At 52.0% G+C, this 57671-nt stretch carries 39 protein-coding genes (1 of these 39 cut by a window edge); 18 read left to right on the plus strand and 21 right to left on the minus strand.

The window, feature by feature from the left end; genetic code table 11:
* The first annotated feature begins 111 nt into the window (after positions 1-111).
* Positions 112-1308: an SUMF1/EgtB/PvdO family nonheme iron enzyme gene (locus P8N76_03575; GenBank protein MDG2380730.1), complete on the plus strand. Its 1197-nt coding sequence runs from the start codon at positions 112-114 to the stop codon at positions 1306-1308.
* A gap of 71 nt (positions 1309-1379) precedes the next feature.
* Here the strand turns inward: P8N76_03575 and P8N76_03580 are convergent, their stop codons facing one another.
* On the minus strand, positions 1380-2216 hold the full coding sequence (locus P8N76_03580; protein MDG2380731.1) for a phosphoenolpyruvate hydrolase family protein: 837 nt from the start codon (positions 2214-2216) through the stop codon (positions 1380-1382).
* 163 nt (positions 2217-2379) lie between these two features.
* On the minus strand, positions 2380-3633 hold the full coding sequence (locus tag P8N76_03585; GenBank protein MDG2380732.1) for an Nramp family divalent metal transporter: 1254 nt from the start codon (positions 3631-3633) through the stop codon (positions 2380-2382).
* A 135-nt stretch (positions 3634-3768) separates the two neighbouring features.
* Here P8N76_03585 and P8N76_03590 point away from each other — a divergent pair, with 135 nt between their 5' ends.
* Both P8N76_03590 and P8N76_03595 read left to right on the plus strand, forming a co-directional pair.
* Positions 3769-5247, plus strand: coding sequence for a tetratricopeptide repeat protein (locus P8N76_03590; protein MDG2380733.1), 1479 nt, complete (start codon positions 3769-3771; stop codon positions 5245-5247).
* A gap of 143 nt (positions 5248-5390) precedes the next feature.
* Positions 5391-6791, plus strand: a complete 1401-nt coding sequence (locus P8N76_03595; protein ID MDG2380734.1) for a bifunctional folylpolyglutamate synthase/dihydrofolate synthase — start codon at positions 5391-5393, stop codon at positions 6789-6791.
* Positions 6792-6797: 6 nt separating this feature from the next.
* On the opposite strand, the gene P8N76_03600 is transcribed toward P8N76_03595, so the two are convergent.
* Both P8N76_03600 and P8N76_03605 read right to left on the minus strand, forming a co-directional pair.
* On the minus strand, positions 6798-7592 hold the full coding sequence (locus tag P8N76_03600) for a hypothetical protein (protein ID MDG2380735.1): 795 nt from the start codon (positions 7590-7592) through the stop codon (positions 6798-6800).
* Positions 7593-7948: 356 nt separating this feature from the next.
* A complete protein-coding gene (locus tag P8N76_03605) occupies positions 7949-9286 on the minus strand; it encodes a PQQ-binding-like beta-propeller repeat protein (GenBank protein ID MDG2380736.1) in 1338 nt (445 codons plus the stop codon).
* 410 nt (positions 9287-9696) lie between these two features.
* On the opposite strand from P8N76_03605, the gene P8N76_03610 reads away from it, so the two are divergent.
* The 4 genes from P8N76_03610 to P8N76_03625 all read left to right on the plus strand — a co-directional run bounded on the left by P8N76_03610 (position 9697) and on the right by P8N76_03625 (position 16237).
* The gene (locus P8N76_03610) at positions 9697-10119 is read left to right on the plus strand and encodes a hypothetical protein (protein MDG2380737.1); all 423 of its coding nucleotides are present in this window, start codon (positions 9697-9699) and stop codon (positions 10117-10119) included.
* Positions 10120-11611: 1492 nt separating this feature from the next.
* On the plus strand, positions 11612-12733 hold the full coding sequence (locus tag P8N76_03615; GenBank protein ID MDG2380738.1) for a hypothetical protein: 1122 nt from the start codon (positions 11612-11614) through the stop codon (positions 12731-12733).
* 4 nt (positions 12734-12737) lie between these two features.
* Positions 12738-15062, plus strand: coding sequence for a hypothetical protein (locus P8N76_03620; GenBank protein MDG2380739.1), 2325 nt, complete (start codon positions 12738-12740; stop codon positions 15060-15062).
* A gap of 104 nt (positions 15063-15166) precedes the next feature.
* Complete coding sequence (locus P8N76_03625; GenBank protein MDG2380740.1) at positions 15167-16237, plus strand: glycosyltransferase family 4 protein; 1071 nt, start codon at positions 15167-15169, stop codon at positions 16235-16237.
* A gap of 4 nt (positions 16238-16241) precedes the next feature.
* Here P8N76_03625 and P8N76_03630 read toward each other — a convergent pair whose 3' ends face one another.
* Complete coding sequence (locus P8N76_03630; GenBank protein ID MDG2380741.1) at positions 16242-16733, minus strand: DinB family protein; 492 nt, start codon at positions 16731-16733, stop codon at positions 16242-16244.
* Between the two features lie 375 nt (positions 16734-17108).
* Here P8N76_03630 and P8N76_03635 point away from each other — a divergent pair, with 375 nt between their 5' ends.
* Both P8N76_03635 and P8N76_03640 read left to right on the plus strand, forming a co-directional pair.
* Positions 17109-18452, plus strand: a complete 1344-nt coding sequence (locus tag P8N76_03635; GenBank protein MDG2380742.1) for a PQQ-binding-like beta-propeller repeat protein — start codon at positions 17109-17111, stop codon at positions 18450-18452.
* A gap of 399 nt (positions 18453-18851) precedes the next feature.
* Entirely contained in the window at positions 18852-19661 is an 810-nt protein-coding gene (locus P8N76_03640; GenBank protein MDG2380743.1) for a Dabb family protein, read from the plus strand.
* 158 nt (positions 19662-19819) lie between these two features.
* Here the strand turns inward: P8N76_03640 and P8N76_03645 are convergent, their stop codons facing one another.
* Both P8N76_03645 and P8N76_03650 read right to left on the minus strand, forming a co-directional pair.
* Complete coding sequence (locus tag P8N76_03645) at positions 19820-21646, minus strand: ABC transporter ATP-binding protein (GenBank protein MDG2380744.1); 1827 nt, start codon at positions 21644-21646, stop codon at positions 19820-19822.
* Positions 21643-23409 (minus strand): ABC transporter ATP-binding protein, encoded by a 1767-nt coding sequence (locus tag P8N76_03650; GenBank protein ID MDG2380745.1) that lies wholly within the window; start codon positions 23407-23409, stop codon positions 21643-21645. Before P8N76_03650 ends, P8N76_03645 begins: the two co-directional genes overlap by 4 nt.
* Before the next feature lie 326 nt (positions 23410-23735).
* Here P8N76_03650 and P8N76_03655 point away from each other — a divergent pair, with 326 nt between their 5' ends.
* Together P8N76_03655 and P8N76_03660 are read left to right on the plus strand one after the other, a co-directional pair.
* Positions 23736-27587: a PmoA family protein gene (locus P8N76_03655; GenBank protein MDG2380746.1), complete on the plus strand. Its 3852-nt coding sequence runs from the start codon at positions 23736-23738 to the stop codon at positions 27585-27587.
* Positions 27588-27789: 202 nt separating this feature from the next.
* Positions 27790-28134, plus strand: a complete 345-nt coding sequence (locus P8N76_03660; protein MDG2380747.1) for a hypothetical protein — start codon at positions 27790-27792, stop codon at positions 28132-28134.
* Between the two features lie 144 nt (positions 28135-28278).
* Here P8N76_03660 and P8N76_03665 read toward each other — a convergent pair whose 3' ends face one another.
* The 7 genes from P8N76_03665 to P8N76_03695 all read right to left on the minus strand — a co-directional run bounded on the left by P8N76_03665 (position 28279) and on the right by P8N76_03695 (position 37514).
* On the minus strand, positions 28279-29685 hold the full coding sequence (locus P8N76_03665; protein MDG2380748.1) for an MFS transporter: 1407 nt from the start codon (positions 29683-29685) through the stop codon (positions 28279-28281).
* Between the two features lie 141 nt (positions 29686-29826).
* Positions 29827-32325 carry a DNA gyrase subunit B gene (locus tag P8N76_03670; protein MDG2380749.1) on the minus strand — a complete coding sequence of 833 codons (2499 nt, stop codon included), beginning with the start codon at positions 32323-32325 and terminating at the stop codon, positions 29827-29829.
* 54 nt (positions 32326-32379) lie between these two features.
* Complete coding sequence (locus tag P8N76_03675) at positions 32380-32721, minus strand: DUF721 domain-containing protein (GenBank protein MDG2380750.1); 342 nt, start codon at positions 32719-32721, stop codon at positions 32380-32382.
* A 66-nt stretch (positions 32722-32787) separates the two neighbouring features.
* Positions 32788-33942, minus strand: coding sequence for a DNA polymerase III subunit beta (dnaN, locus tag P8N76_03680; GenBank protein ID MDG2380751.1), 1155 nt, complete (start codon positions 33940-33942; stop codon positions 32788-32790).
* Positions 33943-34279: 337 nt separating this feature from the next.
* Complete coding sequence (locus tag P8N76_03685) at positions 34280-35368, minus strand: DnaA/Hda family protein (GenBank protein ID MDG2380752.1); 1089 nt, start codon at positions 35366-35368, stop codon at positions 34280-34282.
* A gap of 209 nt (positions 35369-35577) precedes the next feature.
* Positions 35578-36777 carry a cysteine desulfurase family protein gene (locus P8N76_03690; GenBank protein ID MDG2380753.1) on the minus strand — a complete coding sequence of 400 codons (1200 nt, stop codon included), beginning with the start codon at positions 36775-36777 and terminating at the stop codon, positions 35578-35580.
* Complete coding sequence (locus P8N76_03695; GenBank protein MDG2380754.1) at positions 36774-37514, minus strand: hypothetical protein; 741 nt, start codon at positions 37512-37514, stop codon at positions 36774-36776. Before P8N76_03695 ends, P8N76_03690 begins: the two co-directional genes overlap by 4 nt.
* A 673-nt stretch (positions 37515-38187) precedes the next feature.
* Here P8N76_03695 and scpB point away from each other — a divergent pair.
* The gene (gene scpB / locus P8N76_03700) at positions 38188-39759 is read left to right on the plus strand and encodes an SMC-Scp complex subunit ScpB (protein ID MDG2380755.1); all 1572 of its coding nucleotides are present in this window, start codon (positions 38188-38190) and stop codon (positions 39757-39759) included.
* 54 nt (positions 39760-39813) lie between these two features.
* Here the strand turns inward: scpB and hemA are convergent, their stop codons facing one another.
* Positions 39814-41088: a glutamyl-tRNA reductase gene (gene hemA, locus P8N76_03705; GenBank protein ID MDG2380756.1), complete on the minus strand. Its 1275-nt coding sequence runs from the start codon at positions 41086-41088 to the stop codon at positions 39814-39816.
* A complete protein-coding gene (locus P8N76_03710) occupies positions 41089-41979 on the minus strand; it encodes a hypothetical protein (protein MDG2380757.1) in 891 nt (296 codons plus the stop codon).
* 457 nt (positions 41980-42436) lie between these two features.
* On the opposite strand from P8N76_03710, the gene P8N76_03715 reads away from it, so the two are divergent.
* The gene (locus tag P8N76_03715) at positions 42437-43366 is read left to right on the plus strand and encodes a DUF1559 domain-containing protein (protein ID MDG2380758.1); all 930 of its coding nucleotides are present in this window, start codon (positions 42437-42439) and stop codon (positions 43364-43366) included.
* 168 nt (positions 43367-43534) lie between these two features.
* On the plus strand, positions 43535-44137 hold the full coding sequence (locus tag P8N76_03720; protein MDG2380759.1) for a hypothetical protein: 603 nt from the start codon (positions 43535-43537) through the stop codon (positions 44135-44137).
* 11 nt (positions 44138-44148) lie between these two features.
* Here the strand turns inward: P8N76_03720 and P8N76_03725 are convergent, their stop codons facing one another.
* From P8N76_03725 to argH, 3 genes are all read right to left on the minus strand, one after another.
* A complete protein-coding gene (locus P8N76_03725) occupies positions 44149-45198 on the minus strand; it encodes a sigma-54 dependent transcriptional regulator (protein MDG2380760.1) in 1050 nt (349 codons plus the stop codon).
* Positions 45199-45212: 14 nt separating this feature from the next.
* Positions 45213-47486 carry a HEAT repeat domain-containing protein gene (locus P8N76_03730; protein MDG2380761.1) on the minus strand — a complete coding sequence of 758 codons (2274 nt, stop codon included), beginning with the start codon at positions 47484-47486 and terminating at the stop codon, positions 45213-45215.
* 107 nt (positions 47487-47593) lie between these two features.
* Positions 47594-48973: an argininosuccinate lyase gene (argH, locus tag P8N76_03735; GenBank protein MDG2380762.1), complete on the minus strand. Its 1380-nt coding sequence runs from the start codon at positions 48971-48973 to the stop codon at positions 47594-47596.
* Between the two features lie 401 nt (positions 48974-49374).
* Between argH and carB the strand changes: the two genes are divergently transcribed.
* Entirely contained in the window at positions 49375-52650 is a 3276-nt protein-coding gene (gene carB / locus P8N76_03740; GenBank protein MDG2380763.1) for a carbamoyl-phosphate synthase large subunit, read from the plus strand.
* 37 nt (positions 52651-52687) lie between these two features.
* Here the strand turns inward: carB and P8N76_03745 are convergent, their stop codons facing one another.
* A complete protein-coding gene (locus P8N76_03745; protein MDG2380764.1) occupies positions 52688-53560 on the minus strand; it encodes a DUF481 domain-containing protein in 873 nt (290 codons plus the stop codon).
* A 117-nt stretch (positions 53561-53677) separates the two neighbouring features.
* Complete coding sequence (locus tag P8N76_03750; GenBank protein MDG2380765.1) at positions 53678-54502, minus strand: class I SAM-dependent methyltransferase; 825 nt, start codon at positions 54500-54502, stop codon at positions 53678-53680.
* Between the two features lie 534 nt (positions 54503-55036).
* Here P8N76_03750 and P8N76_03755 point away from each other — a divergent pair.
* The 3 genes from P8N76_03755 to P8N76_03765 all read left to right on the plus strand — a co-directional run.
* Positions 55037-56050 carry a sulfotransferase gene (locus P8N76_03755; GenBank protein MDG2380766.1) on the plus strand — a complete coding sequence of 338 codons (1014 nt, stop codon included), beginning with the start codon at positions 55037-55039 and terminating at the stop codon, positions 56048-56050.
* A gap of 259 nt (positions 56051-56309) precedes the next feature.
* Positions 56310-57626: a glycosyltransferase family 4 protein gene (locus tag P8N76_03760; protein MDG2380767.1), complete on the plus strand. Its 1317-nt coding sequence runs from the start codon at positions 56310-56312 to the stop codon at positions 57624-57626.
* 37 nt (positions 57627-57663) lie between these two features.
* Positions 57664-57671, plus strand: the start of a protein-coding gene (locus P8N76_03765) for an oligosaccharide flippase family protein (protein ID MDG2380768.1). It continues 1282 nt past the right edge of the window; 8 of the gene's 1290 nt are visible here — the first part of the coding sequence; the start codon lies at positions 57664-57666; its stop codon lies off the right edge, out of view.

The raw sequence follows: 57671 nt of genomic DNA on the forward strand, positions 1-57671 counted from the left end.
GTTATCAAAGCGGTTAAGATGGCAAGGGACGATGGGGACAGGAACCTGACTGTTTTCAGGTGATCCACCACGAGAACCCGATCCACTCGCGATTTAAGAAGTAGGATTCTGATGAAAAATTTGCTGACCGTTGTCGCTTTCCATTGTTTCCCCCAATTGGCGATTACGTTAATTGTCGTTTCCGGGATGGGAACTCTGTTTGCGGACGACTCGATTGGCTTGGTTCAGGAGCAGCCCCAGGAAGGCCGCTTCGTGAAGACTGATCGCGGCTACATGATCCCATACAAGGTGGCACTGCCTTACGCAGACGTCGAGTTCGAAATGATCCCGGTCGCTGGCGGCACCTTTTTGATGGGCAGCCCCGCAAGTGAGGACAACCGCGATGATTCCGAGGGTCCTCAACGAGAGGTGACGATCGAGCCGTTTTGGATTGGCAAGCATGAAGTCAGTTGGCGTAACTACAAACCGTACATGCGGATGTATGACCTTTTCAAGGACTTTGAGACGGAGGAGATACGCAAAGTCACGGACGATAACCGACTTGATTCGGTCACGGCCCCAACTCCACTTTATGAACCAAGCTTCACCTTTGTGAACGGAGACGAGCCAAATCTTCCGGCGGTCACGATGTCGCATTTCGCCGCACGGCAGTACACAAAATGGCTAAGCGGCATGGTCGATTATTTCTATCGCTTACCGACGGAAGCGGAATGGGAATATGCCTGTCGAGCCGGTACAAAGTCTGCCTATTCATTTGGAGACAACTCGGACAAGATCGACGAGTACGCTTGGTATTCCGACAACTCCGACGACACTTACCATCCGATCGGCGAGAAAAAGCCCAATGCCTGGGGAATTCACGATATGCACGGCAACGTGGCGGAACTTGTCCTCGATCAGTACCAAGCAGATGCCTATCAAAAAGGTGGCAAGTCATTAAACGGGGACGCGACCGTTGTATGGAGCACAAAAATGTTTCCTCACGTTGTCCGTGGTGGCAGCTGGTATGACGACGACGATCAACTTCGCAGCGCGGCTCGGCTGCAAACCGAGAATTGGCGAGAAGAAGATCCCAATCTTCCCAAGAGCCCTTGGTGGTTCACTGATGAACCGGCTCTAAACATTGGTTTCCGGCTCGTGCGTCCATTGAACGCTCCCAAGAACAAAGAAGCTCGCAACAAGTATTGGAAAATCGACAACGAAACGTTGCAGTGGAACGTGAGCGATCGCATGGAAGAAGGTCGGGGCGTGTATGGATTGTCCAACCCGGATCTGCCAGCGGCGATCGAGAAAAACAAAAAGCGTTAGTTGATTGCGATTACCGTGTAGTGGCTGGACGAGCAAATGGTCTAGTCGTGTCGTCCGCCCGCGGCATTCGCTTATCCGTTGAGCTTCAATTCGGTGAACTCTCGGATACGATTTGTAATGGCAGGCTCGACCGGCAATCGCTCCATGCTGCTGGCACCATAGAAGCCGGCCACTCCTTCAGTTTGATCTAAAATGAACTGAGCGTCTTCCGGTTCGGCAATCGGACCACCATGACAGAGGACAATGATGTCGGCCTTCACACGCTTGGCTGCGTCATGCATTTCCTGAACCCGAACAGCGGACTCCGCCAGGGTCAATGCCGTTTGTGCACCGATGCTACCCTTGGTCGTGAGCCCCATGTGGGCGATTAAGATGTCGGCGCCAGCATCGGCCATCGCGGTCGCCTCATCGGGATTAAACGCATAGGGCGTCGTCAACAGGTTTAGTCCGCGGGCCTGGCGGATCATAGCGACCTCCAGACCATAACTCATTCCTGTCTCCTCGAGATTGGCACGATAGTTTCCGTCGATAAGTCCAACGGTCGGAAAATTCTGTACCCCCGAGAAGCCGGCATCGGTGACTTGCTGCAAAAACAGATCCATTTGGCGAAAGGGATCGGTGCCACAGACGCCTGCCAGCACGGGTGTTCGCTGCACGACCGGAAGCACCTCGTTCGCCATCTCCATCACGATTGCATTCGCATCCCCATAGGGCATCGTTCCCGCCAAAGATCCGCGTCCCGCCATCCGAAAGCGGCCGGAGTTATAGATGATGATCAGGTCAATCCCGCCGGCTTCTTCAAGTTTGGCGCTGATGCCTGTGCCCGCACCACCGCCAATAATCGGCGTACCATTTTTGACCTTTTCGCGCAAGCGACGGAGAATATCCTCTCGTTGAAATCGCCCCATGACTGTTTCCCACCTATGCCATTTCGTTGCCGAAGAGAAAAGTAAGAGTCTATTTTTGCACCAAGCAAGCTTGGCACGAGAGAGCCAGCGGCACCTTCCAACCGGCAGTTCCAGCGTGAACCCGTGACCCTCATTCATCCGAGGCTGCCTGGCAGCCGGCCGCTCATTTCCAGACGCTCATCGTACCGACAATCACGAAAAACACCAAAGCACCGGCCAGCAGAATCTGCGTCAGCCAGGAATTACGAAAGCGACCCACCAGCGCGGTGCGACCGTTCAAATAGAGCAATACCACAGCCAACAAAGGAATGCACAACGCTCCGACAAATGCGTATAACTTTTGGATTTGCTTGAAATCGATAAACAGACCGATAGCGGGCAGCGTCGCGATCGCGAATAGATACATTTGATACGGCCAAGCGCGTTGATCGACAACGGGTCGATCACGAGTCGGAGTTTCACGGATTTGCGACCACACATCGGCGAACAGATAGGGCACGCTCTGCCAGACTCCCAACAAGCTGCTGAAGAAAGCGCCCCAGCTGCCAATTAGAAAAGCAACCCTGGCGGTCGGTCCGGCGGCTCCCAAAACTTGTTCGAGACGATCAGCAATCATCACGACGAGACTGGCTCCTTTCTTATTATCGATGTCCCCCAGCTCATTGCCAATGATGACCATCGCTATGCCGAATAAGGCCGTCATTCCATACGCAACAGCCAGATCGATCCGACAAGGGACAATCCAGTCGATACCCTGCCGACCTTCCTCTCGAATCCAATAGCCGTAGCAAAGCACGGTCAGCGTGCCACCGACCCCACCAATCAACGCAATCGTCCACTGGATGTCAGTCGCTTGAAAATTCGGAATCGTTGGAACGAATAATCCTCGAAGAACGTCCGCCCAGGGTGGCTGCAGAGCAACGGCAGTCATCACCACCACCACAAACATCAACCCAATACAGCAGGCCATCACTTTTTCGAACAGACGGTAACCGCCCAGGCGCACGAGCAGCAGCGCAGCGAGACTATGGCCTATCCCGTAGATGATTTTATCGGTCGACGCATCTTGAATTGGAAAAATAGCGTGTCCGGCTACCCCACAGGCACTCATCAAGGCAGCTCCTACCAGAAAACTCCAAAGTGCCAGGTAGGCGAGAAAAAACCAGCGTGCGACTGATCCGCAACGACTAATCGCCCCTTCCACGAGCGTCTCGCCCGTCACCAATTGCCAGCGAGCAAGACCTTCGTTGATGACAAACTTGAGCAGTGCGCCAACGAGTACCGCCCAGAGAATGGCAACTCCCAAGCGTCCGCCCGCGAATGCCCCAGTGGCCAAGTCGCCCGCACCCACGCCCGTGGCAGCAACCAGTATTCCTGGTCCGATAATTGTCAGGATGCCAAGCTTGCTAAGTTTCATACGCTGGTTGCAATCAGATTTTCCGTATGTTCCAGTCGCTAACATCTTGATCGCGACTCACGGCCCTCGCAAGCCGGGGTCCAAACATCAACAGACAATTCAGCGATTGTCAGATGTTTTCGATACAATAGAGGAATGGTACGGAATTATCGCAAAATCCTGACGCGACTGTTCGCGGTCGGACTCGGACTGGCACCCCTGCTGTTGTTCGAACTGTTTTTGGCTCTCGCGGGTTGGGGAGATCCGAAAACAAGCGTTGATCCCTTTGTGGGGTTTCGAAATACGCGACCATTATTCGTGTTGGACCCCTCCCAACAACAGTACCAGGTTGCTGCGAACAGGCAGCTTTGTTTTCGTCCAGATCAGTTTGCGGCAGCCAAAGACAACAACGAGTTTCGCATTTTTTGTCTGGGGGGTTCTACCGTTCAAGGACGCCCCTACGCGATTGAGACATCCTTCACCCGCTGGCTGGAATTGAGTCTTCAGGCGGCTGATCCAACTCGTCAATGGCAGGTTGTCAACTGTGGTGGAATCTCCTATGCCAGCTACCGGCTCGTCCCGATTCTCGAAGAGGTGCTCCACTACCAACCCGACTTAATCATTGTGTACACGGGCCACAATGAATTTCTAGAAGACCGATCCTATCAATCGATCAAGTCCCGACCCGAGTGGCTCGCTCTGACGCTGGAAACTGCCTCCCAGCTCCGTACATTCAACCTGTTACGATCGGCTTATCTCGGCAGCCATCAGGCCCCCTCACTCAGCGAAAACGTACTGCCTGAGGAAGTCCAAGCTCGACTCGACTTTCGGGGTGGCTTAGCACAGTACAAACGAGATCCCGGTTGGCATCGCGGGGTAGTCGCACATTTTCAATTTAATCTCGAACGCATGATTCAGATGGCGCATCAGGCAGGCGTGCCAATTTGGATTGCCGATCCAGTGACCAATCTAAGAACTTGTCCACCTTTCAAATCGGCCCTTCGTGATCAACTCAGCCTGCAAGATCAGCAAGCCTGGAATCATTTGCGCCAAAGGGCAAGTGATTCGTACCGAACGGATATGACCTCCTCGCTTGGCTTGCTCCAACAAGCACTGGCAATCGACGACGAACACGCAGGCCTTTGGTATGACATGGCAAAATGTTACGAAGCGATCGGCCAATTCGATCTGGCTCGCCAAGCCTATCGCCAGGCACGTGATTGCGATATTTGCCCTCTACGAATGATCACGCCACTTTACAAAGCCCTCGAAAGGGTGAACTCCAAGAAGAGAACAAAAGTGATCCCAGTGCGCACGTTATTCGAACAACGTTGTCAACATGGCATTCCGGGCGGTTTTCTGCTGGTGGACCACGTTCACCCGTCGATGACGGGTCATCGCATGATCGCTGAATTGATCACGAATGAGATGATTCAGGAACAAATCGTCACACCCGTTGCGGGCTGGCAGCAAAACCGCGCTGCCAGCTTCCAGGCACATACAAGCTCACTCGACGACAAATATTATATGGAAGGCCAGCGTCGGCTCAAGGGATTGCAATCATGGGCCAGCGGGCGAGCCCGACAAATTCCGCCCGCCCAAGAGACTCCCAAGCCGATCCAGCCCGAAAATTGATCGAAAACCCGGTTGAGATGCGGAAAGCTGGATCTGCCGGAAGCCATCTGGCGTGATCGCTCTTTTATGGCAAAATCATTCAAGGGCCCGATGATCCACGGGGCAACTGACGATTGACCGATGCGTGCGATAAAATGACACCGATGGAACCCAGAGCTGAAACAGAATACCAGGAAGCGTTAGACTTTCTGTTCGGCCGGATCAATTTTGAACGCTCCATCAACATGCCGTACAACCGGTCAGAACTCAAGCTGGACCGCATGTCGCAACTGCTGCAGCTTGCCGGCAATCCTGAGCAAGACCAAAAGATCATTCACATCGCGGGTACGAAGGGCAAGGGATCAACGTCTCATTTCGTGAGTGCCATTCTTACGAGCGCCGGTTACCGTACGGGCCGATTCACCTCACCACACCTCTATCACGTAGAAGAGCGTTTCGCAGTGGATGGGAACGCTTGTTCGCCCGAAGAGCTTTTGGACTGCATCCGAGAGCTGCGACCCATCGTGGAAGAAATGGATCAGCAGGCCGAGCGCAAGGGTGGTCACGGTCCCACCTATTTCGAAATCACAACAGCGATTGCGCTGGTCTATTTTAAACGATCTCAAACCGATTTCACTGTCCTTGAAGTCGGACTCGGCGGACGCCTCGACTCAACCAATGTGTGCAATCCGATGGTTTCGATCATTACCAGCATCAGCTTCGATCACACGCGGCAACTTGGTTTCACACTTGAATCAATCGCCCGCGAAAAAGCTGGCATTATCAAAGCGGGAGTTCCTGTTATCAGTGGGATCGACCGGCCTGAAGCAGATCAGGTGATTCAGCAAATCGCGGCAGAAAACGCGGCACCGCTGGCTCGCTTAGGAGATGATTTTCGAATTAATTATCATCCCCCAAGACAGCTTGCCACTGGGAATCCGCACATCGACTATTTCGAAGGGCAAGCATCCGAACCGTTGTTTTCCTCCGCGATCGGCTCCTTGGGTCGTCATCAAGCCGCAAACGCTGCCTTGGCAGTTGCTGCCAGCAAGTGTTTGATCGACCGCGGTGCTCGAATCGAAATAGAGGAGATCAAGAGGGCACTCGCCGCCACTCAGTGCCCAGCTCGAATCGAACGCGTGGAGCAGTGTCCCACCGTGATCCTCGACACGGCCCATAATGTGGCGTCGATGGAGGCCTTGTGTGATGTCCTATCAGAAAGCAACTGTCCTCGGCCTACGGTGTTGATATTCGCTTCAACACGAGGCAAAGACATTCGTGGCATGATGCACGGCTTGGTCAACCGCTTTAAGCACATCATTTGCACTCGCTATGTCTCGAACCCTCGAGGTGTTCCGGTTGATGAATTGACGCGACATGCCCAACAGGTCGCTGACGAAGAGTCACGCTCCATCGAGATCACGGCTTGCGCTTCCCCGGATCGTGCCTGGGAACACGCACGAGCTCTTGCCGGCAATGAGGGCTTGATCTGCGTGACGGGGTCGTTCTTCATCGCGGCGGAAATCGGTGCGGCTTACCATCGCATCGCAAAGGCTCCAGAATAATCTGGATTATTCCGAGGCTTCTGCTTCCGAGGCTGCTGCTTCTGACGGCTCAGTCGGTTCCGCGACGGGTCTGGGAGCGGCCTCTTCCGGCAAGGCGGCCAAGTGCTTGACTTCGCCGGACAACAATTTGTCACGAATGTTTTCATCCCAAATTGCCGCATTGCGATAGGCATTGTCTTCGCTGGAAAGCTGCGTCGGCTCGCGTTTCATCAACGGATTCAATGTCGTCAACGGACTCGATCCAAGAATGTTAGCACCCGCAAACTGAGTACTGTCGTAAATCGATCCGCTTTGAAATGGACCCGCGCCAAAGATCCATCGGCCGTAAGCCGTGCTGCGTGCGACAGACATGCCGGATTGCCACACGGGTTGGCGCGTGGCGCGATGGTACGCAAACACCGCAATCTTAGCAGCAGCAGAATCATCCGTCTTTCGGGCTAAGCTAATCTCCGGCAAAACGGGAAGCGGTGGCGTGGCCGTTACAAGCGAGGCAGCCGCGTTCAGACCCTGGCTCGCTGGTACTCCATAATTCACATCGTGCCCGTCCGCTCCTAAAGCACCCACGCGGGGCTCGACGATAAACAACGCTTGTTCGCGATCCTCTTGCAACAAGAGACCGGCCAGCACCATCTGCTGACGAAGTGAACTGATGATGTAGTCGGCATTTACGAAACCGCTACCTTTGACCTGCCGAATATACTGTGTGTCGAGGTAAACCATTTCATTGCGAAGCGGCGAAAAATCGATATTGGCCACAGCACGATCAACCGCATCCGAAAGCAACAATTGGTCAGTCGCCATTTTGTCGCGAGTCGTACCGCAACCGAACGTAAGCAAGAAACCGACCAGGCACCCGACAGCGCAAAGCTGATGCCAGCTCAATCGACGTACGTTGTGTTTTTGCCTCAGACAGTCCACGGTTTCCGTCACCTGTCCATCATCGGACAGCGTTCGATGGGTCGTAGCTACGGAATCGTCTCCGCAGCTGCCTCGGGTTAGATCATGGTTTGAGCGGGTGGATCGCAGATACAACGAACCGCAACAACCCGCAGGCTTCACCCAGACAGTGAGCTAACCCTAGATATAGCGAAGCCGAGGAGGTGGTTCCAGGTGAATTTGTCGGCCGACGCCATCGCTGCTAGCACCAGACCTGCGAGCTACTCTCCCTTCAGCAAGCTCGCACAAACGAGTTGAGTGTCGCTACGGATGAAGACGTGCCCGTCAGCAAAGGCAGGATGTGACCAACAGACTCCCTTCCCACGACGTTTTAACTGAGCTTCGGTCGGTTCAATTAGCTTGGCACGACTGATCTCTTCGAAGCCAGTCGGTGATAGCTTCGCAATCAGCAACTCACCTCGCTCGTTGAACATCCAAACACGATCACCATTGCGAACCAAGTGGATATTACTCCAACGATTACGGGGCGTCGCTGTTTGGTCTTCCCAGATCCGTTTTCCTGTTTCGGCCTCCAGACACCTCAATTCGCCATAGCTATCGACGCCATAAACGTAGTCACCGATCATGATCGGAGTCGACATAATCGAATGCAATGCATCTGTATCAAGTTCACTCGGGCCTCGGGCCCGCCATCCTTCTTCGACACTTGTCGTCTTTTCGTCAAGCTGCAACATTTTCGCACCATCATAGAACGAGGTGACGAATAGTCGCCCTTTGTGAACGATGGGCGTGGCAATCGCAATCACCATATTCTTTGGCGGCATTTCCGATTTCCAATAGACTTGGCCGTCGGCAGGATTCAAGCCAACAATATTGTCACCGGTCCAACAAACGAGCACCCGTTTGCCAGCTTGTTCGATAAGAATCGGAGCGGCGTAGGAAGTACGATCAGAGAGAGCCCGCCAAACTTCTTCGCCTGTATGGCGATTTAAAGCGACGATGCAAGCGTCCGGACGACCTCCAATCATCAGGATGACGAGGTCTTGGGTGACTATCGGAGCGGCTGCGATACCCCAGATCGGGATTTTGATTTTAAACCGATCAAGCAGGTCGCTTTTCCACTGGACGTCACCGGTTACTGCATCAAGAACATGCAAATGGCCCATGGCACCCAACGCAAAAGCTTGTCCCGCGTCGACGGTCACCGAAGCGCGTGGGCCGGCTTGATATCCAATGTTCTGATACTCACAAGGATAAGTCAGCTTCCAAACCGATTTACCCGTCGCCGCATCAAAACAGAGGACCCGCTCCAACTGCTCCTCTGTCTCCGGTCGGTCAGTAAGGTAAACCAAACCTTTAGCGACCGTCGGCCCGCTGTATCCTGGAGCCACGGAAACGGACCATTTGTGTGGAATCTGTTCTGTCGGAAATGATTCGAGCACCTTGTCGTTTTTCCAGACACCGTCACGATTTGGACCCCGCCATTGAGGCCAATCCTCAGCTGCCAACTGAATTGGCAAAACAATCAGAAACAGTAATCCGAGACAACCTTGTCGATACATCATTAACCTTCGGTTTCGGGGGCTATTTTCCATCATGATGAAAATCCTCACTAGGGCGACCCAAACTGCCAAACATTGTGCCTGTCAAACAAATATCGTCGCGGAGAAAAACGATCGAGACGGAATTCCCTCGCAGCTCAGAGCGATTTCAAACGACCATTGTAGCGGCAAGCTACCGCTGTGAAAAAGTCGCTGCCGGGGCTAACGACGGTCCGCTTTCTCTGAGTTATAACCTGGAATGGCGACCATTGGTCTTATTCGCGACAGCTGATGATGATCTGGGTCTGAGCAAAAATAACTTGTGAAATAAAAAGAAGTAATAAAAGATGGGTGTTTAAGCGACTGGTTCCAAAATTAGTTTTACCAAGACCCCAGTCATCGCAACCATTTTTGTCTTCGGATCACTACTGCTCGGCTGTAACAAAGTCGAAGAAACCACGAACACGGTGAAGCAAGCCGCCCAAGAAGCAACGCAATCGATCGAAAATGCGGCCCAATCCGCGGCAACAACGCTAGGTAATAAATTCCATCAGGCCAGTGAAGCGGCCCGATCTTCCCTCGAGGGCGTTGACGGCGGCGGTGAGATTATGACGAAACTATCAGAGTCCTTTACGTCTGCTCATCAGGCACTTCACCATGTGACTGACGGTGACACGGCACAAGCTGCCGCTGACAAGTTCGACGAAATGGGCGATAAACTCAGCCAACTGCCAGCAGAGGCTCGCACGGCTATCGCAGCAATGATCGAAAAAGAAGCTGCCGAATTGAAGCGGCTCACGGACGAAATGGATCCAACGATCAAGAACGTCGTGAAACCCAAGCTGGATGCTCTGATCAACAAACTGAAGTCACTCGAGTCAACTCGTTGAACTACGGCGACCCTCCACGTTGAGCAGTCGCTTTCGTTTTGCAAGTGCATGCTCCGGCAAATCTGAGCAAAAGAACGAGCAAAAAAAAAGGCTGTTGGCCGATCCATCGGACCGAGCCACAGCCTCAAAACAGTCAAACTCGCGGCTGATCGCGACGACGGGAGTCGCTGCGAGAATAGCGAGGATCGGGCGTGCTAGGCACTTGCCCTTAATTGATCCTGGCCAACGCTTAAAATTGGTCCCTCGGCCGGAATCTTGCCGCTGTTGAGTTCAACTGACTAATAGTAGTCTACACCATGCCGTTCAAATGGACAGCAATCTAAATCGGCAATTCCGACAACGCGGTTCGGCCCAATTCGGAACAAAAGTCGAATTCGCTGAAACTCATCAACTACGACTTTATCCGTCAAATCCTTCCAACAAACCATGTGCCAAAGTTAGAAAAAAGCTGAGCCGGATCTGATTCGGCATAACTGCTGAGCTGAATTAGCATCGATTTCATCAATCTCTGGATCGTCGATGCGTAGCAAATCTGTTACGCAACAGCGACTTTACTGCAGGCCAAGGGTCAACAATAAACAAACTTCGCGCTCCGACTTTCCCAAAATATTTTTACGCCGAGGCGCAGAAAAACCCGCGCTCGTCGGCTTCGACAATCACCCCTTCACAAATAAAACCGGCCGATCGTGAGCACGAATTCTCCCCATCAGATAGCAGATCGATTGTGAATCGTCGCGGCTGAGAAACAGCAAAGGGATTAAAAAACGCCCAGCTTCCGATTGAAGTTACGTCTTTGAATCTTCTGGGCAAGTATTCAATCTGAATGTCCGATAGCAAGAGTTGGCGGCGCAACGAACCTTCGTACCGCTCGAAATACAGCTTGGCCGGATGATGGCCAGGGACATCAAATCGACTCCCACCGACGGACCGCAGGGCTAAATCTATCGATAACGTGATACCTCAAAACGCGTTATTTAAGCGATCAGGGCTTGCTCCCGGTGCGCACCCGTCTGTCCATGCTGCCCTGAGCGGCAGCTGCGAGACCCCTTTTTTTCGTTGCATTCGGCAAAATCTGCCAATTGGATGAAATTACTGCCAGCAGTGCTTTGATTACCGTTCGAGTTTTAACAAGCTTACACACGATATAACTGAGTAGGGTTCTGACTCTCGCATTCGTTGAGCGGGTCAGGCCGGCTGAATCCGTGCGTCGAGCCATGCAGCGAGGAAATCGCTTCCCTCGTGGCCGACTGGGGGCCCGCGTGCCCGTCGCACGTTCAGCCGGCTTGGCCCGTTTGCGATTCCAGCCCATGAGTCACTTCTTCTTGACCCCCATCGATGCCCACCCGTTTGGCGGTTGCGATCTCAAGTCAGGCAAATTACGATATTTAGTCGGTTTGCACGCTCGAAGTTATTAGAATCGTTACTCCCCGTTACTGAATCCCCGTTACTGAATCCGCGACGGGAAACCCTTCGTGTAACAAAGGATTGAGGAATGCCTCGTTTACTGCATTGCGCCGCTGTCGCGTTTCTGTTTAGTCTTCTGCTATCGGCGGGGGCCGAATCAGCCGGACCGGAGGCGAGGAAACTGCTCGGTCAAGGCGTCCATTCGCTCTATCAGGGTCGATTACCGGAGGCGATTGAAAGCTTCAACCTTGCGAGTGTTGATTTGCCTGAAGATCCGCGCGTCTATTTCTTCCGAGGAGTGGCAAAAAATCGCATCGGTCAGACCGACGAAGCAATCATCGATTTTCAACGTGGTGCCACACTTGAGGCCTTGTTGGGACGTCGGGATATTGGCCAATCACTACAACGCATCCAGGGCTTCGAGCGCATTCAAATCGAGCGCTATCGGCAATCCGCCCGAAAGCTGGCTAAAACCGGTAAGCTCCTACCTCCCGATGTGGTTACGGAAGATCGCCAGGATGTCCAAACGATACCTTCTAGTGAGGTCGTTGTCACCGAGATTCCCGCCGAAGGCGATTTACCGAACGATGCGAAAGATCCGTTCTCCGGCGACAGCGATGGATTACTCGGCCGAGGTCCGACCGACCAGATCGACAACACCCCGGAACCGCCTCAACCGGAATTGAATGAGGGGGAAGATTTCGACACAAACCTAGCCGACGATGCATTCGCTGACGAAAATCCGGAAGAAGATCCATTCCCCGATGACCCGGAGTTGGCAGACCAACCAGCCAGCAATGGCTCGTCAAATTCCGGTGCCTTCGGAGCTGTTTTTCGCGCGTTCACGCGCACCGCGATTCCGGTCAGTCCCGAGCAGCGTGACAGTCTGATGCGAGGGATTCAGCAGAACATTCCGATTCCCAACCTTTCCGATGGACCACCAGCAGAAGGCTTCCCAGCCGTTGACAACGGCGATCCGTTCGGTGACGACGAGGATCCGTTCGGCGGCAACGAAGATCCGTTTGGCAGTGGCAAAGCTGCAACAAGCGAAGACGATGATCCTTTTGGTGGTGACGACGAAGAAATGACCGAAGACGATGATCCTTTTGGTGGTGACGACGCAGAAATGACCGAAGACGATGATCCTTTTGGTGGTGACGACGCAGATGATCCTTTTGGTGGTGACGACGAAGATCCTTTCGGAAACTAGGGTCATGAAACGACGAAGATTACTAACCCAAGCTTTGACAGTTTTTTTCGCGGCCGTGTTCACAACAGCCGCCCTTGGTGCCAATACACTTAAATCTGTCTCTCCTCGCGGTCTCCAGATCGACGCGACAACGCGGATTACGCTCACCGGCCAGTTCGACTCGAATCCGCGGGTCGATCTAGACGTTCCGGGAGTTTACGAGCAGCAAATCATTGACGCAAACGGCGAACGGGTCGTGGTCGATGTCACGATGAATCGTCAAGTACCGGCTGGCATCTATCCGTTGCGTGTCGTGACGGATGAGGGGATATCGAACGCGTTTGTAGTCGGCGTCGATCGACTTCAGCAAGTGGCCTTCCAAAATCAGATTGATTCGCTACCGGTTGCTCTTCACGGAAATCTGTCGGGCGATCAAATACTCAAAGTAAAATTCCACGGCCAAGCCGATCAGCCAATTGTCATCGACGTAGAAGGGCAAAGGCTTGGTTCGAAGATTCGGCCGGTCCTGCGGCTGTTGAATGCGGAGGGGAGACAGTTTGTCTCAGCCCGTCCTTCCCAAAACATTGCCGGCGACGCACGCATCGTTACAAAGCTTCCAACCACCGGGGAATTCGAAGTTCAATTGCACGATGTCGTCTACAAAGGTCCTGAGCCGGGTTGGTTTCGACTCAAGATCGGCCCCTTGAAGTACGCCGACCTTGCTTTCCCACCTGCGATTTCTGCTGAATCAACGGGCTCTGTACAGTTTGAACTCTCAAATTTGTCGACCCCGGTTCGCGTACCAGCACAAGCAAACAGCACCATCATCCGTGTTCCTTGGCCTGATGATAAGGAAGCGCTGTACACAGGGATGGCTCCTCGCGTGGTGCTAAGCGACTTGGGAACCGCCGAATATCTGGAACAAGACCTAGCCGGTCAAACAAATCTCGAATTACCAATTGGCATTAGTGGTCGTTTGTTGGAGCCTGGCGAAGAAGACGTCTACGCGTTTCGAGTTACGCCTAAATCAAAATTGCGATTTGATGTTCGGTCGCAAAGACTCGGTTCACCTCTCGACGCCGTGCTGGTGATCACAACGAAAGATGGGAAACAACTTGGGCGGAGTGACGACCAATCGGCAACACGTGACCCTGGTATGGATCTGACCATTCCGGCCGACGTCAAGGAAGTGGTCGCTCGCATCAGCAGTTTAGTTCGACAACATGGCCCCGATACGATCTATCGACTCACCGTCGCACCCAGTCGTTCTCAATGGCAATTAGGCACAGCCCTCGATCGTCTGACCATTCCCGCAGGAAGTCGACAAGTCATTTCGTTGGACGTCAACCGAGGCGGCAGCAAGGGATCCCTCGACCTGAAGCTGCCGACGGCCCTCGACAGCGTACTCAAACTTGAAACCCCTCGTATTTTTCCCGAAGACGAAATTGGACTGCTGTCGATCCGAAGCCAGCAAGCAACTCGCGGCGTCTTCCGCGCATCCGTTGCTGGTTACGACTCAGAAGCTTCCTCCGCCGCTCCGGTTGTCTTTCTCTCCTCCGCTCCGTTTCCCGGCAGTGAACACCAACCTGAGCAGCGCGATCTGCTGACTCTCATGATCAATCGATCGGCACCGATCGCGATTAATTGGTCCGAACCCGAGCAGCAGGAGGGACTGACGCTAGCACGTGGCACACAACACTCCTTGCCGCTGACTGTTGAACGAAATAACCAACAGGGGGGGAAAATTCGGCTGTCGTTGCTATCGACACAAAAACCACCCACCAAAAAAGAAGATAACAAACAGGTACCCGATTTGAATCGCATGTTGCGAATCGAAGAATCACCCCTGCTGTCTGCCGACCAGAACTCGGCGACTCTCAAGCTGATTGCACCGACCGAGCTCCCACTTCATTCCTGGGGCTTAACGATTCGGGCCGAACTCTTGTCCGAAGACGAAAAACAAGTCAAATCGACGGTTTACGCGCCCGTACTCCGAGCCAACACCATCAGCCCATTGAGTTTGCAGGTAGAATTACCGAAGAGCTTGACGGTCGCCGCAGGCGTCGACGAGCCTGAGGAAATCAAGGGCACGATCGAGCGTCACGCCGATTTCTCCTTCCCGGTACAAGTGACATTGCAGGGGCTGCCAAAAGAAGTCAAACTTTCTCCCGTGACGGTGGAATCCGATGAGACGGAATTCGTGATTCCACTGAAATTAGACGCTGAAACCAAGGCTGGTGAATTCAAAGAAGTCCGATTGGTTGCCCAATTTGTAACTTCTGACGAATCCCTGAAGGATGTTCGCAGCCAATCGAGCCCCGTCACGGTGAAGATCACCAAACCGGAATAGCCCACCTCGAACCATCACCCGAGCTTTGGTCTTCATCTCAATTAACAAGCGATTGATGCGGTCAAGCAATGGATCGCATGGTGGTAGCACGGAGGCCCATATCTATGCGGATTATCGAAATGGTTTCGGGTACGGCGGTCAACGGTGCTGTCGTGACGTGCCTTGAAATCACACGAGCAATGCTCAATTTGGGTCATGAAGTGACGCTCGTCTGCCGCCCGAACTCATGGATCGCTGATCAACTCGAAGGCGAACTCGACATCGTCTATTCGAGCTTGAAGCGATGGCCAACTAACGAGCTTCGTCGCGTCGCATCAATCGCACGCGACCGCCAGATTGATGTAATTCACACACACATGAGCAGCGCTAATTTTTTCGGCGTACTGCTCCGGCGCTTTTGGGGTATTCCCTGCGTCGCGACTGCAAACAATCGGTATATCCAATTGCATTGGATGTTCAATGATCACGTTGTGGCAGCTTCCGAAGCAACCCGAAAATTCCATCAACGCTACAACCTTGTGCCAAAACGGCGTATTGAAGTCGTCTATAACTTCATCGACGACCACCGGTTTCACAATGCACCCGACGACGCAGGACCCTGTTTTCGACAATCATTGGACATCGACCAAGATGCGTTGTTGATCGGGACGGTAGGCGACGTGCTGCAGCGCAAAGGACTCTTGTATCTGGTCAAAGCTTTACCCGCAATTATCGCTGAGATTCCTCGAGCACATGTCGTGAGCGTCGGCTATCTTAAACAGCCTTACATCAGCGTCGTCCGAGAGGAAGCAGAACGCTTAGGCGTCGAAGATCATATTACCTGGGCCGGTTACCGAAACGACGTGATCAACGTGATGTCAGCAATCGATGTCATGGCATTACCTACCCTCGAAGACAACTTACCGCTCGCGATCCTGGAAGCAATGGCGTGCTCCGTTCCCGTGGTAGCAAGTGAAGTCGGCGGCATTCCGGAATGCGTCATCGATGGCCAGACCGGATATCTGGTTCCGCCTGCTAAGCCGCATCAATTGGCCACAGCACTAACGGCCGTTCTTTCCAATCAAGAACATCGACGGTCTCTGGGCGCGGCCGGACGTCAACGTATTCGCGATAACTTTTCACGTGACAGTCAAGTCGATCGAATCGAACAAGTGTTCCAACGATTCGCCGCCTGATCAATCAAATGAGAACCGGCTTGGCCAGTTCTCTCCGAACGACGGCAAACTGCCCGACGTGCATCATTGGATGGCTGCCGATCAACGTGAACATATGACCCACGCTGGGATATTTTTTGCGAATCCACTCGGGACTCGGAAGATCCAAGTCAGCATCCGGCAATTCCGCGAGGGCTGCGAGTGTTGAGCCACGGACTTTTTGATACAGATCGATGTATTCCTGCTTGGTCGAGAAATTTGCCGCATCATCACTGGCACAAGTCTCTTTGCTATGTCGCTCCGCAAAGCCATCAGGTAACTCAGCGCCTTTGCCCGGACACACTGATTCCAACAACTTGACTTCTGAACTAATCAAGTGACCTAGTTGCCAAGCCAGGTGATTTGAATCTTTCGATGGACGGCTCATCAAATCTGCATCCGACAGATCGCTGATGTACGTATTGAGTACGTTGAGGCTCATATCCATCGTCGCTCGTAATGCGTCTTTTGTCTTCATCTTCAGTGCCTCTAGGATGAGAATGGGCCAAACGTCAGATTCGCGTTTATAAGTCAGGCTAGCTGTTCTGACAATAGTACGGGATCTCAACGGGCTCAATCCACCATGGCCAGTATTCGAAAAGTGATGAGACAAGCAAACACGCTTGTAATTTCAGATGCAAGCTGAAAGACCGCCGATTTGAGTCGCAACCGAGTAGGTTGGCCTTGTTGGGATCTTTTTCAAGCCTGTGATGGAAACGCCGGCGCCCGACTTTTTCGGTCAAAATCAGGTTGGCAGCACAGCGGCCATCTGCGATGCCAGACTTGTCATTTCTACACGGTTGCCTATTGTGTGGTCGAACCGTAAGCCCTTTTTAGAAAGTAGTCATCTGCGATGAATCGGTCCCTCAACCTGTCGCTGCTCGTAGCCGGATTTATGGCGATCGCGATCCCGAGATTGAGCCAGGCAGAATGGCTCCAATTTCGTGGTCCCAGCGGAGCTGGAGTGCTCGCCAACTCAACCTACCCGACAACATGGAGCGTGGACGATAATATCGCCTGGAATAGCCCGTTGCCGGGTGGAGGCTGGTCGTCACCCATCGTGGTCGGCGATCGGGTGTTCATCACAATGGCCGTATCGAAAGATATCGGCAGACCGAAAGGATTTGGCGGCGGTGTGGCTTCGATGCGTGGCTTGTCCTCCAGAAAGCCACCGCAGGATCCGATCAGCTTTGAGCTTCATTGCCTCAGTCTGATCGATGGTTCCGAGATTTGGAAACGAGTGGTCGACGATCGCCGTCCGGCCTTCGCCATCCACCCGTCCAACACCTACGCAACCGAATCTCCGGCGGTAAGTCAGGATCAAGTTTTCGTCTATTTCGCCTCAACAGGTGTCGTTGCCTGCTACGACTTGGCCGGCGAAGAGATCTGGAAACGAGAAATCGGTGCATTTCGAACCTCGAATAACTTCGGCACCGCTAGTTCTGTTGCTGTGGATGATGGCAAAGTATTTATTCAATGCGACAACGAAGACCAGTCTTTTGTGGTGGCCTTCGATGCGGCCTCCGGTGAAGAGGCTTGGCGCAAAGAGCGAGATGTCTCCACCTCCTGGAGTTCACCCATTGTCTGGAAAAATCGGCTTCGCAACGAATTAATCCTGTGTGGCAGTGACAGCGTGATTTCCTATGAACCGAACACGGGCAAACAATTGTGGAGTCTGACCGGAACGGGAGGAACGTTCAGCGGCTCCCCCACCTGTGACGCCGATCGCATCTATTTCGGCAACAGTGGTCGCAACAGCCGTGGACCTCTCGTCGCGATTGCGGCGGGTGCAGAGGGTGAACTGGACGTCGAAGACGAGACTTCTGACAAAGGGATTGTCTGGGTTCAACCCTCATCCGGTCCTGGCATGGCATCGCCCGTCGTTGTCGATGGAAAACTGTTTGTGTTGAGCCGTAGCATTCTGACGTGCCATGACGCGAAAACGGGAGAACGACTCTATCGGAACCGATTGCCCGCCAAGAGTGTCGCCGCTTCCTTGTGGTCCACGAACAACCAACTGTTCGTGCTGGACGAAGCGGGAAACACCTTCGTTGTCGAAGTCGCCGAAGATTTCGAACTGGTGGGCGAAAACAGCATTTCTGGCCTCTTTTGGTCAACGCCCGCTGTATCGACTGACTGCCTTTTGCTGCGAGCAGCCGATCGACTCTACTGCATCCGGTCCACGGAATCTCCGTAACGGAGTCCCCTGGCTACCACAGGCAACTTTTTGTCGAATCCCTGCCGTTCTTATCTACCTAAACATTCAAGAGCGGCAGATCCAAGAGGACGCGTGGAAGCTGCCGATTCCGAGTGGCGTGAAGTAAAACGCATCCGTGGTGTGCCCATCTTGTGATGAATCGGACTCATTCTGCTTGGCCACACCACCACGAATGTGATGAGGCCTTGTGAGATCTCTCGATAATTCGCTGGTAATGCCGCTTCATCTCTAGCTTGTGCCGTAACGGTTTGGGTTTAGACTATACGCTGATTTTGAGTCCTAAGTGATCGATTCTTACACTCTCTTCACACCCGCTTCGGTTTTGACTGAAATCGTAGGTTATCGGACAGCTGGAGGGTGTCAAACAAGGAGAATACCATGCTTGATGGTCAGCATTCCGGTCATCGTCGTTACGGCAGCATTCCAATCTTTTTTGCCGTGGGAATGTTCTTAACCCTCGGCGTTGCCTGCAATCGGCAATCGGTTGTTGAAGTTCAATCGGATGGCGATAAGGAGGTCGCAGAAGTGGTATCAGACAAATCGGATCATCTTGACGGAAAGGTTTTACGTCACGCAGTTTTTTTCAAGTTCAAAGACTCATCGTCGGACGAACAAGTGAAAGAAGTTGTCGAGGCATTTCGAAAACTGCCAGTACAAATAGAAGAGATTTCTGATTTCGAATGGGGCACCAACAACAGCCCAGAAGACCACGATGATCAATACACACACTGCTTCTTACTCAGCTTCGATAACGAAGAGGGACGCAACGAGTACCTGCCACATGACGCCCACGTCGGTGAATTCGCAGACACCTTACGACCGCATTTGGAAAAAGTATTTGTGATCGACTATTGGGGTAAGTCTGCGAAAAAACCTGTCGACAAAGCCCTAAGACACGCGGTGTTTTTCAAGTTCAAAGAAGATGCTGCCGAGGCAGATATCAAAAAAGTAGAAGAAGCATTCGCCGCCTTGCCCGCCAAAATCGATTCTATCAAGGCGTTTGAATGGGGTAGAAACAACAGTCCGGAAAACCATGATCAGGGTTTCACGCACTGTTTTATGGTGACGTTTGATTCAGAAGAAGGTCGGGAAGCCTACTTGCCCCACCCTGATCACACTGAGTTTGTGCAGGTCTTATTGCCTGTACTCGACCAGGTAAGAGTGCTCGATTATTGGGCGGAAAAGTAGCATCGGGCCCAGCATCACCGCCACTCGCTTCGCACTGCCGCCAACTTGCGCGATCTGGCAGCCTGCATAATTGGGGAGGTCATTCCGAGCTAGTTTTCTAGCTTCGGCCCCCCTACGTCGAGGAATGGCTCAGGCAAGTAAGCTCTTCAACACGGTGATCAATCATCGATGACAGTGTCAATACGAACCACATCTCGCATCGACTGTTCCGTATAGAGATTGTGGTAGACACCAGCTTTTTGGATGAGTTCCAAGTGAGATCCTTGTTCGACAATTTCGCCCTGGTCAATCACGACGATCTTGTCGGCCGCACGAATCGTCGATAATCGATGAGCGATCACAAAGCTGGTCCGACCGGACAAGACTTGAGCCAAACCAATTTGAATTTGTCGTTCCGTTTCTGTATCAATCGACGATGTTGCTTCGTCCATTACCAACAAACGCGGCCGCTTTAAGACAGCGCGGGCAAATGATACCAGCTGTTTTTCACCCAGGCTAAGTTGATTGCCCCCTTCGCCGACTTGTGTTTCATAACCCGCTTTCAAATCGCAGATGAACTCATGAGCTCCTGCCAATTTAGCTGCTTGTTGAATCTCTTCGATTGTCGCCTCTAAGTGGCCATAGCGGATGTTGTCCGCAATCATGCCGCTGAACAGGTGGGGTTGTTGAAGTACGATACCGAGGTTTGACTGCAGCCACTGCAAACTACGTTTGCGATAATCAATTCCGTCGAACAGTATTTGACCCTCGGTAGGTTCGTAGAATCGACAGAGCAGATTAACGAGTGTTGATTTACCACCGCCAGTTGCCCCGACCAAGGCAATGGTCTCGCCGGCGGCTACTTTCAGATTGAAGTCTTTGACGATCGGAGGCCCCTCTCGATAACAAAATCCCACATTGCGGAACTCAATTTGATGGATCTCGTCCGGATACCCGTCGGTCCCGCACTTTTCAAGGGTCGCCCTCACCTCGGCACTATCACGAATCTCGGGTTCTGCGTCGACTAAGCTCAACACACGTTCGGCTGACGCTTGTGCCATTTGAAGTTCTGCGAACCAGGCCGACATGTCTTGAACCGGAGCAAAAAAAAGTTGTGCGTAGTACATGAACATCACCACTTCGCCCACCACTAAGCTACCCGCAATCACTTGATATCCGCCGGTCACTAATGCGAACGCAATGGCAATGCTGCCAATGGTCAATACGATTGGCAAATAGACCGCTGAGAGGATAGAGTTCCGCACTGAATAACTCCGCAGTTCTTCCGAGACCCGATCAAAGTCTTGGAGATTCGCATCACCGCGCACGAACACCTTGGATGTTCGTACCCCCATGATGCCCTCGTTGTAAACGGCCGTAATCTTGGAATTGGCTTTTCTGACCAACCGCGATGCTCGCAAGATCTGCTTGCGAAAAAAGATACTGACAATAAACAACAAGGGCACGACCGACAGAACGGCGAGTGCCATTAGCCGGTTGTAGTAGAGCATGACACAAGCAATACCGAACATTAGAGCAATGCCCCAAATGAAGTCCATCACTCCCCATGCCAGAATGTTTGATAAACGATTGCAATCCGAGGTCAGCCGAGCCATCAGCCAACCCACGGGTTTGGTATCGTAGAAACTAAATGACAATTGCTGCAGTTGTTGAAAAGCGTCGCGCCTAATGTCATGGCTAACGTGGGTGCGAATCTTACCCGCACGAGAGATAAATCCCCAAACTGATGCGCAAAGCGCCAAGGACACTGCGGCAAAAGCCCAAGCATAGGGTACGAGATTGGTATCCGCACCATGTGCTTCCACATCGGCAATCAGTTTCCCGGTTATGATCGGAAAGGCCAGATCACTAGCAGCCAAGCTAAACGCGACAATCGTGAACGACACAGTTGTCCGACGATAGTGGAGCGTATAACGCAGAAGTTTTGACCACAAACGCAGATTGACTTTTTGTGGCTGATCCTCGTCAACCCATTCAGAATTCATCGTCGCTTGCCTCCCGACAAATCCTTGGCCATTTCCTCTTCGAGGGTCCCTTGTATCCTCCACAGGCGACGATAAGCACCGTCTTCTAACAGCAGCTGATCGTGGCTGCCTTGTTGGACGAGTCGACCGTGGTCAAAGACCAGAATACGGTCGGCCAGACGGGTTGATGAAAGTCGATGCGCGATGAGAATTGTCGTTTGATTTCCTCGTCGATTGGCAAGGGATCGTAAGATGTGCGCCTCGGTCTTTGTGTCCACGGCGCTCAAGCTGTCGTCCATCACAAGGAAAGCGGGGTTTTTCAGCAGAGCTCGAGCGATTGCCAGCCGCTGTCGTTGCCCTCCAGAAAGGGTGACACCCCGTTCGCCGACCTTGGTTCCATACCCTTCTGCGAAACCACAGATATTTTCATGAATATCTGCGGCTTGCGCCGACTCCTCCACCTCGTGATCAGCTGCGGCACTGCGACCAATCACGACATTTTCACGTACTGTTTTTGAGTACAAGAATGGATCCTGGAGCACCATCCCAAATGCCCCACGCAGGGAATCCCGGTTGATCGTGTTTAATTCACGACCGCCAATCTTGATTGAGCCTTGCTGGTAATCATAAAGTCGGACCAAGAGATTCACAAACGTCGACTTACCTGCACCGGGCGGTCCGAGTAATGCGATCGTCTCACCTTGCTGGATCGTGATCGTCAAATCGCTCAAGGCCTTACGACCTTCGTCGTAACTGAACGTCAGATTCCGGACCTCGATCAATCCCTCAACGGGTTGATCGGTCTTCGCTTCATCGCTCTCTGGCTCTGCCATTAATATCTCTTTAATACGGCCGATCGAAACGGTTGCCTTACCCGTATCAGCCAAGACACGTCCAATATGTCGCACGGGCCAAATGATGGTGCGGACTAACCACCAAAATAGAACCCACGTACCTAACGTCATCTGACCTTCCGCGACAAAATAAGCGCCCCCGATCAAGACCAGTCCAAGCTGTGCGAAAACGAGCACATCTGACAACGTCCAATAATTCGTCAACGCAAGAAACAAACGGTATTCCAAATCTCGAAATTCCCCATTGCGCTGCAAGAATTTGCTCGTCTCAAATTCCTGCCGAGCGAAGGCTCGTACGACGCGAATTCCGGTAAGGTTCTCCTGCAACACGGTGGTGAGTCGTCCTTCGGCTTCATCGACCTGCTGGAAAAGAGCTCGAACCTTGCGAAAGAATTGAACGGCAAAAAAGATGATCATCGGAATCAAACAGAACGAAAGTGCTGTCATCCGTCGGTCTTGGGACAGCATGATCGGAAAAGCGACGAGTAGGAAGAGAGAAACTCGCACAATCTCGACGACTTGTGACGCAAGAAATACTCGAATCGTTTCGACATCGGAAGAGCAGCGTTGAACCAGATCACCCGTATCGGAATGGTCGTGAAAACTGCAGGGTAATCGCTCCAGATGCGCGTAGAGACGATGACGCAGTTGCTGAACAATGCCTTCGCTGGCTTGAGCCGCCCAACGTCCGCGCAAATAAGTGAAACCGCCATAAGCCGCATTAAAACTGACCATTGTCACTGCAGCTGGTATCAAGCTCTGCCACATCGTAGCCTGGCCGGTTAACAGAGCATCCAGAGCTCGCTTCAGAACATAGGGGACCGACAACAGAAAAACGGTCCCGACTGCCATGGCACCAATCGCCGCCAAATAGCGCAAACGCTGACCGGCTGTCAGTTCCCACAGGGTGCGTTTCGAACTCGCGTGCAAGCCTTTCCTCCAATGTCTTACGATGAGATTATTCCAAGCCAGTCGATCGGCGATGACGCTGCGAACGGGTCCTCGACATCTCAACCATCTGCCCTGCAGGATACGGTGACGAGTCGAAATCACAACCCCTGTCGCGATCCGCTCGGAAGCTCCCTTGAGTCATGCAACAATTTCGCAACCGTTTTTCACCCATCCAGGGTTCCTTTCAACCCGATCAATTTTCTACCGTCTTCCTGAATAGGTGACGTATCAAGGCAAAGCAAATATAATCAAGGTCGAGGTATTTGCGATTCTCTCGACAATTTTATTTCTTGAAAGCAAGATCCATGAGTTTTATTGTTCAACGCCGTACTCTGCTTGCCTTGGTGATGGTTCTGTTTGGAGCGCTTGAGGCCTCGAGTAATCCGTTGCGAGTCGAGCACGACAAGGTAGCAGGAACCATTTCGGTTTTTCGAACCACGAGCGACGAACCCATTCTGACCCAAAATGCGAAGGTAGATTTCCGACCCTACATCCATCCGATTGTTGCTCCAGATGGTGATGGAGTGCTAACAGAATACAGTCCCGGTCACCACAAACATCAAACAGGATTGTATTGGGGATTTACCCGAGTCAACGGGCGTGATTTTTTCCATCATCCCGAAGGAACTCATTGGCGACGAGTCTCGGCTGAAGTGACCACGAAAGATGACCAAGCCACGCACGATGACGAAGCCACGCACGATGACGAAGTAGCATGGAAAACCGTTTACGAATTGCTAGACGACTCGGGCAACACGATGCTGACCGAGACACAACATTGGAGGATGCACGTGCACGATGACGAGTACGTGCTTGACTTGGAGTGGATTGGTGAAGCCAAAGTCGATATCACAATTGGAAAATACGACTATGGCGGACTCTTTCTTCGCATGCCATGGCGCGAGGGAATCGCCGCTGAAGTTGTGAATGCGGCTCGTCAGCGCAACACACGAGCTGAGGGTCAACGAGCTCCTTGGCTTGACGTCGGGATGCAAGTGGACGGACGAGAAGATCTCGCCCATATCGCAATCTTTGACCATTCCAAGAATCCCGGCTTCCCTCAACCTTGGCGAGTGGATGGTCAAATGGGAGTCGGACCGGTGAGAGCCAGGTTGGGTGATTGGAAAATCCCCCAAGGTGAAAAGGTAGTCATTCGGCATCAACTGATTGTCTTTACGGGTGAACTGAACGACCTGAGTTTGACCAACCAATGGGGTGAGTTTAGCGGACAACGGGGAACCTGGGCTTTGTGGAATATTGCCCAGAAGGAAGGACGCCAAGCCGAATTCTTGACTCCCGAGAAAGCCGTCGAGTCAATGAGTTTACAGGACGGCTTCGAGGTTAATGCCTATGCAGCCGAACCAATGATTACGCAGCCCATGGCGTTTTGCTGGGACGATCGAGGACGAATCTGGGTGGCTGAAAATCGCGACTATGAATCTCGTGGTCATGGATTCTCAAATTCAGGAGACAGCCGCATTCTCATTCTCGAAGATACCGACCATGATGGCGTCGCTGACAGTCGCAAGGTCTTTGCCGAAGGCATTCCATTTCCATCCGGCATCGCCGTCGGCTTTGACGGGTTGTGGTTAGGAGCGCCACCCAATTTGTTGTTTGTTCCGGATCGAAACAAAGATGACAAAGCCGACGCCGATGCGATTGAGGTTCGTCTGACCGGCTGGGGCATCCGAGACCGACACGAAACGCTCAATTCGCTGCACTGGGGACCCGACGGATGGCTGTATGGCTGTCAAGGGTTCGCAACACCTTCTCGTGTTGGTAAACCCGCGGGGGAAGGCAGATTGTTTCGAAAAGGCGAAGCATTTCCAAAACAGATCAAATTTCGCGACGAACCGGTGGACATCAACGGTGGAGTCTGGCGATATCATCCGACCAAAGATCGTTTCGAAGTTGTTGCACACGGCTTCAGCAATCCTTGGGGACTTGATTACGACGGCAAGGGTCAGCTATTCATTTCGGCCTGCGTCATCCCCCATCTCTGGCATGTTATTCCAGGTGGGATCTATCATCGTCAGGGCGGCAGCCATTTCAACCCGCACGTCTACAGTGACATTCGTACCATTGCGGATCACCGGCATCGGTCCGCTCACGGTGGTGCGCGCGTTTATCTGTCCGATGCGTTTCCGCAAAAATATAAGAATCGCATCTTCATGGCCAACATTCACGAGCACGCCGTGTTGACCGATATTCTCGAGCCGAAAGGATCTGGATTCATTGGACGTCATGGGGACGATTTCTTGCTTGCCAATAACGCTCAATGGATTGGGTTTAGCGTAGAGATCGGTCCAGAAGGGGCTGTGTACATCTTAGATTGGCACGATGCTGATATTTGTGGAAAAGAGGTTCTGCACAAAGAAACAGGCCGGATCTTTCGCATCTCGGCTACTGATTCTAAAGCGAAGCCGTGGAAAGGACGTTACTCCAATCTGGCATTACTCGAAGATGCGGAACTGGTGAAACTTCAATTGAGCGAGAGTGCTTGGCACGCTCGTCGTGCGCGATTAATCCTTCAACAACGAGCTGAAGAGCGACAGCTCAAGTCCGCAACTCACCAACAGCTTCGAACAATCCTCGAAGAAGAAACTTTTACCGACCATCGATTACGCGTACTTTGGGCTCTTCATGTCACGGGCGGCATCTCGCATGACGATCTCCTTCACTTGCTCAGCGATCCGGACGCTCATGTCCGAGCGTGGTCCATTCAACTGTTGTGTGAGGATCTTGATCCGCCAGCCGAAGCGCTGGATCGCTTTGCCAATATGGCTCGTGAGGACGAATCGGCAGTGGTCCGGCTCTATTTGGCCGCCGCCCTTCAACGCTTGCCACACGAACAACGCTGGCCCATTGCAGCCCAACTGGTAACGCATGCGAAAGACATCAACGATCACAACATTCCCAAAATGATTTGGTTTGCGGTCGAGCCGATGGTGGCTGAAAACCCCACAAAAGGGCTGCGGCTAGCAACTCGTAGTCAGATACCCGTCATCACGAGATTCATCGCGCGACGTCTGGGCCATGCGGACGAATTTCAACCAGTTGTCGCCACTGTCGAAGCGCAACCCGCAATTCAACATCTTTTGCTTTTGGGACTTCGCGACGCACTTGAAGGTCGATTCGACGTGACGCCGCCAAACAACTGGAATCGTGTGCGACAAACGCTTGCTCGTAACAGCGATGCGGCTCGTGTCGCCACGGAACTCTCCCAGCATTTTGGCAACGCGACAGCAGTCAAAGAAATGCTAACAGTTGTCCAGAATTCTGATGCCGATCTAGCCGATCGCCAACGTGCACTCACGAATCTCGCAGCTCAGCAAGAGCCCGAACTGGAAGCGGTGTTGTTCCAGTTGATGAATGATGATGATCTAAGGGCGCACGCGATTCGAGCGATGGCTTCCTACGACAACAAGCGTATGTCTGAGCTGTTGTTGAAGCGTTACGCAACGCTTTCGACAGATGAAAAACTGGAGGTTGTGCACACATTGGCCGCCCGTCCGAGTTACGGCTGGCAACTGACACAAGCTCTCAAACGTGGTGATGTCCCAAGGCGGGATGTCCCGGCATACGTCGCTCGACTGTTGCAACGAGTCGTCGGGAACGGTTTCCTCGAAGTCTGGGGACCGATCGACGGTATCTCGGCCGATACCAAAGCTGCATTTGCGAAATACCGTGAGCTGTTGACGGAGGAAGCCCTTCAGGCCGCGCGTCCCGGTCACGGACGACTTGTGTTTCGACGAACTTGCGCCGCATGTCACAAACTTTATGACGACGGAGGGCAGATCGGCCCTGATATCACCGGCGCCAATCGGACCAATCTCGAATACATCCTGGGCAACGTGTTGACTCCCAGCGCTATCATTCAAGACGCATACAAGATGCATCTAATTCTCACCGACGAAGGCCGAGTCTTTTCTGGAATTCCCGCCGATGAAGACGAACGACAACTAAGATTACGAGTAGCTAATCAAGATCAGCCGGTCGTGATACCAAAATCACAGATCGAATCGCGAGAAATTGCGCCCGTGTCGATGATGCCCGACGGACTTCTGAATACACTTTCGGAAAGAGAAGTCCTGGACTTGGTCGCCTATCTCAAATCGCTCAAACAGGTGCCGCTTCCCGAAACGGATGCCAAATGACGCGCGCCGCTCACATGAGGGTTGGTCCCATCTTGCGGCCTGTCCGGGGCAAATGTTGATCGTTGGCATCACGATCATCGCAGATTTCAGCTTTCCAAATTGCTCATGCTAGAATGAAGCATTGAGTGATGCATTCGTGTGTTGTCCGACACAAAGCTGAGTACCTTGAACAAAACAAATCCGACTGGAAAGAGACGCCACCATGAGACGTTCCTGCTTGCTGCTGCTCGGCGGTCTGCTGCTGACAACTTCTTCAATGCTGAAGGCGCAGGACGAAAAAGGTAAGGAGCCCAAAGAGGCGGCAATTCAAGAAGTTGTTCAAGAGGTCAGTCCGCAACTTCGAAATCAAGTCGCTGACCTGCTGTCGAAAGAAGTTGATCGGATCACCGCACAATTGGAAGCAGAACGACAAGAGCTTGAGGAGCTCCGAACACGACTAAAAGCTCGTGAGAAAAAAGTAAAGCGTTCCGAACTCGCATTGGAGTTTCTGAACAATCGTCTCAAACAATGGCGTCCGGAGAACGACGGAGCTGCTAACAACCAGTAGGTGTTGTTGTCGCTAAGCTACCGGAACCGTCTTTTGATCCTTCAATCTAACCTGGGACATCAGCTGGCTCTGACAATTACAGAATCGTCAGCACTGTCTGTTAGATCCTGTTGGCACTTGCCTTTCTACTGTCCACCAGGTCAATCATTCCCCAGCAGTGGACAGGATGGGATCCTCCCCGGTCTGGCTGGTTAAGAGCGTGTCATCTTTTAGAACGGCCGAAACTTGCTTACGAATCGCTCGAGGTCTCGGTCGAACACCCGTCTTTTTCTGTCGAAAACTGATCGCGAAGATCACGGTGACTGTGGCGAGAAAGACCGCTACTGACAAAAACATCGTTGGATAGGCGGGCCAACCGAACAACTTGGCAAAGTGCACGATCGAACCAACAACGGGCTGACCAACCAAACTGCCAAGGTCGAACATCGTCAGCATCAAGGTGGTCGCCAAGCCACGATAGCGGATTGGAAAAGAAAGACTACCGCCTGTCATTGCAGCCGGAAAGACAAACGCATGGGCCAAACCGCCCAAACTGGCCGGAATCATCAACGACCAGACATCCCGAACCAAAAGGTAAGAAACCATACTACTGGTTAAAAAGAAAAGGCCAAGTAATATCGAACGTTTCACTCCCCACCGATCGGGCCAATGACGACAGAGGATTCGTGCGATGAAAGCGACCGCCGCATAGACCAAAAAGTAGCTCTGAATCTGATCGATTTTGAATTCATCTGCAAAAGTGCGCACGAATGAGAATGGTATTCCAATCCCAACACCCATCGCAATTCCAACGATCAAAATCATACCCGGATGATAACGGCGGATAATTGGCAACAGCGGCAAACGACGACTGACGACCGGACGTGCAACGCCCGCGCGATTCGCCAGCAAGGCCAAGACAAAAGCAAGGCCACTCATCGCAGTTGCACAGATAAACATTCTGTGGACATGAAGTTGTGGGCTACCGGACAATGAAAACAGCCAGTCTGCCACAACGGGGCCTAAGGCAATTCCAACAAATCCCGATGATCCCAGAGCTCCAATCATCTCTCCGGTACGATGGTGAGGTGCTCGTGAAGAGATAAAGGTAATTGATGATCCGAACGCTCCTGCCAAACTTGTCGTGTAAAGAATTCGTGCCAGGTACACGCCGGGAAAGGTGAGCGATTCGACCCAGGTATGAGCATACGTGCTGAGGCAAACCAAGGCGACAGACACCATCCAAATGTTGCCTGCGCCATAACGGTCAATACCGACTCCTTGAAATACGCGCATCAAGATCGCACCCAGCATCCCAATGCCCACAATCCATCCTAATTCGTATTCATCGCCGCCAAGATAGGTGACGAAATCGGCATAGCGGAAGAGTGCACTCACCCCAACCATCAGGGCGGTGTTCGCTGCATAGGCCAACCAGAAGCAGAGCCCAAAGGGTTGCGTGCCTTGCTCGTCTGACAAAGTGATGCTCTTTTGGAAAGGCGTTACCGACCCGCCGGCAGTCGAACCCAACCGTCCAATACAACGGCTGGACTCACCCGTTTGTGATCCCATCGGTTGGGATTTTCGCTGCGGTTTGCTTGCTCCGAACCAATCTCGACTGATTCGTCACCAAAACACGCTCTTTTTGGACTGACTCTATTTCCGCTTTTGAGGTTCACTTTCGGCGAGCGAGCGTGATCACCCGATCAAACACTAAACATCCAGATTACGAACGTCCAACGCATGTTTTTCAATGAATTCGCGTCGAGGTTCGACCTTGTCTCCCATCAAAACGCGGAACATTTCATCCGCTGCTCCCGCATCCTGCATCGTCACCTTCAACAACGTCCGATTCTCTGGATCGAGCGTTGTCTCGCGTAATTCCTCGGCGTTCATTTCGCCAAGACCTTTAAACCGGGTGATTTGTAAGCCTTTTTCACCTGCAGCTCGCACGGCAAGTAACAGACCTCGGAGATCTTCCAGAGGAATCTCGTTTTCGCCCCGACGCAGCACATAGCGCGGATCCTCGATTCCGGTTCGATCCTGTGGAATCAGTGATTGGATGTCGAATCCGTGTTTCGCTAAATCGGCAAGGCCGTTGTTGATAGTGCGAACTTCATGAAATTCTGTAATCTGAAGCTTCGTGCTTTGGTCTTCCAAGGATTCATCGTTTTCATCCGTCGATGAATCATCCACGGTTAACTCGTTACCTGTTTCTTGTTCTGTCTTGGCAACCAGTTCCTCCAATTGTTTACGACTGTTCAGCCAGTACTCATGGTAGCCAACAAACACATGGTAGACCGGCATCTTTCCGGACTCAAAATCCATGCGCTCAGCATGCGTTTTCAACGCGATACCGCGGCGTTCCAAGACAACAAGTGATTCCTCCATCGCTGCAAGAATCTGGCAAAGCTTAGCCATGCTTTCACCATCGATTAGGTTGCCGTCACCGGCATCCAAGACAGAATCACCCAAGCCTTTTTCAAGCAGCTGGGTCTTCATCTCATCGTCCGTCTGCACGTAATACGTATGCTTCTTTTGTTTCACTCGAAACAGAGGTGGCTGAGCAACATAGACGTGACCTTTGGACACCAATTCGTACATTTGCCGATAAAAAAAGCAGAGCAAGAGCGTACGAATGTGCGATCCATCCACATCGGCATCTGTCATGATAATAATTTTGTTGTACCGGCGTTTTGAAATATCCTGTTCGGATCCGATGCCGGCACCGATCGCTTGGATCATGCTGCGCACTTCTTCATTGGCCAAGACCTTATCTTCACGCGACTTATACGCATTGATGATCTTACCTCGGAGCGGAAGAATTGCCTGATACTGCCGCAATCGACCTCCTTCTGCACTGCCGCCGGCCGAATCACCTTCCACCAGATAAAGTTCACAGCGTTCCATATCTTTGCTGATACAGTCACGCAGTTTGCCTGGCAGGCCACCACCGGAGAGGGCCCCTTTTCGTTCTCGTAAGAGAGCTTTTGCTTTGCGGGCCGCTTCACGTGCTTCGGCGGCCAACATTCCTTTTCTGATGATTATCTTTGCGGAACGCGGCGTTTCTTCAAAGTACTTGGCAAGGAATTCACCTACAGACGAATTTACAATTCCTTCCACCTCACTGTTGCCCAACTTGGTCTTGGTTTGACCTTCGAATTGCGGGTGCGGGACACGCATCGAAATGACCGCCGTTAAGCCTTCCCGAAAGTCGTCTCCAGACGGTGTCACATCTTTAAATAGATTTTCCTTCCTTCCGTACGTGTTCAAGGAACGCGTCAAAGCAGAGCGAAAGCCTGACACGTGGGTTCCACCTTCGTGGGTGTGGATATTGTTGACGTAGGTGTGCATATTTTCGGTGAATTCACTGGAATACTGCAAGGCAATCTCGTATCCAACTCCTTCCGATTCACCTTCCAAATAGATCACATCACTGTGAATCGGCTCACTCGCTCGATTCAAATGCTCAACAAAATCGAGAATTCCCCGCTCATAATGAAACTCTTCACCTTCGTTGTTACGGTGATCTTGGTAAATGATCCTCACACCCCGGTTCAAGAAGGCTAGTTCCTGGAGTCGTTTGAAGAGCGTGTCGTAGGCAAATTTGGTAGTCTGAAAAATCTGGGTGTCGGGTTTGAACGTGGTCTTCGTACCTTCTTTTTTGGTTGCCCCCACACGATTGACTGGGCCCTGTGGAATTCCACGTTGGTACTCTTGCTGATAGACATGCCCTTCGCGATAAACTTCGACCTCGCACCATTCAGAGAGAAAATTAACCACGGTGACGCCCACACCGTGCAGACCACCGGAAGTTTGGTAGGCACCTTTCTCGAACTTTCCACCGAATTTCAGGACCGTCATGACCCCTTCAACAGTCGATACCTCTCGGCCCGCCTCTTCCGACAATTGTTCATGCCGATCGACTGGAATACCTCGACCGTCGTCTTCAACCGTCACAGATCCATCCGTGTTGATGGTCACTTGCACGCTGGACGCGAAACCTGCCATGGCTTCATCGATGGAATTGTCAACAACCTCGTAGACTAGGTGATGCAAACCTCGACCGGTTGTGTCACCAATGTACATACTGGGTCGCTCGCGCACGTGCTCCAGATCAGACAAATGCTGGAGATCTTCTGAAGTGTATTCGCTATTTCCAGCGTGCAAACTTTTTGGCTCGTTGTCTTCTGGTTTTTCTAAATCGTTCATAAGAACCTTGAAATAATTTTGTGGTTAAACTTCCATGTGCGGTCCGTGACAACGTCAGTGGATAGAACCCACGACAAAACGTAGATCACGAATTTTTTGATCGGGCATCCTTTCCGAGAGCGCTTTGGTCAAACGTCGCTTTTGAAATGTCAATTCTTGGACGACGGCCGAATTGGTAGCGATCACTTCCAGCACTCCCCGGCGCACTTGGCCGGGTCGACTGTGCTGGCTAAGTTGACCTGCGATCTCCTGCCAAACCTCCGAATAATCTTCCTGTGCCAATAGACGGTTGTAGCCACGCCGCGCCATCAGTTGAGGCAGCACATCCGCCAATTTTCGCGCATCCCGTTTACGCGGTTCCGACTTCTTGGAATTGTAGCGCTTTGACCCCGTCATCGTTGGCCTTGTTAAGTCAATTCTTAAACATTCGGAACCTGTGAGATTCCGATCAATAAACTTCAGTTACTGGGCGGTTCCCGCCGTTTCAGCCGTAGCGGCTTGCGGCCGGTCACGCGCCAATGGCATCACGACGTAGCCATATCCATCATCCGTTTCAAACAGTGCGGCGCTATCGGTATCGAGAATATTGAGCGTAAAGATTTTTTCCTGATCAAGCACCTTGAGGAAGTCGGTGACAAATCGATGATCAAGACAGAGTGTGATTTCTTCACCATCATAGGGAATTGGTAATTCAACATGCGATTCGCCCACATCAGCGGTCAAACCACATAGCACAAGCGAACCCTTTCCAAACGTAAAGTCGATACCACGACTATCTACACTCGTAACGATAGCTGCCTGACGTAACGCCGAATGCATGGGTCCCACTGAAATTTCGATGTGTGCCGCTTCGGGCCGCTGTGGAAGCACATCGCGCCAACGTGGAAAGCGACCTTCCACCAAGCGAGAAGTGATCGTAACAGTCGGGCTTTTGACCAGAAAGTCATTTCCCCGTGATGCGATCCGTATTTCCGCATCGCCATCGGACAACGCTCGTTCGATGAGTTGCATGGAGCGAGAAGGCACAATCGTCATCGCATCGCCTGTTGCGTGCCCATCAACCGACACGGCTGGACCTTCCATTTTGGCCAAACGACGGCCGTCCGTCCCCACTGCAATGATGCGGTCGTTTTGCATCTCGAGTAAGACACCTCCCAGCGCGTAACGACTGCTTTCAGTGTCCGTGGCAAAAAGCGTTCGACGAATCAATTCCCTCATCAGACGAGCCGGTACCTCGTGATATTTGGTTTCTCCAAATTCCGGCACATTGGGGAATTCTGCAGGATTTCCTGCTGCCAATTTGAATTTACTCCGGTCACCCGAGACAACAACCCCCTGCTCGTCTGCTTCGATCCGCAATGTCGCATCGCTTGATTCACTCAATATTGATTTGAATTGAGCGACTGATAACAGAGCACTTCCGGGAACTTCGACCTCTAATTCGGCAATATCAATTCGAATACCGACCTCCAGATCGGTTGCCATTAACACGGCCGCGTTGTCAGCTGCTTCGATCTTGACATTTTGAAGAATCGGCTTGGGACTTCTGGACGGAGCCACGCCGGCTGCGACTTGAAACGCAGAAAGCAATTTGTCTCGTTCGCATTTGATTTTCATTGCATTCCCTTTTGGCTTACACACGCGGTGAATCGTTCCGGTGACTCTATTTCTAATAGTTATTTAAAAATTCAGTCGTAGTAGTAACAGTCGCGATAGCTACCGTCGATAGTTGAAGGTTGTTATCGATAACTAGTTCTAGGGTACCGACTTTGGTTTACAACTGAGTCTTAATTGCTGGTGGATAACCTGTCTGTTCTCGGTTGGGTTCTGTTGATTGGTTAGCGATTTGTCGTCATTTGAAACGGTGGAACCTGAACTTCGGGATTCAAGTTTGTAATCGACAATATTCACGACAGTAGATCGACAACTTTCCCACACTCCTGTTCCGTTGTTGTCATGCCGCGTGAGGCGACAAGGCTCGTTCTAGTTCATGAACTGCGCTTCGCGTGGTCGAGTCAGAATCGATCATCCGTTGCACTTTTCTACACGCATGCATCACGGTTGAATGATCTCGTTGCTGAAACAGCTGACCAATTTGTTGGTAGCTCAAGGGCGTAAGTTCTCGGATCAGAAACATCGCAACGCTTCGAGCGAGAGCATCCATTTTTCGACGAGATGCTCCGGTCACATTGGTGACTTTCAAACCGAAGTGTCGAGCCGTTGCTCGGATGATCTTTCTTGGATCCAAGGGATCGATGTCGGAATCCAATAATTTTTCGATCTGCGAAAACTCAACTGGACAAGACGGATCAATGTTTGAAGTGATAATCTGATTGACCAGTCCAATGAGTTGTGGAATGGACGTCTGGGTGCGATTGGCGAGGTGTTCCTGAACTTCGATGCCTAGTTTCAAGTTTCGTTGTTGGCACAATCGCATCAGCAGTTCTTTGCGAGTATCTGCGGACGGTAGTTGCAAGGGAACGCAGACGCCGTGAGACAGTCGACTTTCAAGTCGGGCTGATAACTTCAGCGCGTGAAGTGGTTGCGAGGCGGCGAAAACAGTTGGCCGTTCAAACCGATGTCGATGGTCGATGATGTTTGATAGAGTATGTTGGGTTTTGGGACTATCACGCAGTTCATTTAAGTTGTCAATCAGCAAGAGACCGGGTCGGCAATAGCGTTGTTGAAATTGTGAAACGTCGTCCAGCTTTATCGCTTCCAGGTAACTGTGTACAAATTCACTCGCCGACAAAAGTGTCACCTGTTCCTGATCGTTTTGCCGCGACCAGGTCGCCGCTAACGCGTGAAGCAGTTGTGTTTTGCCGTAGCCGGCCGGAGCGGTGATGAGGAGCGGATGATATTGGATCGCTAACGAGGGCGCGTTGTTTTCGAAGGTTAGTCCGATACCATTTTTGATCAACGCATTTTCCGGACCTAATAGAAATTCGCGCAGCAGCGCACCAGATTCAGCCGACGCCTTGGAGCGACGACTTGTCACTTTGGAGACTGGCTCCAACGATAACGTGGCAATTCCGACAGTCACCTTGCCTCCGTGAAGGAATCCGTTGTGCTCATCAGAATGCGTTTGAACTCTTCTGCAAAGCTTCCATTTGCTTGTTCAAACGCCGTCGGTTATTCGCTCAAAGCCTGAGCGGATGGGGTCCGAGGTCAACGAACCAATCGACGTCTTTCCATCTGCGAGTTTTCAACCTTCCGGTAGGGAACAAAAAAGACCCTTGCTGAACCTCCGAATTATACCGATTCTGGTCGTATTTCGCGAGGCTCAGAGCGTGAATTTGCGGCTGTTTCTGATTGCCTTAAATGTTTGATAGTCTTGAGGATACGAACAGCAGCCTCCTCAATCTCCTCCGGCTGCGTGGTGGCGCCCAGGCTAAGTCGAAGGGAGCTCTCGATTCGCTCAGGATCGAGCCCCATGGCCAGCAAGACGGGGGAAGGTTCGCTCGAGCCACTGGCACAGGCCGATCCGGTGGAACAGGCCACGCCTGCCAAATCCAACGCCATGAGAATTGCCTGCCGATCCAGGCCGCAAAATGAGATATTCAGCGTATGTGGCAGCCGCGGATCCGTGCCGTTAACCACTGCGGTTGAATCCTCACAAAGGGCCGATTCTAGCCGTTTTCGACCCGATTCCATCCGCTCGTGTCGCTCCGATGACTCCGCAGCCCAAAAACGGAGTGCCGCCAGCATTCCCACCACCAGCGCTACCGGTTCCGTGCCGGGTCGCATCCCAAGTTGTTGGGATCCGCCAAATAAGATCGGCCGTAATTGACTCCCATTTCGTACCAACAGACCGCCAATGCCGGCGGGACCATGGAATTTGTGAGCTGCGACACTGAGGCTGTCGACACCCAGTTCTCGAAACTTAATCGGAGTTTTGCCGGCAACTTGAACCGCATCCGTGTGAACCGGAACGCCATGGGCTCGGCAACGTTCGACGACTTCCCCGATGGGCTGGATGACTCCAGTTTCATTGTTTGCCAACATCACACTTACCAGACGGGCTGGCTGACCGTTTTGGAGTAACTCTTCCAGATGAGTTAGACAAATCGAACCGCTTTGCAGCGCTTTCAACCAATCAATCTGCCATCCGCGTTGTGCTAATTCACCTGCCGCAGCAATCGTACTGGGATGCTCAATGGAAGAGATGATCATGCGTCCAGGTTCGCCCTGTGCTCGACCTAAAATCCCCAAATTATTGGCTTCCGTACCACCACTGGTAATTACGAACTGATCAGCCGCCGAAGATATTTCCCCGCCTAGCAGAGTTGCAATCGCCTCTCGTGCATCGTCCAAGGTCAATCGAGCTGCTCGGCCCGCACGGTGTTGGCTGCCCGCGTTCGCTCCGATTCGAGCGTAACAATCCTGCATGGCGGCAACGACGCGCGGATCAATCGGGGTCGTTGCATTGTGATCAAGGTAGATAGATTTCATTCTTCTATCGCGGTTGTTGCTCTCGTTTTTTCGATAAATTGCTGCGCCTGAGACTGCTTTTCGATCAGTCCTTTGTTTGCTGGTTCCAACTCGACTGCGACCGAATAGAGCTCGTTTGCCCGTTGGTGATCGCCGATCGAAGCATAGTCATCTCCGGCCGCAGTGAGATTTGCCACCATCACCGAATCGATCTTAAGTTGGAATTGATCTGAATTCGGAGAATCAACGGCTACTCCAAAAAGATCCGGGATCATGAAGTAAGCTTTTAACTCGGCCGCACGATGGACTGCCGCCCAAAAGGGTTTGAATTTCTGATTATTTTCGGCCGATTTGGTCCAAGTGAGCCAAACAAGGTTGCCTTTGGCATCTGTGGTATCGAGATAGTTACTGAGAATCCACGCATCCCCCTCCGATACGACTGATCCCGTTGTCACGAGGACCGAATCCCAACGACGGGCTGTTTTTGAGGAACTCACAATTTTTTTCAGTTTTAAATGTTCCTCCAAATTATTGCTGGAATCGGAACGAAAAACGGGCGTGATTTGGAGTTCCAAAAAGGGAATTTGATAGAAGTAGAAATTGCGTCGCCGGAATCCATCCGGGGCGAACTCACTTCCCGCAACTTGACCGAAGGTCAGAATCACAAAGAAGAAAAAACCAGCCATCAGTATCAGACTGACGATGAGGAGAAAAAGACGTTGAAGAGGTGATTTTTTGGGAGTCGTTGCAGAATTCATTGGAAAGCTTCAGGCCGGGATACACATAAAAGGCCCTCTTATTCTATCGCTTGCGAGCTTTCAATATGAGGTGGAAAGTTCCATCTCCGCACGAGTAGCTTGCCAATTTAGTCGCTAAAACCGTGTTTTTTGCAGAATTTCTGCCGATCATGACCGAGAAGGCAGCCCCTTGGTCGGAGCGACTGATTCGCTCAGAAACAATCGGCGTGGTTCTCTGGCTCGGTTGATCGGTCGCGGAAACGGAGTCGTTTAGCGACGAAACCGTTTGACAGCTAACGCGAAACGGCGTTTGATGCCCGAAAAAATTCTGTCCCAACGGTCTATTCCAGACGACCGCCGAGGACTGAATGCGACTTGGTTGGTGGAATGGCTTTCCAACATGCCAGCATCCGCCAGCGGAAATCGAGCCGGAATTTTCATCATGGCCAAATGGTTCAGGACGGGGCGTCAAAGACTTACGTGATTCAGGCAGTTCGGTGAGGAGAAAGCTGTCCCAACAAGACGGAATTTGGTACCGTCGATTCTCAACGACAATCCATGGTTGTTGACAAAGATGCCCGACGCTCGCTGTCGACCTAGGAAAGACTGCCAATCGGATGTTGACAGCTGGTAAGAAGTGAGCTTCTGGATGGTTTGGCTCCAGCTAGACTCGCAAATTCGACGAATTAACGACATGCTTTCGAGAAGTTCAATTCCGGCGATCGCGCTCAAAAGTGTTGCCTGTCGTTATCGGCACTGGTCGACTGGCCTGATAGCCTCGCTAGCGTCAACGGGCCCGGCGGCTATCCAACAGGCCGGCTCCAGCGAGCCATCGTTGCCTGAGGATACCGATGCGGCAAAAATGCAACGAATGGAGGCGGTTTTATTTTTGGCGAGGGAGCCGCTTTCGAGTCGAAAAGTGAGCCAGTATGCCAACTTGGCGGACGGCACGGAAGCTCGTACACTAGTGCGCCGATTGAACGAAAGGCTGGATAAGATGAATCGAGCTTTCCGAATTCAAGAGGTAGCCGGTGGGTTCCAGTTGACAACACGGGCAAAGTTTGCGAAATGGCTTTGTCGACTGGACCATGTGCCAACACAACTGCGGCTATCAGCACCGTCGATGGAGACGTTAGCCGTGGTGGCTTTTCGTCAACCCGTGATTCGCTCCGAGATTGAAGCGATTCGAGGCGTCAGTTGCGGTGACATATTGAATCAGTTAATGTCGCGTGATTTGGTGCGTGTCGGTGGCCGGAGTGATGAACTCGGAAGACCCTATTTGTACAATACGACGAAACAGTTTTTGAAGGTGTTCGGGCTTCGCAATTTGGACGACTTGCCAACATGCGATCGGCTGGCGTTAACGCCAGCCCGTTTGCCGCTGAAGTCCGGCACGCCAATTGAAATGGAAGATCCCAAGTCCACGGGATCGGTGGTTGAGGAGGAATCTGACGTGAACGTCTCGGTTCAAGAAGAACAGCATCCACATGACAAGCCAACTGAAATCGAGTCCGACCGTATGAGCGATCGCGAAGTTCGCATGGAAGATGAAGATTACGACGAAGACGAATACGAATACATCGACGAAGAGGAAGACGATGGAGCGGAAGACGATGGAGCGGAAGACGATGAACTAGAGGAAGAAGAGGACGGCGAAGAGCTAGAGGAAGAAGAAGAGTACGAAGACGACGATGAAGACGACGATGAAGACGATGATGAAGACGATGATGAAGACGATGATGAAGACGATGATGAAGACGATGATGAAGACGATGAACTAGACGATGAACTAGACGACGATGAACTAGACGACGATGAACTAGACGACGATGAACTAGACGACGATGAACTAGACGACGATGAACTAGACGACGATGAACTAGACGACGATGAACTAGACGACGATGAAGACGACGGCGATGAAGACGACGGCGATGAAGACCACGACGATGAAGACCACGACGACGACGATGATGATGATGATGATGACGACGACAAAGACGACAAAGACGATGATGACGAAGATGACGAAGATGACGAAGAAGATGAAGACGGGGACGAAGAGGCCGATAGCGATGGCTTCGAAGATGATGAATGGGTAGAAGTCGAAGAGGACGATGAAGAAGGAAAGGAAGACGAAGAGGAGGAGTGGGAGGAAGAAGAGTGGGATGACGATGATGAGTGGGAAGAAGAAGAAGGAGACGGAAAAGAAGACGGAAAAGGAGACGGAAAAGAAGACGGAAAAGAAGACGGAAAAGAAGAGTAGTCGCAACCGCGATTGAATCGATGGCCGACTGACTAGTGAATCATCAATGATTCACTAGTCTCTCAGTTGAAAAAGTCTTTTCAGGGCATCCAACAGTCCATGAGGCGTACCTTTTTCTGCTTCATCTCGCAAGGATTCCAGCGGGGGATGGAGCAGTTTCTTGACAAGCCGATCGAACGACATCTGAATCTCTTTTTCCGTTGCTTCGTCGACGTCGCCAAGTTTGTTCATCAATCTCTCAATCTCGGTTCGTTTGAGCCGATCGGTCGATTCGTGTAATTGGCGAATCGTCGGACCAGTGATTCGGTGATTCCATTTGGCCAAGAATCGATCGGTTTCAACATCAATGATCCGTTGTGCCTTGGGCCACTCCTTTTCGCGTTTTTTGCGATTGCTTTCGCAGGTCTTCTGGAGATCATCTACCGAATAGAGGTAAACACCCAGGCAATCGCCGATAGCCGCATCAAAATCTCTCGGCACCGCTAAGTCCAAAATGAACAGCGTGCGTTGATACCGCGCCGTTTCGATGCGACGGTAGTCTTCGAGCGTGACGATGGGCTGACTCGCACCCGTTGTACTAATTACCAAATCGGCTTGCGCCAGTAGTGTTGACAATTCATTCCATGCGGCCGTCTGTCCGTTGAATTCCTTCGCGAGTTCTTCGGCTCGTTGCCGATTGCGATTGATGATCGTCACATGCTGGACACCCGCATCGATCAGGTAAGTCAGGGTCTCGCGCCCCATTTCACCGGCGCCAATTACTAATACCTGCTTGTCATCGAATCGCTCAAAAATCTGACTGGCAAAATCCGCAACTGCAACACTTGGGATGCTGACGCGGCGCTGATGAATAGCCGTTTCAGTCGCGACCCGACTTGCAACGCGCATCGCGCCTTGAAAGGCAGAATGTGTCATTGGACCGGTGTAATCACCCGCATTGGCGACTCGATAGGCTTCTTTGACCTGAGACAAGATCTGTGCTTCGCCCATCACCATGCTGTCCAAACTTGCGGCGACACGAAAAAGGTGACGGACGGCTTCATCCCGTTCACGTAAGAAAAGATCGTTGGCAATCTGGTTCGCCTTCAGGCCGTGGAATCCGGCCAGGAACTCGATGATCTGATCGTCGCGAGGTGCCGCTGCCGCATCTTCGGCTGCCGTGTAAAGCTCTACACGATTGCAGGTTGAAAGCAGCACGGCTTCTGTATTGGGAAAGCTGCTGCGGAGCTTCGAAAGAGCAACTGGAATCTGATCCGGGCTAAACGCGAGTTGCTCACGTACTTCAATCGGTGTCGTGTGATGGCTGCAGCCGACAAGTTGAAGTTTCATCTAGACACCTTCCCTTGTGACGACAAACCATCGGTCGGTTGAAGGTGCCAGAAATTGGACCTGACTCGGAGAGCCCACATGGACCGATGGCATCCAAAACATAATGGTCAGCACAATGCCTAAGAAGACAAAGCTGCCCACGGTCAGGTACGCCACTTTTCGTCCTGATCGGCTGTGACGATAGAATGTGTTGAATAACAACATCGTCAGCAACCAAGTGATCCAAACCATGGAGGCTAAAACCACTGGATCAGACCAGGGAATGCCTTGCTGTTCCCCCATTTGCGTTAGGTTCAACAAAATGCCCGAGATCAGGCCGATGCCCAATAATCCAATAGATGCGTACAAACAACGCTCATTCAGTGTTTGCAATCGCTCCAGGCTGGGTAGCCAAACACTGGAGGTGGGCGGAAGCTTCTGTTGCTTCAGTCGATAAGATTGGAACAGGTACATGAGCCCGGCAACGAAGCCAATGACAACCATTGCAATGCCGAACACAATCGATAGGCCATGCAGGATACCCCAGTAGCGAATGCCTGCTGCAGAATGCGGAAATAGCTGTGAGGCGGCAATGAGCGCTAAGCTTGTCGGCAGGATTATCAATCCTGTACTCGATTTTTGACGCACCATCATGCTCGCCAGGTAACTCGCCACGAAAATCCAAGCCAGCGACAAGCAGCCGGTGAACCAAGTCACCAGGACAATGCCATTTTCCCAGCGTTGTTGGAACTCGTAAATCAAGTAAACGGTGTGAGCAAATAAGCCGGCTGCAGCGAAGGCGATCATGACCGCCGTTCGGACTCGTGCTCGAAAAAAAAGACGAGTTAATTCCAGGGCGAACGCGACCGAGTAGCTGGCGGCGAAACAGACGACGGAGATGCCCGTGAGCACGATGGATAACCTCAGATACAGTGCGCAATACTCCATTGTACACCGCTGCGGTAGTGATCTTCTAGGACCGGCACCAGGGCAGGCAATCCTGGCAGCGAAAGACCGCTTTACCGGGCAAAAATGCATTTTTGCCCGGCGATCGGCCATTCTTTTTTGGGCCCGATCGCCGATTTCCAGACCTGCTGACTCCAATCAGCAGCCTGCCGAACGAATAATGCGGGCTTCCGTCGCCTCCACTAAGCCCTTCGGTTCGGCTGCTTTTGCACGCGAAAGTTACGAGTAAATTCTTGCGAACGATCGACTTAGCACAATCTCCATCCGATTCTCTGCTCGGCCTGAATCGCCTGGTAGGATCCGGGTCAACTCACAACATTTAAATGAGTATCGGTCACCGACCTGCTATTCTATCCTGGATGCTGGCTCGCCTAATCTAAGCTTGAAATTTGATAAGGGATCGATGATGCAAAGAATTTTCCGGCTATCCATTTGTTTGCTGGTCCTTGGCGTTTTATCGACGGTTGGACAGTCGAGCAACGCGGCGGAGTTGCGTACCTGGACAGACAGCAGTGGCAAACACAAGATCGAAGCAGAATTTGTCCGATTCAACGAGAACAAAGTAACGTTGAAAAAGGAAGACGGGAAAAGGATTACACTCGTGCTCTCGAAGTTGAGTGATGAAGACCAGGATTTCGTGCGGGATTTGTCGGCCCCATCTCCAAGTCGATCGACGAGAAAACGTCCAAAATCGAATAATGTAGTTAACTCGGTTCGTGGTGCGGTTTATCGGAGTCAAACGCAGAATACGATGCGTCAAATCAATTTGGCGATTGCAAATTATCAGTCCACTCGCAACCGCTATCCGGCCGCGGCCATAATGACAGCGGACAAAAAGCCAGGTCTCAGTTGGCGCGTTGCCATTTTGCCGTACATCGAAGAAAAGGCATTGTACGATCGTTTTCGACGCGACGAGCCCTGGGACAGTGAGCACAATCGAAAACTCATCGAACAGATGCCGAGTGCGCTGAAATCACCCGGAACGGAAGCCGAGCCGGGATACACGAACTTTCTGGCCGTGCGGTTGCCGAATTCAGTCATCGCCGAAGGACGCCGTGGTGTGCGAATGCAGGATATTCGTGATGGTACGTCCCGAACCGTCATGATTGTCGAGGCAGACGATGATCATGCGGTCATCTGGACCAAGCCCGATGATTTGGAATGGTCGATCGAGGCACCCACAGCCGGTCTCGGCAACATTTGGCCCGGGCAGTTCTTCGTTGGTTTTGCCGATGGCCGAGTTGCTACTTTGCCGATTTCTACACCCGCCAAGGATTTGCAGGCCCTCTTCACGCGAGATGGGGGAGAGCGGGTACAGCTCGACTCGTTTTAAGAGCGGTTGTTCGGCTTCGATTAACCGTGACGATTAAATGGCCGAATGGCGTCGGTTCGATTTCTGGTTTTTCTCCAGATTGGCGAGCCAAGTCGAAGTGTCAGGGCTACGTTGGATTATGGCTGATTTGCAAGAGTAGGGATACTCAACCCGCTCGGAGTCAATCCAATGAATCGTCGAAAATTTGCTTTCTTGCTTGGAATGGGGCTGTTTTGGCTCTCCGATAAATTGCGTGCTGACAGCGTGGATCAGCTGGCTGCCACTTTGATGCAGAGCACGGAAAAGAAAGTGGGGCGTATTCGCTGGAGCGCGCACGAAAACCATCGTTGGCGCTGGTACGAACGGGAATCGCTCATTGATGGCCGGTGGAAGCTGACAGGAGTCACTACGCCGGTCAACAGAGAGACCGGAAAGCCGTATCAGGCACGCACCGGATATCTGAGCGAAACCGAAGTTCCCGCGGACATTCTCCGAACTGAGCGATCGAGCACAACAACCGATGCCGCGGTAGAAACTGAGACGCAGATCGGCCAACCCGATCCGATTCGGCGGCAACGCGATGGGCGTCCGCCTAGTCAATGGTTACGCAGTCTGACCGCTGAAGAAATACATGTCTGGTTGAAGACAATTGAAGTCCCCGAGGTTGGTGTGAGCGGTATGACCTTCTGGACACACCTCACTCGGGATCATTCATTCGAAGCCGAAAAGATCGAAGGTTTGAGTCTTGAAGATCAAGCCAAGCTGCACGCTGCAGCACACTGCGGCTATTAATCAGCCGGTGATTAGGACTCGAGATCGTACTCTTTCAGCTTCTTGTGCAGTGTGTTGCGATTGATGCCCAGACGAGCCGCAGCTTTTGTTTGAACGTTGTTGCAGCTGATCATGACTTGTGCGATCAGCTCGCGCTCCACTCGGTTAACGATCTTTGCGTGTAGGTTGTCTTCATTCGTACCTGCGTCGACCAACCCACGTTCGACAACGGCGTAAGTCAGACTTTCCAGATCGGCGGCCTGAAGTTTTCGATGACTGCTCGGATGACCGTTGAGCACAGAATTGGGCAAGAGATCGACCGTCAGTTCATCGCCGTCAGCCATCACGACGGCCCGTTCGATGTAGTTTTGCAGCTCTCGTACGTTTCCCGGCCAATCGTACGCTTGGAGTGCTTCCATTGCTGCATCCTGAATATGAACCACATACCGATCATTGGCTTCGTTGTAGAGATTCAGGAAGAAGGCAACAAGTTCGGGAACGTCCTCTTTACGTTGTCTCAGGGCGGGAATCTCCACCGGGACCACATTCAATCGCCAGTAGAGATCTTCTCGGAAGCGCTCCTCACTGACCTCCTCCATCAGATCACGATTACTGGCAGCGATCACACGAGTGTCGGTTCGAATGGTCTCGGTGTCGCCGACGCGTTCGAACTCTCGTTCTTGTAAGACTCGCAACAACTTGACTTGCAGCTGTGAAGACGTGCTGTTGATTTCGTCCAGAAACAAGGAGCCACCGTGTGCCGCTTCGAAACGGCCCGTTCGATTTGCGAGTGCACCGGTGAATGAACCACGCACATGCCCGAACAATTCGCTTTCCAGTAGGCTCTCACTCAGGGCTCCGCAATTGACTCGCACAAAGGGTCCGCCTTGTCGCAAGCTGAGACGATGAATTGCCGTTGCGACAAGCTCCTTACCCGTTCCTGTTTCACCAAGCAACAGGACGGATGCATTGGAACGTGCCACTCGCCGAATCGTCTGGTACACATTCTCCATCGCCTGGCTAGAGCCGATCAGCGCGGGAATGGGAGGCCCTGAATCGTTGGAGTGGGAGAAAGCGGACATCGATTGTTCTTGGCTCAATCAGTCTTTTTTGTTGGGGGTTGATTGTTCGCCAAGATCGGGGACTCAATCGAGTCGAGCAGTGCACCCAAAATGGCCTGAGTGTCGGTATCTAATTCCTCACTGCGATTGTATCGATCGTATTGATGTCGGACTTCGGCTTGGTTGAGTAGCAGGCCAAAAGACTGAACCGATTCGTTAAAAGCTTTCACAGCCATTTGCCGTTGTTTGACGGACATGGTGTTGAGGTTTGCGATGTCGGTCAGAGCAAGTTGAGCCTCCGAGGTGGGAAAACGGGCTGCCAGGTTGGTCGCCAGTTCGAAAAGCTCGGGCGTGTAGAGCGCTTGGAGGACCTGGGGTTGCTGCCTCAATAAAGTAGAAAATCGGTTGGAATCTTCTCGCGATAGACGGGTCAGCCAGTCAAGTGCGAAGGCAGCTTGTTCTAAGCGTCGGTCACCATCAACCGCGGATCGTCCCGCTAAATTTAATCCTCGGGCGACGATTTGCCCGAATAATTCGGGCTCAATCGGTTCTGGCGCGGCAAGAGTTTTGGGATGGGCATTGGCGATTTGTTCCAGCTTTAGCATTGAGTCAGAACGAAATCCTAACAACACGATCGGAATGTCGGCGGACTTCGGATCAGCTCGGAGGGCGGTTATCAACGACCAGAGACTAGGCCCACGGATTGCGTCACTGATCATGATCAGCTCCCAGTCGGGAGATTGGATGGATCGATTGACCAGTTCAGCCGGTTCGGTCACCACTTCTGCGGTAAAGCCTGCTTGATTGGCCAGCCCTCCCAGATTTTGGCCCTGTTGTGCGGATGGATGAAGAACCAGAATCTTTCGCTGTCCTGTGGAGCCCGCAAAGTATCCGATTGCTTGGGGCAAGCGACTTGCACCGGCAAAGGACCCTTTGGGATCGATTTTCATGATTGCTTTTGCGGCAGCAAAACGAACGCGGCGATTCGGATTCGTGAGTGCCAAAACCAGGGGCGCGACCTGGCCGGCTGCTGCTTGCAACACGCTCGGCTCTTCAAAAGAAGATAAAACTTCGGCAGCCGCGACAGCCGCGAGCCATTGTTTGTCTTTTAAACTCTGATGCAAAATAGCGTTCACGACATTCACGCCGGCTTGCTTGGCATCGTCATGCACCGTGCCCGGCCCTTGCCGCAAGGGACGATCCAGTCCAATCGCTTGGTCCAATTTGAAACGACTGATGAAGCTGCGAATCAGATCGGTTTCATTCTGGGGATGAAGGCGGTGGAGGTCACGATAGAGTCGGGAGGCTGCCAATGCCGCAGCATCGGCTTTGAACAGTTGATACGGAACAGGCGCCATGAGTTTTTCATCCCAGGTCCAGCTGAGTACGAGACCATCCAGGTCGGCTTTTTGAGAAATCAAACCGTCGTAAGCGCGCCCGGCTGCTTTTTTCAGTAATTCACGCGCCTCCGTCGTCAGAGGTGGGCTGCCAATCAGATCCTTAAACGCTTGGGAGGCGGCCGCTCGTGCTGCGGAGTTTCCCGTGGTCGATAGATACGGGTAGACGAGATAAGGTAGTCCGTCCCGTGAGCCAGCACGGCCTAGCGCTGCGATCGCCGTGAGTCGCAGTTGTAGGTTGGAACTCGACAAATAGGCGATTAACGGACCCACACTTTCGTCACCGAGTTGCGTTAAGACGGTTTTGGATCGGCGAACGACTTGTGGATTCTCACTGTTGGCGATGGCGTTAATCAGGGATGGAACTGCGTAGACGCCCGATCGCAACAGTCGTCGGGCAGCTTGCAGTTGTTGCTCGCGCTGAGCGGATCCCAATTGGGAAACATCGGCGGCAATTCGTTGTGGATTCTGGGCGATTGTTTTTGCTGCATTGAAAACCGACTTGGCAAAGGCGGGACCCTCCGGTGCTAATTCCGGTTTGATGAGTCGTAAGATTGTCGAGGTCCCGAAACGTTGATGGAGATTTGATAATTGCTCGATCTTTAACCCACTACCTGCCAAACGCTGCAAATACTCGAGTGCCAAATCAGACCGGTCCAAGCGAATCAACAAGTCGATCGCGTGCATCAACTCCTCGGGAGTGGTTGGGTTGGTCGCACGAATTGCCTCGACGGCCGCGCTATCCACAATCTCCGGTGGTTTTTCGTCGAGCTCCGTGGCTCGTGGATTATTCGGCACGGATTGACCGAGCAGGTTAGTCGGTAGGACGATTGCTAGGATCAAGACCACTGTCCCGCTCGCAAGGAGAAAGCGTCGGTCGGTATTCCACGAAGAAAAACGAAAGGAGCTCATGGGGATTCTCTTAATCGTGCAAAGACTCGTTGTTAGTGTCATGACCGCTAGCTGCGAGAGCTAGAAATTCGGGCGGTGCATCCACACAAACAAATCGACCGGTCATCTTACATGCCGAGTGTCTGTCGCCAATTTTGCACTTGTTTAGCAACTTCCGTTGGTGCCGTTGATCCGTAACTGCGAAATGCTTTGATGGCGTTGTCAACGCCAAGCACCTTGAAAACGCGTTCGTCGAGGACGGGGTGTGCCGACTTGAACTCATCCGCTGAAAGGCTGATCAACGGAATTCGTTGTTGAATTGCGGCACCCACGAGCTCACCGACCAAATGGTGAGCGGTCCTTTGGGGCACTCCGTTCTGTATCATGAACTCCATTAAGGTGGTCGCGTCCAAATAGCCGCGATCCAAACCACTTGCTATTTCCTCTTCATTCAGCTCCGCATCCTGCACCATGGGGGCCGCTAATTCCAAGCAGCTGGAGACCGTATCGACGGAGTCGAACAAGGGTAGCTTGTCTTCCTGCAGATCTCGGTTGTAGGCCAATGGCAGACCTTTGATCAGCACCAGCAGCGATTGGAGATTACCGACCACCCGTGCCGTCTTTCCGCGGATCAATTCCAAAACGTCTGGATTGATCTTTTGGGGCATGATCGACGAACCCGTACAGAATTGCTGAGGCAGCGTCAAAAAATGAAACTCGGCCGTCGACCAAAGAATCCACTCTTCAGCCCAGCCACTTAAGTGTTCGGCGATTAGGGTGAGGACAAACGCCAATTCGATCACAAAGTCGCGATCACTGGATACGTCGAGACTGTTGGCAGCGACCACTTCAAAGCCCAGTTGCTCGGCGACATAATCCCGATCAATGGGCAGAGTGGTACCCGCCAAGGCTGCGGCACCTAGGCTGTTGCGATTGACTCGTTTCCGGCAGTCTGCCAGCCGTTCACGATCCCGCTGAAATTTTTCGCAATAGGCGAGCCAATAATGGGGCGCAAGCACAGGCTGAGCACGCTGCATGTGGGTGTAGGCGGGTAGGATCACGTCCCGATCTTTTTCGCAACGGGCTACAAACGATCGCTGTAGGGCAGCCAGGTGCTGATCCATTTGATCGATCGACTCTCGCGACCAAAGTCGGAGATCAGTAGAAACTTGGTCGTTTCGACTGCGACCCGTGTGAAGTTTGCGGCCAATATCGCCCAGACGATCGATCAAAGCCTGTTCGACATGCATGTGAATGTCTTCAAGCTCAATTCGCAGTGGCAGTTCACTCCGATCAATTTCCCCCTGAATATCGCTCAGCGTCTGCTCAATCCGACCGCATTCTTCATCGCTCAGAATACCCACTTTGGCGAGCATCCGAGCGTGTGCCTTGGAGCCCTCGATGTCATGTCGATAGAGCCGATGATCAAAACTGACGCTCTCGGTGAATTGCTCAACGCGTCGATCGACCGATTGTTCAAAGACACCACTACGGGAGGGACTGGACACGCTGCCTGAAAACCTTACAACCAGGTGTGAAGTGTTGAAAACTCACAATTCGTTTAAATTAAACGGTTTACGTCGATGTGTCAACGAGCTGAATCGATGGGTGCATATGAATTGTGCATCGTAATTTCGGCAAAGAGCCGATCATCCGGCTCTCAGCAGCAATTGTGACCCCGCTCGACGATCGAATTTGTGGGTGACAACGAACATCCGTTTATCGAGAAGTGCCGATTTGATTTTCGACTGCCGGATTTTGGCGATTCGGTCGAATGCGGAGGTCATCTTTCGCGACTCTCGTCGGTCACACCCTTTTCCGTTGGCGGGCAGCATGGTAATTTCGAGAGATTTTACCCACAGCCTCTAATACCCTGCGGCGATTCTCTGATCGGAAGGAATGGTGCGGCGTGCCACGTCGGGACGATATTCGTAAGATTTTGTTGATTGGCTCAGGACCCATTGTCATCGGTCAGGCCTGCGAGTTTGATTATTCCGGAACTCAGGCCTGTAAAGCCTTGCGCGAGGAAGGCTACGAAGTGGTTCTGGTGAATTCGAACCCAGCGACCATTATGACGGATCCCAACACGGCCGATCGTACCTACATCGAGCCGCTGACATGGGAAATCGTGACGAAAGTGATCGAGCAGGAGCGTCCGGATGCATTGTTGCCGACGCTAGGTGGTCAGACGGGATTGAACGTGGCGATGGATCTGGATCGTCACGGGGTGCTCGAAAAGTTTGGCGTCAAAATGATTGGTGCCAATGCCGAGGTCATTGCCAAAGCCGAGGAACGCGACAAGTTTAAGACCGCGATGGAGAAGATCGGTCTGGAATGTTGTCACGGGGCGACGGTTCATACCTTGGAGGAGGCTCGCGCTGTTCTCGACGATGTTGGCTTGCCGTGTGTCGTGCGCCCCAGTTTTACGCTCGGCGGTTCCGGTTCTTCGGTTGCCTACAATCGACAGGATTTCGATTCACTTGTTCAATACGGACTCGATCTATCACCTATCACCGAAGTCTTGATTGAAGAGTCGGTGTTGGGATGGAAAGAGTATGAGATGGAGGTGATGCGCGATCTAGAAGATAATGTCGTGATCATCTGCTCTATCGAGAATTTCGACCCGATGGGTGTACACACGGGGGATTCGATCACCGTTGCACCAGCTCAAACGCTGACCGACAAAGAATACCAACGAATGCGTGATGCCAGCTTGGCGGTCATTCGCGAAATTGGTGTGGAGACGGGTGGGTCCAACATACAATTCGCAATCGATCCCAAAACGGGTCGGATGATTGTGATCGAAATGAATCCGCGGGTGAGTCGATCCAGTGCACTCGCCTCCAAGGCCACCGGGTTTCCGATCGCCAAGATTGCTGCCAAGTTGGCTGTCGGGTATTGCTTGCACGAATTACCGAATGACATCACGCGTGAAACTCAGGCTTGTTTCGAGCCTACCATCGACTATGTGGTAACCAAGATTCCTCGATTTGCTTTTGAGAAATTTCCCGAGGCTGACTCGACGCTGACCACGCAAATGAAAAGCGTCGGTGAGACCATGGCTATCGGTCGAACGTTCAAGGAGTCATTTCAGAAGGCTTTGCGGGGTCTCGAGGTAGGACGTTTCGGATTCGGATGTGATGGAAAAGATCTGTGGGGTACCGATCAACAACCTTCCTTAGAAGAAATTCGGCCTTATTTATCCAGGCCAAACGAAGATCGAGTCTGGTACTTGCGATACGCGCTCAAGGCGGGGATGACCCCCCAAGAAATCCATGAGCTGAGTAATATCGATCCTTGGTTCATCGACCATTTGGTGGAAATCGTGCAAGTCGAAGACGAATTGCGGGCCTTGGGAACCTTGGATCAACTCGATGATTATAACCTTCGTCGAGCCAAACAATTCGGCTTCTCAGACCGTCAATTGGCTGAGATTTTTCAGACCACTGAACTCGAGGTGCGACATTTCCGCAAGGAACGCAAAGTGATCGCAACTTTCAAGTCGGTCGACACGTGTGCCGCCGAGTTTGAAGCGTATACACCTTATTTTTATTCCACTTATGAGGACGAAGACGAAACGCCAGCCAAGCAAGCCGATCGCAAACGCGTCATGATTCTCGGCGGTGGTCCCAATCGCATCGGACAAGGCATTGAATTCGATTACTGTTGTTGTCACGCCAGCTTTGCTTTGCGTGAACTCGGAATCGAATCCATCATGGTGAACTCAAATCCGGAAACGGTCAGCACGGATTACGACACGAGTGATCTATTGTTTTTTGAGCCGCTGACGACCGAGGACGTGCTGAATATATGTGACCGTGTGCAGCCGGATGGGGTGATCGTTCAATTTGGTGGACAAACACCGCTGAATCTGGCCCGCGCCCTGGCGACCGCTGGCATTCCAATCATCGGCACGAGTGTCGAGATGATCGAGTCGACCGAAGACCGTGAGAAATTTCAGCAGCTGTTGCAACGATTGAATCTAAAGCAACCGGCCAACGGCATTGCCTTGACAATGAACCAAGCTCGGAGTGAAGCGGCCAACGTCGGTTTTCCATCACTCGTTCGTCCGAGTTTTGTGCTGGGCGGCCGAGCGATGGAGATTTGTTACGACCAAAGTCAGTTTGAGCGATTCGTCGCCGAGGCCTTTACGGTTTCGCAGGGTAAACCGGTGCTCATCGACCGGTTTTTGGAAGATGCAACCGAAGTCGATGTGGATGCGATCTGTGATGGGGAAGAGGTCGTGGTCGCTGGCATCATGGAGCACATTGAGGAGGCCGGCGTTCATTCGGGTGATTCGGCTTGTGCGATCCCGTCCTATAGCCTGTCTCAAAACGTCATCGAAGAAATTCGGGCTGCCACCCGCTCACTCGCACTCCATTTGAACGTGGTGGGTCTGATGAACATTCAGTTTGCCGTTAAGACGGAAGATGGCAAACCCAATGTCTATGTGCTGGAGGTCAATCCACGGGCCAGTCGCACCGTGCCCTTTGTCGCCAAGGCGACTGGCGTTCCGATTGCAAAGCTTGCCGCCAAGGTGATGACTGGAATGACACTGAAACAGCTTGGAATCGAACGAGAGCCGATTCCAGCCCACGTGTCAATTAAGGAAAGTGTCTTTCCTTTCCGCAAATTCGCGGGCGTTGACATTGTGCTGGGCCCGGAAATGCGGAGCACGGGTGAAGTCATGGGGATTAGCGAACGATTTTCGATTGCGTTTGCTAAGAGCCAATTGGCGGCCGGTGTTCTACTGCCCACCACCGGCAAGATTTTTATAAGTGTTACCGAACGTCACAAAGATCTCGTTGCGAATCTTGCGGCTCGGTTGCATCAGCTCGGTTTTGAACTCATGGCCACATCCGGAACAGCCAAACGGCTTGAGGAGGCTGGAATTCCTGTCGAACCTGTCAAGAAACTGGCGGAAGGTCATCCGAATCTGATCGATCATCTAATCGATGGCAACGTGTCACTGATTCTCAATACGCCGAGTGGCAAGGGTGCTCGTACTGATGAAGGAAAAATTCGAGCTTCGGCCGTTCAGCATGGCGTGCCTAGCATCACAACTTTTCAGGCTGCGGAAGCTGCCGTCATGGCGATGGAGGCCCTCCGCGAAAACGACATGCGAGTCCAATCATTACAAGATCGATTCGCTGAACAAGTTCGCGCCGGCGCTTCTACGGAGTAACCAGGCAGGCACGAGTTGGTTCGCGCCAACTTGACCTCTAACGATTCCAGACCAGGGTCACGAAGTAGTCAATGTCGTTCGCGAGAGACCCATCGGGCGTGCTGTCGTAGCGATCGACCGCGCCGACTTTCAAACTCAAGTTGGTGGCCTCGTCCAATAGGACTTCCCAATTCGCGTTCGCGACAACGCGGTAATTTTCAAAGTCTTCCCAGGCGGGAAAATAGTCGAACGTCAAGTTGACTTTTTGTCGAGCCGACAAGGCTTGCTCAACGTCTCCGCCAAAGTTAGCCTCCGGTATCCATTCGTTATCAATTCCGCCAAATTCCCTGGAAGCTCCTGCACCTAATCGGCCTGTCAAGGTGGAGCGATCGTTCTTGATGAAGTGGTGTCCAAAACCGGCTGATTTAGTCAATCGGAGGTCGAATGTCCTGAACTCGTCGTATTCCAAAATGGTCTTGGTGTACAAAAACGATTGGGAGGACAGATTCCAATCCCAACGACTTTCAAACAGGCCGTAGTTCTGAGTCTCGACCCCATCGGCTGTCGTTTTACCGTAAATCAATTTCATCCCGATTACGCTATGCTCGGTTTCTCGCTTCGCTGATGTTGATGCCACAATACTAAATGCTTGTGAATTGCCTTCGGATCCATTGATCCCCAACTCCAACCCAAATTTCCAGAGCGGTGATGCGAACCAATGCGTCGGGGATGCCCAGCCGGTAGGGAATTCGCTGACGTCTTCGGTCAGGATGTCATCGACCGTCGTTTCCGATACAACGTCGCCGAACTCTGTGGCCGTAATGGGCGGTAGCAATTCCAATTCGGCGTCTTCGGCGAACGCGCGTTGCGTACAACTCGTCAGTACACTGACCAAAATGAAACAACGGATAGCTCGATAATCGCGTGGCATTCCCATAGATTGTATTGATACCCGGTGTCTGATTAGCCAACAGTCACAGTGACGCCAAGCTCACAAATGGCTTATAGCAAAGCCGTTTTGGGTGCGACAAGATCAAAGACCATACTGCTAGCGGCGGAAGACAAGTGTCATGGAGGCAGCCATCTTGCTGGCAATCGGCGAGCATTTGGCCACCGTGTCTTCGATGGGCCGCAGCAGGTGACGGGCCGATCTCGGGTTCGTTAGTTGCTTGGGAAAAAACCAACAAAATTGACTCATTTCGTTGTTCCAACCCAGTTCTTTCCCGATGCGTTGGTAGTCGCGCGCCTTGAGCCAATCGACACGTGAGACCAGCCGATTGTAGAGGCTGCCCGCGTTGAACTCGCGGAACATAATCAAACCGCCAGGTCGAACCACGCGGTGAATCAATTCGAGCATTTTGCGATGGGGACGCATGTAGGCCAGGGCAAACTGCGTGTAGCAGCCATCAAAAGTGGCGGGCTCGCGGGTGGCCAGCATTTCGAAAGCATCGGTCGCATGGAGTTGAACGTTGAGCGGCGTACCGCTTTTCTCTTCAAACCAGCTGGTCATCGCACGCCCTGCTTTCACTCGCTCAATTTTGTTGTCCAAACCTGTGATGCTTGCACCTCGCATGGCGAAAAAGTGAGCTTGAGTTGCCACACCACATCCTAGATCAAGCAGATGAGGTCGTTGGCCGGGCAGCGAAAACAACTCATCGGCTTCGCAAACAAAGGGTGCGAAGTGATGTAAGAAATGATTTTGCCATGCGATATATCGATCGTAATAGTCGTGCATCGTATTTTGAGCTGCGAGCGGAATTCGATTATCGCGAACGTCCGACAATAACTCAATCATCCCCTCTTCTACCGTCGGAATGCTGAGTGATTCGATTTGGGGAAATGATGCCAGCATGCTGCTATTTGCAATCGTCACTCGAAATCAGTCCGTGTCAAAGTCTGTTAAAATCGAATTAAAACAACTCGCGATCGCACCCATTCTATCCTCTTGCTCGCCGACCCGTTGAGCAGATGGGATCTCACTTTCAGAGTTGACCGGCTCTGATCTGCGGAAGTCGGAAAGGTTGACGAGAGATTGAATCAAAAAGGGCCTCGCTATCTCGCAGAAACCTCTTGGGGCCGGTTTGTTCCACCGTGGACGTTTGCTTGCTGAGATCGGTGCTTGGTCTGGCTAAAACGGCCTATAGAATCCGGTTGTTATTACCGTTGTAATCAGCAGGCTCGTTCTGATGGTTTTAACGCACATCCAATTCGGCTTTGCAACGGTTTAACCCCTACTGCAACTGGGGACTGCCGACCCGATTGCAACTCTCTCATCTATCCTACCCATTCAATCCCCAATTATACTAAGAGAGTCGCGCGGTTCTGCTCGGGGTCGGAAATTTCGCGCGTCTCTTTCTGAATTTGACTGTGCCAGGAAGCGTGGTGGAGTTGCGATCGGACCGTCGAGATGCTGCCTACAAAACCATTTTTTATCGTCGGAAACCCGAGATCAGGGACTACCCTGTTGCGGACGCTGCTCTGTGGTCACTCGCAAATATTTATTCCTGACGAAACAGGATTCTTGGCGCACCTTGAAAAGTATCACTGTCGGGATCTCACCAAAGCAGAGATAAAACAGCTTGTCCTTGAAATTGGGGAAATGAACCACGAGTGGTTCCAACTAGTGAATGACCTCGATCGGTTTTGCGAACAGCTACCAGAGCCACGTTTGGATTATGTTTTGGACAGCTTGTACCGAGCAAAGATCAAATCCGAACATGCAAAACATTGGGGTGATAAGGGCCCCAGTTACGTTCGAGTGATTCCGGAGATTGAAAAAATATTCCCAAATGCTGTTTTCATCCATCTGATCCGAGATGGTCGCGATTGTGTTGTATCCGCGATGAAAAAATGGGGGCATCGATATTGGTATTACGATTCGTTTTATCTGCTTAAAACTTGGAAACGAAATGTCAGGCTGGGACAGGCAGCTGGAAAACAATTGGGGTCGAAGCGGTACCTGGAAATTCGTTATGAGCAACTTGTTGGACAAACGGAGTTGACGGTCCAACGAGCATGCGAATTTATCGATGAACCGTTTGAGCTGAACATGTTGGACCATCTGGAGACCGGGAAACAGATTTCAGCACCCACGGGTCATCATGAGGTATCCCGACCCGTGAACGAGATGTCAGTCGATAATTGGAAGTCAAAAATGAGTGAGTTCGATCAGAAACTCGCCGACTATTTAGTTGGGAACGAGCTTCGCCAGCTGGGTTATGCATTGGCTGACCTGCCAGCCATGTCGTTTTTCGAGAGAGTTAAGACGTTAGCGTTGGCATCGAGGTTCCAGTTGGTCGATAGTGCCAGAAGGCTGTTGTTTGCTGCGGGGTGGCTGACGATGAGCCGCGAAAAAACTCGCGCTAAGAGGACCGGACCGAGCGAAATAAGTTCTAACGCTTGTCAGGCGAAGCATACCTGATCAAAAGAAAAGATGGCAGTATGAACCAAATCTCGCAAGATGCGTAAGAGGCGCAGTGCTCGCTAATTTGGTGATTTATAGGGTGTGGAATTGACGAAATCCAAAGGATTGTAGTTGCAGATCAGGAAAACAAACATGAACTCGATTCCAATCTATGATGAATCGGCTTCATTCCAAATACAATGAGTTGATAGTGATCAATTGGCTTTGTCAGGCCAGTTACCGAATAGAATGCAGCAAGGGCGAAGCGAGAACTCTAATGCCTGTGGCCGATCTCCCAACCTCGGAAGCCGAAACTGCCAGTCGCGAAAAGCTAACCGTATTTGTGTTAACGCATGATTGGTCGGGGCTGCATCAAATGTTCGAAGATGAGTCCTTCGAAAAAATGGCCGGGGTGCCTTTGGTACCCATGCTGTGGAAAGTATTAGCGGATAAGGGGCATGACGTTCACGTCTTTGTGATTGGTCAGTTCTCATCCTCAAAAGATTTCATGATGGGTGGCTTTCACGTCCATCGTATTTGTCCGCCGCCGCTGATCTACAAAGCGATGACGGCACGACCTTGGCGGAACGTGATCAAGATCGGTTGGCTCTGGACACAACGGGCCTTCAAACGAGAGGTGAATCGAGTTGCGGGAACGAATCCACCTGATGTGATTTACTCCTACCGCAGCGATGCGGCTTGGGTTGGCTTTCGCCTGTGCCAAAAGCATCGATCCGTGCACATTGGCCGTCGATGGGGTACCTGGTTGGGACACACGTTGTTTAACGTTCCCTGGTATCGTCGGGTTCGCGATCTGGGAGAAATCATTTCTTACAAAGTTCCCTACGACATGTTGATCATGTCGAACGATGGAACGTTGGGTGACAAAGTTGCCGAACGTTTGAATTATCCCAAAGAACGGCACCGCTTTTGGCTCGATGGGACCAAGCGTGGGATCTATGATCCTGAGATCGACACCGCTAAGGTGAAAGAATCCGTCGGTCTGAAGCCAGACGACTTGATGATGTTTTCTGTTGCGCGTCTTGATACTTGGAAGCGATTGGATCGGGCGATTGGCGCGATGCCGACGGTGCTCAAGCGAGTACCAAATGCCCGATTGGTGATCGGTGGCGATGGACCTCTTCGACCTGATTTAGAAGCCCAGATCGATCGACTTGGCGTGGGCGAGTATGTGACGTTGTTGGGGAGCATTCCACATGCCAAGGTACGTGAATTGCACAACGCAGCAGATTTGTTCCTCACCGTTCAAGACCTGACGAATCTCGGTAACCAAATTATGGAAGCGATGCACAGCAAAACGTGCGTGATTGCCTACGATATTGGGGGCACTTCGGATGTGATGGTGGATGGTCAAACCGGATTGTTGCTTTCAAAAGAGCAATTGCCGCAGTTGGGCGAGAAAATCGCGGAGCTCCTGGAAGATGAAGATCGTCGCCAGGAATTAGCGGTTGGTGCCTTTGAGTTTGCTCAAGAGAATATATGGTTTTGGGATGAGCGGATTCAGGCTGAAATTGATTTGGTTCATGAATTGGTTGACCAAAAACGCCGCAGTGAAGGGAAACGGAAGTCGTAGGTTCACTGGAGACGGTTGAGCTAAAACTTCGAGCACGATGGGATT

Source organism: Pirellulaceae bacterium (assembly GCA_029243025.1).
In the GTDB taxonomy this organism is placed as follows: Bacteria; Planctomycetota; Planctomycetia; order Pirellulales; family Pirellulaceae.

What these genes read in the sequence shown, in the direction of transcription:
- P8N76_03575 (MDG2380730.1), top strand. Translation starts at nt 112, where the DNA reads ATGAAAAATTTGCTGACCGTTGTCGCTTTCCATTGTTTCCCCCAATTG.
- P8N76_03580 (MDG2380731.1), bottom strand. Translation starts at nt 2,216, where the DNA reads ATGGGGCGATTTCAACGAGAGGATATTCTCCGTCGCTTGCGCGAAAAG.
- P8N76_03585 (MDG2380732.1), bottom strand. Translation starts at nt 3,633, where the DNA reads ATGAAACTTAGCAAGCTTGGCATCCTGACAATTATCGGACCAGGAATA.
- P8N76_03590 (MDG2380733.1), top strand. Translation starts at nt 3,769, where the DNA reads ATGGTACGGAATTATCGCAAAATCCTGACGCGACTGTTCGCGGTCGGA.
- P8N76_03595 (MDG2380734.1), top strand. Translation starts at nt 5,391, where the DNA reads ATGGAACCCAGAGCTGAAACAGAATACCAGGAAGCGTTAGACTTTCTG.
- P8N76_03600 (MDG2380735.1), bottom strand. Translation starts at nt 7,592, where the DNA reads ATGGCGACTGACCAATTGTTGCTTTCGGATGCGGTTGATCGTGCTGTG.
- P8N76_03605 (MDG2380736.1), bottom strand. Translation starts at nt 9,286, where the DNA reads ATGATGGAAAATAGCCCCCGAAACCGAAGGTTAATGATGTATCGACAA.
- P8N76_03615 (MDG2380738.1), top strand. Translation starts at nt 11,612, where the DNA reads ATGCCTCGTTTACTGCATTGCGCCGCTGTCGCGTTTCTGTTTAGTCTT.
- P8N76_03620 (MDG2380739.1), top strand. Translation starts at nt 12,738, where the DNA reads ATGAAACGACGAAGATTACTAACCCAAGCTTTGACAGTTTTTTTCGCG.
- P8N76_03625 (MDG2380740.1), top strand. Translation starts at nt 15,167, where the DNA reads ATGCGGATTATCGAAATGGTTTCGGGTACGGCGGTCAACGGTGCTGTC.
- P8N76_03630 (MDG2380741.1), bottom strand. Translation starts at nt 16,733, where the DNA reads ATGAAGACAAAAGACGCATTACGAGCGACGATGGATATGAGCCTCAAC.
- P8N76_03635 (MDG2380742.1), top strand. Translation starts at nt 17,109, where the DNA reads ATGAATCGGTCCCTCAACCTGTCGCTGCTCGTAGCCGGATTTATGGCG.
- P8N76_03640 (MDG2380743.1), top strand. Translation starts at nt 18,852, where the DNA reads ATGCTTGATGGTCAGCATTCCGGTCATCGTCGTTACGGCAGCATTCCA.
- P8N76_03645 (MDG2380744.1), bottom strand. Translation starts at nt 21,646, where the DNA reads ATGAATTCTGAATGGGTTGACGAGGATCAGCCACAAAAAGTCAATCTG.
- P8N76_03655 (MDG2380746.1), top strand. Translation starts at nt 23,736, where the DNA reads ATGAGTTTTATTGTTCAACGCCGTACTCTGCTTGCCTTGGTGATGGTT.
- P8N76_03660 (MDG2380747.1), top strand. Translation starts at nt 27,790, where the DNA reads ATGAGACGTTCCTGCTTGCTGCTGCTCGGCGGTCTGCTGCTGACAACT.
- P8N76_03665 (MDG2380748.1), bottom strand. Translation starts at nt 29,685, where the DNA reads ATGGGATCACAAACGGGTGAGTCCAGCCGTTGTATTGGACGGTTGGGT.
- P8N76_03670 (MDG2380749.1), bottom strand. Translation starts at nt 32,325, where the DNA reads ATGAACGATTTAGAAAAACCAGAAGACAACGAGCCAAAAAGTTTGCAC.
- P8N76_03675 (MDG2380750.1), bottom strand. Translation starts at nt 32,721, where the DNA reads ATGACGGGGTCAAAGCGCTACAATTCCAAGAAGTCGGAACCGCGTAAA.
- dnaN (MDG2380751.1), bottom strand. Translation starts at nt 33,942, where the DNA reads ATGAAAATCAAATGCGAACGAGACAAATTGCTTTCTGCGTTTCAAGTC.
- P8N76_03690 (MDG2380753.1), bottom strand. Translation starts at nt 36,777, where the DNA reads ATGAAATCTATCTACCTTGATCACAATGCAACGACCCCGATTGATCCG.
- P8N76_03695 (MDG2380754.1), bottom strand. Translation starts at nt 37,514, where the DNA reads ATGAATTCTGCAACGACTCCCAAAAAATCACCTCTTCAACGTCTTTTT.
- scpB (MDG2380755.1), top strand. Translation starts at nt 38,188, where the DNA reads ATGCTTTCGAGAAGTTCAATTCCGGCGATCGCGCTCAAAAGTGTTGCC.
- hemA (MDG2380756.1), bottom strand. Translation starts at nt 41,088, where the DNA reads ATGAAACTTCAACTTGTCGGCTGCAGCCATCACACGACACCGATTGAA.
- P8N76_03715 (MDG2380758.1), top strand. Translation starts at nt 42,437, where the DNA reads ATGATGCAAAGAATTTTCCGGCTATCCATTTGTTTGCTGGTCCTTGGC.
- P8N76_03720 (MDG2380759.1), top strand. Translation starts at nt 43,535, where the DNA reads ATGAATCGTCGAAAATTTGCTTTCTTGCTTGGAATGGGGCTGTTTTGG.
- P8N76_03725 (MDG2380760.1), bottom strand. Translation starts at nt 45,198, where the DNA reads ATGTCCGCTTTCTCCCACTCCAACGATTCAGGGCCTCCCATTCCCGCG.
- P8N76_03730 (MDG2380761.1), bottom strand. Translation starts at nt 47,486, where the DNA reads ATGAGCTCCTTTCGTTTTTCTTCGTGGAATACCGACCGACGCTTTCTC.
- P8N76_03745 (MDG2380764.1), bottom strand. Translation starts at nt 53,560, where the DNA reads ATGCCACGCGATTATCGAGCTATCCGTTGTTTCATTTTGGTCAGTGTA.
- P8N76_03755 (MDG2380766.1), top strand. Translation starts at nt 55,037, where the DNA reads ATGCTGCCTACAAAACCATTTTTTATCGTCGGAAACCCGAGATCAGGG.
- P8N76_03760 (MDG2380767.1), top strand. Translation starts at nt 56,310, where the DNA reads ATGCCTGTGGCCGATCTCCCAACCTCGGAAGCCGAAACTGCCAGTCGC.